The organism is Arthrobacter sp. FB24, from assembly GCF_000196235.1.
Lineage (GTDB): Bacteria > Actinomycetota > Actinomycetes > Actinomycetales > Micrococcaceae > Arthrobacter.
This window is the reverse complement of record NC_008538.1, coordinates 1-56,972: the sequence shown is the minus strand read 5'-3', so window position 1 is coordinate 56,972 and position 56,972 is coordinate 1. Positions and strand designations below refer to the sequence as shown.

Below are 56,972 nucleotides of genomic sequence, written 5' to 3'. Positions count from 1 at the left end.
GCTTGCGAGAGAACTCGATCAGGCATTCACGATCGCGTTGAACAAGTGACTCATGCTTGTCAATCACGAGAAGCGACTGCCCAGGTTGAGCCGCGATATCGTTGACAAGTTTACGAAAGCCTTCCGCTCGGCTTTTCGGCTCGTTGGAGAATCTTCGTCTCGCATCGTAACCGGTGGCCTCAACTTCCGCACGCACACTCACGTCTACGATCTCTTTTCTACGCGAATCCCTCTCGTCCTTCATATGCAGGCCACACTGTCCGGGCTGGATAAGTCCGCGTAGTTCCCTACGTACATCAGCGTGACCGGATGGAACCAAAACGCCGGCCACAAGCAGATAACCCCGCTGCTTTGTCTCATCGACAATGAAGTAATTCCTAGTCAACACGTGCCGCGCATGTCCTTGCTCATCGGCTTTCTTCCTCGATCTTGTCAGCCGCCTCATCGGCGCTTCTTCGGTTAGATGCAACCGTCTGAGCCGGCTTGTTTAGATCCACGATCAGCATGTCGCCCTCACGATCCGGTACCCACCGCTTCGCAACTGATGTATCGATGCCGATGAACTTCGTAAACATCGTCCCCGCTATCAACACGATGCCCCGCTTCTGCGGCGTCGCTCCCGCTGGCCCCTGCCGACGGGTCGGGTACGCGTTGGGATCGGTCAACTTTGCGGCTTGGATAGCTATGAGTCGCTTTTCATCATCCCAAAGAAACTGCACAGCCTCGGGCTCGTCGATCAAGGAGAAGGCCGCTTCGTTCAGGGAGAACATTCCGCGCTTCTGTATGGTAACGGTGGGAATGGTTGGAGCGGGAGCGCTGCCCTTCTCGAAAACTTTGAATGCCATATTTGTTACCTCTTTCCCTTCGCCATCACAATTTCAACCGGTTCTGACAGTAAGCATAGCGCATCCATCGATGGACAAGTTCAATGAAGCGTTAGAGAATTTCTCGGCTCCGCTTGCGAACCTTCGCCAAGGTTTGTGAGGTGTGGCGCACTTCGAGGGAATCTGATGGGCATTGGTACTCCTTTCACATCAGCCCATCCTGTTGGTCAGTCGCTTCGGAAACTCCCCGTTACGGTTCGCGCTGCAAGCGCATCCTTCGTACACGTGCATGAGGGACTGGACTGTGTGAAACAGGCGTGCCGGTCCTCTTTGAAGGACGCTGTTCCATTTCCTTGGAACCATGACGCCCGCGGCGGGACACTCCCCCGCCGATCCAGATCCGCGGACTGCCGCGTAACCTGGCTGTACGGTTTGTTGTTCCAAAACGGGTGTCTCGCTGCTGCGTACGGAGATAACTTAAGCAGCCGTCCGAACGGCGGCCGGTTCCTGTGTCTGCTTGCCCGTTCGCGGGCCGAGCGCCCTGGTGAGCGTGGACATGCTCACACTGAGGGTTTCGGCGATCTCCTGGAGCTTCTTTCCCTGACGGCGCAGGTCCTTTGCGGCCTCGAGTTTCGCCGGCGTCATCGCCGTCGGACGGCCGCCTTGGCGGCCGCGAGCTTTCGCGGCCGCCAGCCCTGCCCTAGTGCGTTCGGACAACCGGGAGCGTTCGTACTCGGCCAAAGACGCGAACATGTCAAAGATCAGCTTCCCGTGTGCGCTGGTCGTGTCCAACCAGGGCTCAGCCAGCGACCGGAAGCCGATCCCCCTGCGCCCCAGGACCGTGACGATGTCGGACAGATCCGCGGTGCTGCGCCCCAGCCTGGTCAGGTCCGTCACTACCAGGATGTTGCCCGGCTGCAGGTGCTCTAAACAGTCCTGCCACCGCGCCCGCGCCTGCGTCGCACCCGATGCGTGCTCCATGAAGACCTTGATAGCACCCGCAGCGACCAGCGCGTCGACCTGGGCATCCAGGGACTGCCCCCGGGTACTGACCCGGGCATAACCAATCACGTTCCGGCTCACATAGCCGCCTTTCAAGTCGCGGGGTCCCTTCTTGACCGAAAATAGGTCAAAAACCCTCTTTCCCCCTGTCCGGCCAGCTTTGATATCGGCAACGGGTTGTGATCAAAAATACCGGCCCTAGACGGCATTCTTCGGCACCTATTCCGGCAAGTCGAAAAGACTAGTCAGAAATGGTCGTTTTTGAATGTCGCAGCTAAGAACGTCCCCATCAGGCAGTTCTGCGAAGGGATAGTCCGGAATGGATGACAAGCGCGTGCATACACTGGGTTCCTGTGGTCAGCAACAGAGAACGTGACCGCGATCCGTCTGACCAGCAGAAGATGGCAACATGGCACCGAAGATAGGCCCCGAGACGATGCTGGCCGAATGGCTCTTCGTTGAGACAGTCGCCGATGTCCGACGACGGAGCGAGGATCCGGGCGGGCGGAGCCGCTACGAGCTGCTCGGGATCGCGCCGCTTCTGCGCAAGCTCCTCATCGATGCGAGACCTCTCCTCAATACTGTTCGGGCCGTTCGCCCAGAGGTGCCGACTGAGTTCCGCATCAAGCAGTGGACCGCTCCTCTCGTCGGCCGCGACGACGCGGACCTGCCGTATCTCCTCCGGCTCGGCGGACCAGAGCTGGTCGGCGGGCCTGAGGACCCGGCGCTGCCGAAGCTGAAGCACTTCATCGGGGCGACGGTGGGGCAGGTCCAGGGACGGGCGCTGACCGTCCTCGAGGTGGTCAAGTACTACGCCAACGTGGACGGCGGCGTCCACTTCGGCGTGCCCAAGGATGAGCCCGACCACGTCCTGGGCAAAGTGGCCCCCTTGCTCCTCGGGCATTCGACCGGTCAGATCGAGATCCTCGCCCACCTCGGAACGATCGTGGTGGACGCGCTGACGCCGCTGCGCGATTCGATCATCGCTTCGCCCTCGATCGATACGCGCATGCACCGGCGCACCGACCGGGGACTCTACGCCGGTCACTGGACCGCGGACCACTACAAGGACGTCAGCGAAAGGCGATAGCCGATACTGGCTCAGGCTTTATCGGTGTCAGACTGTCGACGGTGGCAAGGACAATGGTGGGATGAGCGGATTCAACTTCTTCGCAGAGAGCGTCACCGACGCCCCGAGGGTGCCGGTGAAGGCGTCGTCGCGCTCGTTCCGCAGTGCGATCGAAGAAGCGTTCATCCACACCTACACTCGGCAGGACCTTCAGGCTGTATTCTCCGAAGAGCTCAAGCTGTCGTGGTCGAAGACGGATCGCCAGCCAACCGACAGCGAGTACACCAAGCGCGACATCATCAGGGGGTACACCGAAGACTGGGATCTCCCGACGCTCGTGGCCCTGGCGCGCCGCATGGTCACCGAGCTCGAGGTGACCGACAGGCTCCTCGCCGACCTAACTGCTCTGCTCGCAGAGTACGACCGCGGCGGAGGCGTCGGCACGCCGGCAAAAAACTTGATCTTCGCAGCGAACGGGCCCAAGCCCGAACTTGTGCTGCGCGATGCCCTCAACAACGACATCGAGATCACCCGCAACGGCGAGTACTGCCTCGTATATGATCAGCCGATCCCTGCTGATGGTCTGACCTATAGCAATCTGATTAAGTGGTGGCGAGAGCGACAGGGATTCGCCGACGATGTGCCACCGCGGGATGTCGGTCTGGACCTGCACAACCGCCTGCGGGCTTCCCTTGACGACAACCCGGTCGAACTACGGGTCTTCGACGCTTATGCGGCTCGCTACAAGGCCTATGGATTCGCCATCCCAGCGTTGATCCCCCAGGTCTACCTTCATTTCGACCCCGCGACCCAGTTGTCCCGCCGATCTGTCGGCCAAAACGGCAGCCCGTTGGCGCGGCAGCGGATGGACTTCCTCATCCTGTTCTCCAGCAGGCACCGCGTGGTCCTCGAAGTCGACGGGAAACAGCACTACGCGAACGGCGATACCGCGAGCCCAGCCCTCTACAGCGATATGGTCGCCGAGGACCGACGGCTCAGGCTCGCTGGCTACGAGGTCTACCGGTTTGGCGGGGCCGAACTAATGAAAGACGACGCAGACAGGATGGTGGCCGAGTTTTTCGACCAGCTCGCCGAGCGCATGCGCTGAGGAGCGAACTTGGGGTATAGAGTCGGTCGTTTTTGGCTATCGAAGATAGTGATCTTCACCGGGGGGCCACTTGCTTGTGTGGTCACAGGCTAGGATTCCTAAGTGGCTGAACAGCAGAAGAAAAAGAACGGCATCGTCGAAAACTCTATTGCCGGCGCAATAGGTGGAGTCGTAGGTGCTGCAGCCATCGTCTATTTCACAGCGATTTGGACCGGGACAATCTCCGGACCTACAAATCCCGCATTCTGGCAGCAGTTTGCCCCGCTCGTCGTGGTCGTATTGCTGGCCATCGTGTTTGGGGTACCGGCAACACGACGGTTCGCATTTAGCATATTTAAGCTCTTGAAGAACCCTTTTATGTTGTTGCTCGACCTTCGGGTTACCGGCAAACGGAAACGGAATGAACTCATTGAGCAAGGTGAAAAAGAAGCTCTCGCGGAGGTAGCGGAGCGAAACGCCAAACCCGAAGCGTTCAACATCGCCTACGTCTCTGACTCCCCTGTGAATGGGGTCGATTGGTTCCTCCTGTCGGACTTCTCGGGCATAAGTGGTAGTGGACCGATGAAAGACATTCGCATCACCGCGCCCATGGACGAGATAGTGATGGAGCACAAAGATGGTCCAACTATCCCCGGAAACGACCCGGCGGATCCTTATCGATTCAGCGGCGAGGTAACCGACCGCGGGCACCTTAAGGGCATCGACTTCAGGGTCTTTTGGAGAGACGCGGACGGGTATCCCCGATGGGATTTCTATCATGTCCACCCCAGTGGTCAGCCGTTGAAAGGAGTCCGGGCAGGACTCGGTGAAATCAAATATGGGGAGCTTGTCACTAGTCGCAATATCAACGACGGATCGCTCACCGTTAAATGGGCATCGACCCAACAGGTTATGGGGAGGCTTGTCCCGAGCGGCAAGGCTTGGAAGGTCGAACTCGGGCGGCGCGAGAGCCGGGTTAGCCCCTACTTCATAGTCGAAGATGAGCTAGGCGCGGCCAGCACTCCCCAAGAGGGCGTCGAACTACTAAGACTCCGCACCGTTCAAGAAGAAGAGAGCTCCCACGCCTAACGGAAACATCCCGATAGGTCTTACCAAGATGCAGAAGGGCCGACACCGTCAGTGTCGGCCCTTCCTGGTTTCCCTCTGCAAAGAAATCTGTGCTTCAGCGTAGCCGAACTGTTGGTTGCGCAGGAGCAGTCAAAAAAGGTCGATATTGATATACACCAGCGCGGTGCCCAAGTAGCTGCGGGAGAGCCGCCCCAGGCTTCTGAGTTTGATGGCTTCACGGCCGGCCTTCTGTGATCAATCCGTGCAACCCAGCCTCCACGTGATTGGGTCACTGGCACGCGACCTTTGACGGACACCACGTTCGAAGCCCCCAGGGGCTACGGATTTGCTATCAAACTGATAGCAAATCCGTAGCATTTACTTACTCGTAACTAGAACGGACCTGTTCGAGGCCAATCCTAAGGGCGCGTAATGCCATTGGATGCTTCTTGCGACCTTCGAGATTCGCCACGACCGCAAGCAGCTCCATGAGCTCACGGTCCTCGTCAAAACGAAGCAACATCGTCCTGGCGTTTCCCTTATCCCTCGAATCGCTCAATATGGGCGTAACGCTGGGCCTGATTGGAGTTGTGCTCTCAGCACTGACAGTCGGCGGAGTATGTAGTGGTTCAGCCGCATTGCCGAAAGCCTCGATAGCCTCATCCCTAGCCTTCTCGGACGCGGACCGCTTCTTGATTGCCACTACCCCATCAGCTCCTCTACCAACCCGCGGATTTCCCTCGCCGCTTTGGGGTTCTTCCACTCAACAACTCCGAGCCCCTCCCCCACCACGTCTCGATATGCCTTGCGCTCGTACAGGACAGTTCGGAGTGGCTCAATACTCGGATAGTCGGAGAGGTAATCCCTGGCGTCACCGCTTTCGGACTCGAACGCGTTGGTGGATACCCGCGTAAGTGCCCCCCTGACACGTAGTGAGGGGTTGAAGTCCCGGGCAGTTTCGATCAACCTGTCAACAGTCGCGAGTGTGTCAAGATCGAACTGGCTCGATTGCGTCAGGATCAACAATTGATGCGCGGCAGTCATGGCTGTCCGCATCTCCTTACTGTCCTTCCCTGCCACATCAACGAGGACAACGTCATAACTCGTATCGAGTTCACGCAGTGTCTCGTGCAGGCTGCCCAGTTTCTCTACTACAAAAATGCGAGGTTCGTGCCCAGCCTCTTCTCGGTCTACCGCCCATCGTGCGGTGGACCGCTGCCGGTCACCGTCCACTACTGCTATGCGCTTCCCCCGCTTCGCTAACTCGACGGCGAGATTGGTTACAACCGTGGACTTGCCTACGCCGCCCTTTTCGCTTCCAACAACAATGATCATGCCTCTCAAACTACTGCCGATGTTGATAGCAAAAGGCTAGCGACACGCTACTTATTTGATAGCACTATGGAAGTACTATCAAATACTGGGATGTAGCAGGGACGAGGGGCGTGCGTGCACCGCAAGTGTTCTCGCAGTTTCAAAGTGCTATCAAAATGCTACTCATGGTCCCGGGGGCTGATCGGCAGCTCACCAAGGCTGCCAAGGCCCGCGCTATCGAATACTGTCTGCCAGCATCAACATGCTACGAATTCGCTAGTACTTTGCTAGCAATGTGAGAGCGAGGTAGATAATCCCTCAACAAGATATCGAGAGCTAGCAATATAGTAGTTGTTTGATAGCACTATGAAAGTACTATCAAATACCTGGATGCGGCGCTGTGTGTGCCGTAAATGTTCTCGCAGTTTCAAACTGCTACTCATGGTCCCGGGGGCTGATGGGCAGGCTCACCAAGGCTGCCAAGGCCGAGCCCGAACTCCCCACCCACGGCCGGCGGTGGGTGACGGCCCGAAGTTTGGGACAGATAGCCACTACGAAGAAGCTAACCCAGGGGAGCCAGGTCAATGTAAAGCAGACTATGGTCCATAACGATGCAGAACTGAAGTGCCCGGGCTAACCCCATATCCGTGCGCTAGCTGTAATTCCCACGGAGGTTGTGAACAGCGTGGCGTGATGTAAAAAGCGAGAGCCTCCGGTATCGATTTGGGTTACCACACTCATCTCGACGCCAGGAGGCTCTCGTGTCCTACGTTACTCATGCCAACGCCGACCTGACACCCAAAGCCAGGGGAAAGCTCGCCCGGCTGGTCATCGAGCAGGGCTGGACTCTACGCCGGGCCGCGGAACGGTTCCAGTGCTCACCGGCCACCGCGAAGAAATGGGTGGACCGGTACCGGGCCCGTGGCGAGGACGGCATGGCTGACTTGTCCTCGCGGCCGCGTCGAAGCCCGAACCGCACTGATGTCCGCACCGAACGGCGGATTCTGGCGCTGCGTTTCACCCGCCGGTGGGGTCCTCACCGGATCGCAGCCCACCTGCACCTTGCCCGCTCGACCGTGGGAAAGGTCCTGACCCGGTACCGGATGCCCCGGCTGGCCTGCCTGGACCAAGGCACCGGCCTGCCCATCCGCAAGCCGGCACCCCAACGCTACGAACACGACCATCCCGGGGACCTGGTACACGTGGACATCAAGAAACTCGGACGCATCCCAGACGGCGGCGGGCACCGCGCCCTGGGACGGGCGGCAGGCCGTAAGAACCGCCGGGCCGGGACCGGCTACGCCTACCTGCACCACGCCGTGGATGACCATTCCCGCCTGGCCTACTCCGAAATACTCACCGACGAAAAGAAGGAAACCGCCACAGCGTTCTGGTTCCGCGCCGCATCGTTCTTCGCCGCCCACGGCATCACTGTCAGAGCCGTGCTCACCGATAACGGCGCTTGCTACCGCTCCAGAGCCTTCACAGCCGCCCTGGGCCCGAACATCAAGCACCGCAGGACTCGGCCCTACCGGCCACAGACCAATGGCAAGGTAGAACGCTTCAACCGGACCCTCAACACGGAATGGGCCTACGCCCGGCCCTACACATCAGAAGCCGAGCGAGCAGCCACCTACCCCGGTTGGCTACATCAGTACAATCATCACAGAACTCATAGGGGTGACGTGTGAAAAAGTGAAATATCCGACGCTAGGGTATGGCCGGGCGGGGTAGTGGCCCGTATTTGCCGGGTTTGATCTGGTTGGGGCGGGGCCACGTGTAGTCGCCGGTGAGCTGTTCCCAGCCCATCGGTGTGCCGCGGTGTAGCCCAACCTGGTCAACATCGTCCATGACCTGACCGGGCGTGGGATCGGTCTGAAGGTCCTCATCGGAAGGGCGCCGCCATCCGATACCACTAGGGCCTCCGGGAAGCTTGTCTTCGGGCTCCTGGCCGAGTTTGAACGCGAACTCATTTCCGAGCGTCACGGGGCAAATTCCGGTACGGTGCGGGGATGGATATTGGATATGCGCGGGTCTCAACGGCCAAGCCGGACCTGGGCCCGGCGACTGGATGCTCTAGTGGCCGTCGGCATCACCAATGTATTCGCCGACAAGATGGGATGGCTCTTACGGGGGCAGCGGGACGACTGTGCGGTGCTTGCCGCCTGGAGTGAGTAGCGGTGGCCCGGCGTCCCTGGTGATGGTGACGTTGCCCAGCCCATGACTGGTCAACGCGCGGGTGATTTCGGACCGGGCGGATTCCCATACGTTCTCAGGATCCGCACCGGCGGCGGGCTGCAGCCGGAGGCTGAGGCTCTGGGGTCCTGTCTGGATGATCTGGCCCTTACTCAGGCCCTGCACCCTGTCGAGGGCGGTACTCAGCGTAAGGGGTGTCACTGCGACGGCGAGCCGGTTGCCTTGGAGGGTCAGCAGCTCGGCGTTCCGTCCCTGCACGTGGATGGCCGGCGTCGGGTCCCCGCACCGGCAGGGGTCAGTCCTTGCGGTGACGCTGTCGCCGAGGTCGTAGCGCAGGATGGGTTGGATGCGGTTGGCCAGGTTGCTCAGCAGCACGGTGTGCGAGGGCTGCCCGGGCGGGACGGGTTCATGGTTTGCATCCACCGGTTCCAGGATGGCCCAGTCGCTGTTGACGTGCAGCCAGCCTTCCTGGCAGCTGTAGCTCAGGAAGGGGCATTCAGTCGCTGCGTAGCCCTGCCGGACCTTCGCCCCAAACGCTCCGCTGATCCTGGCGTACTCTCCCGCAGGCAGTCCCTCGGCCGAGAGAATAACAGCAACGGGCTGGATGGTCAGACGTCCTGCTTCCTGCTCGGATGCCAGCAACCGGCCAGTGGAGGCGTAGGGGGCGAGGAGGGCCGGGCGGAAGCTGTTCAGCTGAGCGACGAGGTCCGGTATCGGCGTCTGGACCGGGAACACGCGCACGCTGTGCCGGGCTGGTCCCTTTCGTAGCGCGGCTGCGGCTGCTGCTGAGGCGAAGTGGCCGCCGGTGGCGACGACCATGGCTATCCGCCCGCGCCCGCGGATGATCCCCATGAGGTCTGCCGGGGTGAGCCAGGAACTGAGCATGCGGAACGTCAGGGCCTTGGATACGGCCAGGGTTCGGGTGTCGAGCAGGAACAGTCCGCGGGTGCCGGTCGTCCCGGATGTCGTAGCGGCCGTGTAGCGGTTGAGGAACTTCTCACCGAGCAGCGACGGGTCCGCGACGAACGACTGCGTTCCCTCCAGGGTCACCGCAGGGTCTGTGACCCAGTCATCGAAATGTGCCATCAGTGCGGCCTTTGTCGTCACGGGCAGCAGACGCGGGTCCGTGATCCGTGCCGGCAGGCCCTGATAGAGCTGGCGGTAGTACGGGGAGCACGTCCGTGCGTATGTCACCATCTCCACCAGCCGCTCGCGTTGGCGCTGCAGGATCGCAGCGCTGCCCTTTTTCCGGCAGGCGCGGGCATCGAGCAACAACCGGAACGGTGTTTCCCTCATGATTCCTCCTGACCCTGGTCTGTGTTCGTCCCAAAAGATTTATGACGGTCAGGCGCCGAACAGCCGGGGCACGACCCCGGAGCTGATGAGGATGAACAGGCCCAGCCCGATGAACACCGCAGGGACCAGCCAGTGTTCGATCTTTTCCAGGGTCTCGGTGACTTTCGGGTGGGTGCCTACAACACGTCCCAGCGCGCACCAGACGGCGACCAGGATGAGGAATACAACGATGGTGACCACGGTGTCCTGAGGCGCCATGGTGCGGAAGATCGGGGTGTAGATGGCGATGTTGTCCGCGCCGTTGGCGATGGTGATGCCGGCGACGCTGAGCAGGCCGATCGCACTGATGGCACCTTCTTCGTCCTCTTCCCCGCGTTTGCGCAGGAAACGGATCAGGCCGATAACCCCGATGGCCAGCGGGACCATGCCGAGCCAGCCGACCCATTCGTCCGGGACAAGCGTCAGCCCAAGGGCGGCCAGGACGCTGATGCCGACCAGGGTGATGAATCCCAGGTATTGCCCGCCGACGATCTCCCAGGGCCGGGGCCGGCCTTTAGCGGAGGCCAGGAACAGGACGGTCAAAACGACGATGTCGTCGATATTCGTGGCGGCGAACATGGCTGCCGCGGCTGCGATGATGCCAAGCATGGGCCCGTGTACCTCTCAGTGTGTCCGGCCGCGGGTTGCATACCCGCAGGGTGGGTCAGATGGGAGTAGTGAAGGTTCCGATCAGGTTCTGCAGGCTCAGGATCCAGGTGGTCCAGACACCGGAGACCATCAGGATCCCGACCAGGATCAGGGTCGCGGCTCCTGCGAGATTGAAGGTCCTGATGTTCCGGCGGACGAAGCCCAGGGTGCCGGTGACCCAGCCAAAGCCCCGGGCGACGAGGAGGAAGGGGATGCCCAGGCCGATGCAGTAGGCGAAACCGAGCAGCGCCCCGCGCCAGGCCGAGCCGGTGGTGGTGCTCAGCGCCAGGACGGCACTGAGGGTCGGGCCGATGCAGGGGGTCCAGCCGAGCCCGAATCCGATGCCCAGCAACGGGGCCCCGGCCAGGCCGGTGTTCGGTTTCCAGGACAGTTTCGCCGTGCTCTGCAGGAACGGGATCTTCCCGGACAGGGCCACACCCATGACGATGACGACCACACCCAGGACACGGGTGATCACATCGCTCCAGCTCACCAGCCAGAGCCCGATGGTCCCGAATGCCGCACCATACAGGGTGAAAACCGCGGCGAAACCGAGGATGAACAGCCCGACGCCGGCGGTGGTCCGCCGGCGTGCGGCCTTCTCATCCGTTCCGGCCAGACCGGAGACGTAGCCCAGATAGCCCGGGAGCAGGGGTAGGACACAGGGCGAGATGAACGAGACGAGACCGGCGATGACCGCCAGTGGCACCGCCAGGAGCAGGGCTCCTGACTGCACACCCTCGGCGAAGAACCCGCCCAGACTCACGTCCCGTTCTCCGGGTCCTTACCGGGCCGCAACATGCCCAGCACCAGGACGGCGACGCCGAGCGTGACGAAGACGTCGGCGAGGTTGAACGTCGGGAACCATCCGCTGTGCAGATAATCCACGACCCCGCGCCCGTCAAGCCGGTCGATGAAGTTCCCGACGGCGCCGCCGGCAACAAGGATTCCACCCGCAAAGGAGGTCCTGGACATCTTCGGGGCGCTGACCGTCAGCCAGGACAGCAGCGCGGCGATGATGACCCCGGTACCGGCCACGACAAAACCGGTGGGCAGGGTCGCGCCGAGGCTGAAGGCAACCCCGGTGTTGTACAGGAGCTTGATTGTCAGCAGCGGGGTTTCGATTACCTCTCCCCGGGAGAGGCCTGCCTCGGCCTGGGCCTTGATCAGCAAGTCGGCTCCGGCGAGCAGTAGCGCGCCGAGCAGCAGCCCGCCCCGCCGTATCCACGGCCGGGACGGGGCACTGTCCCGGACCGGTGCCGCTTGGCTCACCGGGCCGGTTCCAGGTTGGGGACGGCGTCCCGGGAAACCGGGATGGTGGCGTACTTGCTGACCTTGCCGGCGCGAACGCCGTTGGCGATGACAACGATTTCGGCCAATTCATGAATCAGGACCACGGCTGCCAGCCCCAGGATGCCGAACAGGGCCAGCGGGATCAGCACCGCGATCAGGGCCAGGGACAGGCCCACGTTCTGGAACATGATCCGGCGGGTACGGCGGGCGTGCTCCAGTACCTGGGGCAGGTGGTGCAGGTCCTCGCCCATCAGGGCGATGTCGGCGGTTTCGATGGCCACGTCGGTGCCCATCGCGCCCATCGCGATGCCGGTGTCGGCGGTCGCCAGGGCCGGGGCGTCGTTCACGCCGTCCCCGACCATGGCGGTCGGCTGCCGCTCCTTCAGGGTGCGGATGATGTCCGCCTTGTCTTCGGGGCGCAGGTCGGCGTGGACTTCGGTGATGCCCGCTGCCTTGCCCAGGGCCTCTGCGGTGAGCCGGTTATCCCCGGTGAGCATGGCGGTGGTGTAGCCGGCGCGGTTCAGGCGTTCAATGACGGCCCTGGCTTCGGGGCGGAGTTCGTCCCGTACGGCGACGGCACCGATGAGGACAGATTGCTCCTCGACCAGGACCGCTGTCGCGCCGCCGGCCTGCATCCGCCGGACGGCTTCCTTCAGCTCCCCGGGGGCGATCCATCCGGGCCTGCCGAGCCGGGCACTGTGCCCGTCAATGGTCCCTTCGAGCCCCGCACCGGGAACCGTGTTCAGGTCGGTGACGGTGACCCGGTCCGTGGTGGCGGCGAGGATGGCCCGGGCGAGCGGGTGTTCGCTGCGTTCTTCCAGGCCGGCGGCGACGGCCAGCACCCGTTCCCGGGTGGAGGAGGCGGTGGCCGCGACCTCGATCACGGCGGGTTTGTTCCGGGTCAGGGTCCCCGTCTTGTCCAGGGCGATGGTGCGGATTTTGCCCAGGGTTTCCAGCGCGCCGCCGCCCTTGATCAGGACGCCCATCCGGCTGGCCGCGCCGACGGCGGCGACCACGGTCACGGGCACGGAGATGGCAAGGGCACACGGCGAGGCTGCCACCAGGACAACGAGGGCGCGTTCGATCCACAGGACCGGTTCGCCCACGATGAAACCGAAGACGGCAATGAGCGCGGCGGCGATCAGGATCCCGGGGACAAGCTTTTTGGCGATGGAGTCGGCCAGGCGCTGGCCGGGGCCCTTGCGGGACTGCTCGGCCTCAACTATGTGCACGATCCGGGCCAGGGAGTTGTTCTCCGCGGTGCTGGTGACCTGGACCTCGAGCGGACCGGTGCCGTTGATCGACCCCGCGTAGACTTCGCTGCCGGGTCCGGCCTCGACAGGGACTGATTCGCCGGTCAGGGCTGAGGTGTCCAGGGAGGTGCGCCCGGTCAGGACGCGTCCGTCGGTGGCAAGACGCTCGCCCGGGCGAACGACCATGGTCTCACCCAGCACCAGCTCGGACGGGGAGACGGTAACTTCGGTTCCGTTGCGCAGCACCCTGGCCTCGGACGGGACCAGGTCCAGCAGCGCCCGCAGCCCGCGCCGGGTGCGTGCCACCGAGTATTCTTCCAGGCCCTCGGAGATGGCATAGAGGAAGGCCAGCATCGCCGCTTCCTCGATCTGGCCCAGGATGACGGCGCCCACGGCCGCGATCGTCATCAGCGTGCCGACACCGATCTTGCCCTTGACCAGCCGGCGCAGGGTGGAGGGAACGAACGTCCACGCTGCGACCAGCAGCGCCGCGGCCTCCAGCGGCAGGGTGACCCACTCGGATGCGTCGAGCAGCGAAGCAATCCACGCCACCAGCAGCAGGACTCCGGAGACCGCGGCCGCGCGGACCTCGGTCACCTGCCAGAAGCCCTCGGCTTCTTCCTGGCCTTCTTCTGTTTCCGGCTTATCATCGCCGCATCCGCACGCGTCGCTCACAGTTGCTCCTCTTTGGTGGTTTCGGCGTCGCGGGATGCGTCGCCGTAGGTCGGGCACAGGCTCACTGCGTTGCCGGTGGCGGCCAAAAGGATCTCGGCCTGGGCCAGGACATCGATCAGTTCCGGACGGGTCAGGGAATAGAACACCTTCCGGCCTTCCGTCCGGCCCGTGACCAGGCCGCAGTCCCGCAGGCAGGCCACGTGCGCGGAGACAGTGGACTGCGCCAGACCCAGTACCTGGGTCAGGTCACCGACACGGGCCTCGCCCCGGGCGATACGCTTTACGATGGCAAGCCGGGCGGGGTCGGCCAGGGAATGGAACAACGCGGCGGCCGGTTCCAGCCGGGTGCCACTTCTCGTATCAATCGTCATACACCGATGATATCCAAAGTCGGTGATATGTGCCAGCCGCAACCTTCATGGCGTTCCGCGTGCAGGTCCGGGGCCAGCGCGCTTATGGCGCCGCGGCAGGGGTATGTGCGGAGCCGTGTCAGTGCGGTCCGGGGCGTCCTGAGAGGATGAAACCGCTTCGAGGCAGCGCGGGCATCCGGGTAAGGTCGATGCTCAGGTCCTGGGCGGGTACGCTCATGCCGGTCTCCGCGGCCAGTGCCCGGACGGCCCGCCGCATCAGGTCAACGGTGATGTCCTCACCGGGGCAGCGATGCCCCGCGGCAGGGTCGCCGGCGCCCTGGGGAACCAGGGTGTGGGGGTCCGGCCGCCAGGCGCGGAACCGGGCAGGGTCGAAGCTCTCCGGATCCTTCCAGATCCGGCCGTCGTGGTTCGTGCCGTACAGATCCAGCAGCACCCATTGACCCTCTTTGAATGTCTGGCCCTTCCATTGCAGTGGTTGGCGGGCCGTGCCGCCGACGAAGGGGAAGAACGGGTAATACCGGCGGACTTCCTGTGCGAAGCAGTCCAGGTCTGCGTCCTGGCCTGCGTTCAGGATGTCTTTCCATTCGGGGTGCTGCTGCAGGGCGACGGCTGCGAAGACCATGAAGCGGCTGACGGCCTCGATGGGCCGGAGCAGGTTGAGAAGTTCCACCGCCGCGGTGTCAACCGGGAGTGCGTTGCCGTGTTCGTCGGTGTGAAAGGCGATCGACGCGGCCGGCGTGTCCCTGGCCGCGTCCGGGCCGGACCGGCGGATGGTGTCGAGGCAGTCGGCGGCCCATTTTTCGGTTCCGCGGCGGCGCCACCGCGCATACCAGTTCGCCGGCCCGACCGCGCCGGCCTTTTCGATCATCAGGCTCAGTTCCCGGGCGCGGCGGCCCACTGTAGCCTGGTCTGCCGGCACTCCGGCCCATTCGCAGGCGGCTGCGGTGAGGATCCGGCGCAGCTCGTCATGGAGTACCACCGCGCCCGCGCCACGCCACCGCTCCGCCGCGGAGCGCCATTCGGTGTCGAAAGCCTGGCCGAGACGGTCCACCGATTCCTTGGTCATCAGGTCACGAAACAGCTGTTTCCGGTGCCGGTGGGCGGGCCCTTCGAGGGACTGCACGCTGCCGGCGTCCTGCAGCAGGTGCTGGGCAGAGCGGGGCATGGCCCTTGCGGCCGAACCGGCCACCGCCGTAGAAGAACTCGGCCGCCTCCGCCCCGCGAAGGCAGATCACCGGGCGCAGCATCAGCCGGGTGCGGAACGCATCGGTGCCGAACCGGTCACACCGGCTCGATATGAACGTGTACCCCTCACGCAGAAGAGCCAAGGAACCCTCAGGCAACTGCACTGTCATGACGGACCAGCCTTCTCTCGTTCCGCTCCGGCATGGCCGGAATTCCGGGTGTTCGCATGCGGCCGGAGCGTCCGGGAACCCCCGCGTCCCGGCTTTTCCTAGGCCTCGAGTGCGGAAGTGATCAGGGCTTTGAGGGTGCTCTTGTCCAGTCCACCCAGGATTCTCGCCGCAACTCGCCCTTCCTTGTCCAGGACGAGGGTGGTCGGGACCGCCTGGGGCGGGACGAAGCGGCTCATGGCGAGCAGTACCTTCCCGTCCTTGTCCTGCACGCTCGGATACGTCACGCCGAAGGTCCGCTCAAAGGCTTCCGCCGTCGGCTTCTCATCCCGGACGTTAATCCCGAGGAACTTCACTCCCTGCGGGGAGAACTCCTGGTACAGCGATTCCAGGTGCGGGGCCTCGACACGGCACGGGGCGCAGGCTGCGTACCAGAAATTGAGCACTGTGACCGCGCCCGCCCAGTCACCGGAACTGACGGGCGTGCCGTCATAAAGGTTCGCGTTCAAGGCCACCGGAGCGCCGCGGGACCCCTCGGCGTATTCCTGCACCGATCCGTCACCGGCAATGTAGTTCTTGTTATCCCCCGCCGCCGCCTGCTGGACGAGCGGATCGGGTCCGGCGCAGGCGGCCAAGCCAAGGGAGGCCACAGCCGCCAGGCCCGTAAAGATGCTGCGCCGGGTCAGGCTGCCGCCGCCGGATGGAGTGTTCATCAAATGGCTTCCTCCTATGACGTGGATGGTGGTCCTGGACGTGCCGTTTTCACGCCACGCCCAGGCTCAGGTTTCAACCGGAATCGGTTCAATCGTCTTCAGACGATATTATCAGGAAGGGGCGTGGCGAAGCGCCGGCCACCCACTTGTACTAATTCTACGTAAGGTAGAACTGCGGGGTTGCAGACCTCACCCGCCCTTGACACCCCGACTGGAAGGCAGCGATGTCCCTACCTGACGCCCCGGATGCTAAGGCAGCGCCGGTCCTCCCGCCGCTGGGCCCCGCCGGGACGCTGCGCTGGGCGTGGACCCAGCTGACGAGCATGCGGACGGCACTTTTTCTGCTGCTTTTGCTGGCCGTGGTCGCGGTGCCGGGCTCGTTGTTCCCGCAGCGCCCGGCTAACCCTGCCGTGGTGACCCAGTACATCAAGGACCGTCCGGAGTACGGGAAAATCCTTGACTCCCTTCAGCTCTTCGATGTCTATTCCTCGGCGTGGTTCTCCGCGATTTACATCCTGTTGTTCATCTCCCTGATCGGCTGCGTGATACCCCGGGCCCGGGCACACTGGAAGGCCCTGCGTTCAGCCCCGCCGCGGACCCCCCGGCGGCTGTCGCGTCTGCCCGAATACGGCACGCTCGTGCTGCCGGCAGACGCCGCTGTCGGCCCGGGCGACGCCGTCCGGGACGCAGCCGCAGTACTGAAGAAACGCGGCTACCGCGTCGACATCCGCGACGCCGACGGCGCGATGCCCTCCCTCGGAGCCGAACGGGGGCTGCTGCGGGAAGTCGGCAACCTCCTCTTCCACACCGCCCTGATCGGCGTGCTGGTCAGCGTCGCGGTCGGCGGGTTGTTCGGCTACCGGGGCCAAAAAATCATCATCGAAGGCGACACGTTCGTCAACACCCTCGTCGGCTACGACAACTTCACCCCCGGCACCAACTTCCAGACCTCCTGGCTGGATCCCTTCGCCGTCACCCTGGACAAGTTCGACGTCCGTTTCGACCGCGAATCCACCCGGCAGTTCGGCCAGCCCATCGATTTCAAAGCCTCCCTGACGACCCGGAACAGCCCGGACGCGGCCCCGCAGCAGCAGGTCCTGAAAGTCAACGAACCGGTCTACTTCGGCGGAACCGGCATCTTCCTCGTCGGCAACGGTTACGCACCCATCGTCACCGTCAAAGACGGGGACGGGAACACCGCGTTCAGCGGCCCTGTCGTATCCGTCCCCAACGACGCCGTGTACACCTCCACCATTGTCCTCAAGGTCCCGGACGCCTCGCCCTCCCAGCTGGGTTTCGTCGGGTTCTTCCTGCCCTCGGCCATCAAGAACCAGGATGGTGTGTCCTACAGCTTCGACCCGGACCCGCTGAACCCGCAACTGAACCTGAACTCCTACTACGGTGATCTCGGGCTCGATACAGGCAAACCCCAGAACGTCTACAACCTGGACGTAAAGACCTTGACCCAGCTCAACGGCCGGGATCTGCCGGCCGGCGGGATTGTCCTGGACGCCGGGCAGAGCTACACCCTCCCGGAGGGCAAAGGCTCGATCAGCTTTGACGGGCTCAAACGCTACATCGGGGTGGACATCCGCACAGTCCCGGGCCAGGACGGGGTCCTGATCTTCTCCCTGATTGCCGTCGCCGGGCTGATCGTGTCCCTGTACGTGAACCGCCGCCGCGTCTGGCTCCGCGCCGGCTCCCACGAGGACGGCCGCACCATGATCGAATACGGGCTGCTGGCCCGCGGCGAAGACCACCGGCTCGCACCCGAGGCCGCGGCCATCCGCGCCCGGCTCATGGCCCGCTGGAACCTCGCCGAGCCCCACGCGACCGACGCCGCCAACGTCCCTGCCCGCTCACCGAAGGAGCACTAATGCCGGACATCAACGAAACCATGGGCCAATACAGCGAGCTGTTCATGCTCCTGGCCGCAGGCACCTACACCGTGGCGTTCATCGCCTTCGCCTGGGACCTGGCCCGCAGCAGCAAGGTCCTGCGCGCGGTGGACCTCAAAGCCGCAGAGGCGGCCCCTGCACGTGCCGGCGTTCCGGTCAGCGCCGGAATCAGCGCCGCCGCTTCCGGTGACCGTCTGGCCTCCCACGTCGGCGGCCCGGCCGGCATAGCCGAACGCCCGAGCTCAACCGCCCGCCGAGCGGGAACGGATGCGGCCGGCGCAGGCCAAACTGCCGAACCCGGCATGCGCTACGCCCCCGGGCGGCGCGTCCCGGCCCGGGTGGCGGTGGCCCTCACGATACTCGGCGCCCTGATCCACGGCGCCGGTGTGGTCACCCGTGCGTTCGGCGCGGGCCGGGTGCCATGGGGCAACATGTACGAGTTCCTTACCACCGGCGCCTTCGTGGCCGTGGCGGTATTCCTGCTCGCGCTGACCCGGCGCGACCTGCGCTTCCTGGGCACCTTCGTGATCGGTCTGGCCATCATCATGCAGGTGGCCGCCTCGATCGCCTACTGGACGCCCGTGGGGCACCTCGTTCCGGCGCTGCAGAGCTACTGGCTGATCATCCATGTCTCCATCGCCGTACTGTCCTCGGCACTGTTCACCCTGACCTTCGCGATGTCCGCCCTGCAGCTGGTCCAGTCCCACCGCCAGAAAACCGTAGCTGCCGGAGGCGCGGACAGGCTCGGGTTCATGCGTCTGGTTCCCTCGGCGCTCAGCCTGGAGAACCTCTCCTACCGCATCAACGCGCTCGGGTTCATCGGCTGGACCTTCACCCTGATGTTCGGGGCCATCTGGGCCGAAAAGGCCTGGGGCCGCTTCTGGGGCTGGGACACCAAGGAAGTCTGGACCTTCGTCATCTGGGTGGTCTACGCCGGCTACCTCCATGCCCGCGCCACGCGCGGCTGGACCGGCACCCGCGCCGCCTGGCTGTCCATCGTCGGCTACCTGTGCGTGGTGTTCAACTTCACCATCGTGAACCAGTTCTTCAACGGCCTGCACTCCTACTCCGGCCTGTGACGTCCTCACAGCTGCCCGGGCGTACCAACCTGCCGCGGCGGGACCAGGGCATGCTGCTTTCGGCGGCCGCCGTCCTGTGGCCGCTTCCTGACACCTACTTTCAGTGAGCTCGAACCATGCAATCGTTCTCCACGCAGGAGATCTTCCTGCCTTCACCAACGCTGAGCGCCGTCGCGCTCGGCCCCCTGACGATCCGCTTCTACGCGCTCTGCATCCTCGCGGGCATCGCTGTCGGCACCTGGCTGACCGTCCGCCGTCTCAAGGCCAGGGGCGGGACCTCGTCACAGGCACTGGACATTGTGATGTGGGCCGTCCCCTTCGGCATCGTCGGCGGCCGGCTCTACCATGTGATCACCGACAACCAGCTCTACTTCGGGCCCGGTAAGGACCCCTGGGGTGCCCTGCGGATCTGGGAAGGCGGCCTTGGCATCTGGGGTGCGGTTGCCCTCGGGCTGGTCGGGGCAGCTATCGGTGCCCGCCGCGCCGGAGTCCCCTTCGCCGCGTTCGCTGACGCCGCCGCTCCCGGACTGCTCCTGGCGCAGGCCCTGGGCAGGTGGGGAAACTGGTTCAACAACGAAATCTACGGCGCACCCACGGACCTGCCATGGAAACTGCAAATCCACACCATGGACCCAACCACAGGACAGGCAGTGACCACTCCAGAAGGGACCCCTGAGGTCATCGGGTACTTCCAGCCGACCTTCCTCTACGAGTCCCTCTGGTGCCTGGCCGCGGCGGCACTGCTGATATTCCTGGACCGCAAATATACGCTCGGAGCCGGAGCGGTCTTCTCCCTCTACATTGTTTTCTACACGGCCGGCCGGTTTGCCTTCGAACTGATGCGCTCCGATGAAGCGAACACGATTCTGGGTGCGCGCGTCAACACCTGGGTCGCCGGAGTTGTCTTCATCGCCGGGCTGGCCTTCTTCCAACAGCTCAGATCCCGTACCCGGTCAAAGGTGGAAACGAACGGCACGCTGCCGGACCCGGCCCGCTAAAGACCCGGAGGCCGCAATCGCTCCGCACATCATGCCAACGGAACAACCACCCGTCTGGGAAAGACCCCTGAGGATCCGTATCAGGCATAATATCGGGACAGGACTCACATCCGGGAGCCGTGTAGATGCGGGGGCTTCATGGGCAAGGCACACTGGCCACCACGGCGACCTTCGGGGCTCCTGTGCTCCCCCTAGGTGCGGGCAACGCCGCTCCCTCAATCACGGACTCGCCCCTCAATTCGCTCCATCGGGAGGAAAACCATGACCTATGACCTCGTAATCCTCGGCGGCGGCAGCGCCGGCTACGCCGCCGCGCTGCGCGGGGCGCAGCTGGGCATGACGGTGGCCCTGATTGAGGGCGACAAGCTTGGCGGGACCTGCCTGCACCGTGGATGCATCCCGACCAAGGCGCTGTTGCATTCAGCAGAAGTGGCCGACACCATCCGGGAGAGCGAAGCATTTGGCGTGGAGAGCGCCTTCGGCCGCGTCGACATGGCCGGGGTGACAAAGTTCAAGGCGAGCGTCGTTGACCGCCTCTATAAAGGACTCCAAGGCCTCGTTTCTTCCCGCAGCGTCGACCTGATCCAGGGCTGGGGTACGCTGGCCGCCGCAGACACGGTAGAAGTCGACGGCACCAGCTACCGGGGCAAAAACATTGTGCTGGCCACCGGGTCCTATTCGAAATCCCTGCCCGGCCTGGACATCAGCGGACGGGTGATCACCTCCGAACAGGCACTCGAAATGGATTTCGTCCCCAAGAGCGCACTCATCCTCGGCGGCGGCGTGATCGGTGTGGAATTCGCCTCGGTCTGGGCTTCCTTCGGTACCGAAGTAACCATCATCGAAGCCCTTCCGCGCCTCATCGCCAACGAGGACGAATCCCTGTCCAAAGGCCTCCAGCGGGCCTTCACGAAACGCGGCATTAAGTTCCTCACCAACACCATGTTCGCCGGTGTCTCCCAGAACGATGACGGCGTCACCGTCACCACCCAGGACGACAAAACCCTGGAGGCCGAAGTACTGCTCGTGGCCGTGGGCCGCGGCCCCGTGACAGCGAAGCTAGGCTACGAGGACGCCGGCATCCCCATGGAACGCGGCTTCGTGCCCACCAACGACCGGCTGCACACCGGTGTCGGCAACGTCTACGCCATCGGGGACATCGTGCCCGGCCTTCAGCTGGCCCACCGCGGCTTCCAGCAAGGCATCTTCGTCGCCGAAGAAATCGCCGGTCTGAGCCCGGCACCCATCATCGAATCCGGCATCCCGCGCGTGACCTACTCCGAGCCCCAGGCCGGCTCTGTCGGCCTCACCGAGGCCCAGGCGAAGGAACAGTTCAGTGCCGACGGCATCGAGACGGTCGAGTACAACCTCGGCGGGAACGCCAAAAGCCAGATGCTGCAGACCGCGGGCTTCATCAAACTCATCCGCCAAAAGGAGGGCCCGATCATCGGCGTCCACATGCTCGGCGCCCGGGTCAGCGAGCTCATCGGCGAAGGCCAGCTCATGGTCAACTGGGAAGCCTATCCCGAGGACGTCGCCAGCCTCCTCCACGCCCACCCCACCCAGAACGACGCCATCGGCGAAGCGGCCCTCGCCCTGGCCGGCAAGCCCCTGCACGCCCACGGCTGACCGGCGCTTCCTGGCTGGGCGTTCAAGGTGGTTGATTGAAGCGGAGCCCGGGACGGCGCGCCTGTGCTTAGGCGGGCTGCCGGTTGGGTTCCTTGGGCACGATCAGGGGAAGGAACTGGACGTAGAGGACCATGCCGATCAGTTCGACGAGAGTTTGGGTGACGACGACCAGCGCGGCCAAGGCCAGCGGCCCGGGAAGCGCCAGCGCCAGCGGCAGCACAACCAGCGAATTTCGGGTAGCGCCACTGAAGACAACGGCACGGGTGGACGCAGGATCGAGGCGGGCGCCTTTGGCCGCCAACAGTCCCAGCGGAACCATCACCAGCAGGAAAGCCACATAGACCGGAACCACCACAAGCAGCGAGCCAAGTTCCCTGCTCACTCCTGTGATCTGTGAACCGACTACCACGGTCAGCGTGACCATCATGAGGGGAACCATCGAAGCCTGCATGGCCGCCATGACGGTCCGGCCCAGGTTTGTCCGGCGGGCCAGCGCCTGGGTCAGGGCCGCTGCGGCCAGGGGAATGATGATCAGAACGATCAGGGCCTCGACAAACGGTGCCGGGTCAATAGCCCCAGCCACGTCGGGGCCGATGAAAACCCACAGGAACACCGGTAGCAGGAGCATCTGCACGAACATCAATACCGGAGCGGCGGCCAGGAGCCGGTCACTGGCCCCTCCGGCCAAACCGGTGAAGACAATGACGTAGTCGATGCACGGCGTCAGGAGTACGAGCATGACGCCGACCACCAGCGCCGGATCTCCGGCGACAAACCGAGTCAGACCAAACACCACAGCGGGAACGACGACGAAGTTCAGGACCAGCACTGTCGCCAGGAACCGCAGATCCCTGACTGCCGCGCCGATGGAGGCAAAGGGAACCCCGAGAAAAGTCGCATAGAGCAGCAGTCCGAGGGCCGGGTAAATCGAGCGCTCCAGCGCCCCCACCGAGCCGGGAGCAAGAAAGCCGAGGGCAACGCCGACAGCGATGGCCGCAAGGTACAGGCCGATCTGATGACGCTCCACCCACGCGGGGAGATTGCGGGTTTTCACCGTACCCATGCTAGATGATGCGCTTCCTGCGTCTCCCGGTGGCGAGGAACCCTGCAGCAGCTGAGCGAAGGCGGCAGGCTCGTTCAGCCGGGTGGTGGCATCCGCGGGCAAGACAGCTGGTCCCTGGGTCTTCGGGACAAATTATTCATTGACGAGGACGGGTACGCCTACTGCCGTTGAAACGGCTTTGGCCTTAATCTCGGCCGGTACGGGAATGCTGAACTCTTCACGTTCTTCCGGCGCTCCGGAGTGGCTGTGTCCTTGGCTGCCGAGGTGGTGGACGAAACGGGCGGTTCCGACCATGGTGCCCCGGTCATCGTAGAACCCGGCGAGTATCTGGAGATCGAGCAGTTTGCTGACATCACCGGTGATCCTGACCGCTCCTGTGGCTGCCTGACCGTCGAAGGTCAGGCCTTCAAAGACCAGCCTGTCATCAAAGGGGCCCCGGACATGGAGGACCTGGCCGGGGGCCGGCCGGGTCGTCTGGAGTCCGGGCAGGTCCGGTTCACCCTCGGCAGCGGCAAGGCCAGGGAAAGATGTTTTCGCGGCGGCCAGCGGGACCTTGTCGCCGGCCGGAGAGGTAGAGCCCTGTCTGCCCAGTACGACGAATGCAAGTACTGCGAGGGATGCAGCAACGAGGGTTGCCATCAGGAGAATCCGGGATTTGCGGTTCATGGTGTTCCTTTGGATGTGCCGTGGCCCGGGGTTCGTTCTTGTCCCCCCGGGCCACGGCCAGTCTTGCAGTTTTAGTTCTCCGCGAAGGTCAGCGCAGGACGCGCAAGGCGTTGCCCACGATGTCGAACAGATCGGTGTTGTCCACGCTGCCCTGCAACTGTTCTGATCCTGAGCCGTAAGCGTAAACAGGCACGTCGGCACCGGTGTGGTTGCCCGAAAGGTAGTTCAGCCAGAGACTGGCCTCCTTGGAGCCGTCCTTGACCTCGGCTGGGTCATTCGGGGTCCGGAAGGTGGCCGGGCCGAAGTTCTTCGGGTCTGCAGCGCCGGCGCCGTTGATGATGCCGCTCGAGCGGGTCGGGTCCTTGACGTTTCCGCCAGGCCGGGTCGGGGTGGAGCTATTGGCGGTGTTGCCGGAATCGACGTTGGCCGGGGGCCCGGCTGCTTCGGCGTTGGTGAAGGAGCCCTTTTCGATGACGCTGAAGCCGCCTGTTTCATGGTCTGCAGTCACGATGACCAAGGTGTTGCCGTCCTTCTTGGCGAAATCCAGGGCAGCGGCGACCGAGTCGTCGAAGGCCTTGATTTCCTCAAGGGCCTGGGCCGCGTCGTTGGCGTGGGAGCGCTTGTCAATCAAAGCCCCCTCAATCTGCAGGTAGAACCCGTCGCCCTTGGAGTCTTTTTCCTTTTTCTTATCGAGCAGTTCGATGGCCTTCTTGGTCATCTCCGGCAGGGAGGGCTCCTGCGCCTGAGGCGCGGCGGGGTTGTCCTGCTTGGCTTTCTCGACGGTCAGGTTGCCCTTGTTGAACAAGCCGAAGACCTTCTCACCGGCGGCCCCGTTCAGGTCCGCGCGGGTGGCGGGGATCTGGCTCGAGACCGAGCCCAGGACCGAATAGCCCTGCTCCTTCAACGCGGTTTCGTCCGTGGCGTCGAAACGGCTTAAGCCGCCACCAAAGATGACGTCTGCTGTGCCGTTGCGGGCGATCTGGTCCGCAATCGGGGTGACGCGGACGTCACTGGTCGGCAGCGGGGTGCCGGTGATGCTGGTGTCCTGGCACGCGGCGGCTGAGTAGACAGGACCCTGGCAGCCGCGGGCGAGGGAGTGGCTCATCTGCGAGGCCGGGGTAGCGTCCGTAATCTCGGCGGTGGAGACGTTGCCTGTGCGGTAGCCGGCCTTCTTGGCCAGTTCCATCATTGTCGGGACCACTGCGCCCTTGGCGTCCACGCCGAGGGCGGCGTTGTAGGTCTTCACCCCGGAGGCCCAGGCGGTGGCGGCGGAGGCGGAATCGGTGACGAGGTTCGGTTTGAAGTCAGTCTGACCGGGCTGGCCGGAGTTCTTTTCCACGGCGTAAGTGCTGACGTAGCCCTGGGCCGGAAGGGTTTCCATGGCCAGTTTGCCTGCGGCTCCGTAGAAGCGTTCACGGCCGGCGGTGACGTGGGTACGGCCCATGCCGTCGCCGAGCAGGTAAATGACGTTCTTGGTCCGGCCGTTGTTCCCCTCCGGGGCGGCGGTGGCGGGGGCGCTGACAGCGACGGCTGTTAGCACGGCGGCAACCGCCGCCGTTGAAGTAAGCATGGATAGGGTGCGGCGCATCAGGGATCTCCCAAGGAAAAACTGCGAACGAGTGAATGAAGGGGTTGGTGCCCGGGTTGAAACCCTAAGAGCGAAACCTTCACATGTCCGGACTTCCCTGTGTCCGGCCGGTAGCCGGGAGGTGAACATCGATTCTGAGAACAAGATCAACGGTGCGACACGAATCACCGCCGAAGGCCGGATATCTTCACCAATTCTCACGTGGTGGTATGGCGTTTCCTTTCTTCAGGCGGAGGGGGCCGCGTTTTAGGCGCAGCAGGAGAGTTTGGAGACGTCTGTGGTGAAGGCCTTGCAGGCGATCCTGATGCCCTCGGCCATGGTCAGGTAGGGGCTCCACATGCCGGCGACCTGCCCGGTGGTCATCCCCGCCTCGAGCAGGTAGACGCCCGCGGCGGCCAGCTCGCCCGCGTCCTTGGCCACGGCGGTGAGGCCCACGATCCGGCCGGTGTCACGGTCGGCAACGACTTTGATGAATCCCCGGGTATCGCGGTTGACCAGGGCCCTGGGGACGTAGTTCAGGGGCAGCACCCGGCAGTCGCAGCGGATACCGGCAGCGACCGCGTCCTGCTCAGTCATCCCGACGGCACCCACAGCCGGGCTGGTGAAGGTCACCCGCGGCAGATGCCGGTAGTCGACCTCATCCACGGCGTCGGTAAACGCGTTCTCCACGGCAAGGGCGCCGTGGGCCGCGGCGACGTAGACGAACTCACGGTGGCCGGTGACATCCCCTGCAGCCCAGATCCTGGGGTTCGAGCTGGCCAGACGGGAATCGACCACGATCTCACCGGACGTGCCGGTCTTCACCCCGACGGCGTCGAGGTTCAGCCCCTCGGTGACGGGCCGGCGCCCCAGGGCCACGAGCAGCCGGGAGGCCCGGAACACTTCCTGTCCACCGGCCACCGAAGCGGTGGCGCTGACCCCGCCGGTGGCCTCATCGAGGCTCACTGAGTCCACGGTGGCCCGCCGGACCACCCGGATCCCCTCATCCGCGAAGACCCCGGCCAGCGCCTTGGATACTTCCGGCTCCTCGTGCGAGGTGAGCCTGGAGCGGACGAGCATAGTCACGCGGGAGCCGAGCCGGGAGAACAGCTGCGCCTGCTCTAGGGCGACATAGCCGCCGCCAAGGACCAGCAACGATTCGGGCACTTCGTCCAGTTCCATCGCCGTGGTCGAGGTCAGGTAGCCGGTCTCGGCCAGTCCGGGAACGGGCGGCGCCCATGGTGTGGAGCCGGTGGCCACAAGGTAGTGTGCGGCCTCGATCGTCTCAACGGCACCGCCCGGTGAGGTGACCTGGAGCAGAGGTGTGTCCTGGGTCCCGGTGAATACCGCGTCTCCCTGGAGCATGGCCCAGCCATAGTCCGCGGCAAGGTCGACGTACTTCTCTGTCCGCATGCTTTCAACAAGTGCAGCCTTGCCCTCGATGAGGGCCGAAATGTCCACGGCCCCGGCCGAGGCCATCACGCCGGGGAAGCGGGCCGAGTCCAACGCCACGTGCCGGGCGTCCGCGGCAGCCAGGAGCGCCTTCGACGGCACGCACCCGGTGTTCACGCATGTCCCGCCCAAGGTGCCACGCTCAATCATCACTACCCGCTTGCCCAGCCCCCTGGCCCGGATCGCGGCCGCAAACGCCGCGCCACCGGAACCGATGATCGCCAGATCGAACCGTTCGTTTCCCATACCGCTGTCCTTCCCAATGCATCAAAAAGCCCTTTGGAACCATCATCAACCTTCCAGTACAGTGGAAGGTCAAGTCGATGCATTGCATGAGGGAGAGCGGCGAAGATGAAGATCGGGCAGGTCGCAGAAACAACCGGGACCACGACCAAGACCCTGCGGTTCTACGAAGCAGAAGGGCTGCTTCCTCCCGCCGAACGCACCGCCTCCGGCTACCGCGATTACTCAGAAGACGTCGTGGGCCGGATCGGTTTCATCCACCGCGGCCAGGCCGCAGGGCTCACCCTCGCCCAGATCAGGCAGATCCTGAACATCCGCGACCGAGGCCAGACGCCGTGCTCGCACGTCCGGGAATTGCTCGGGCAGCGCTTGACAGAGCTTGATGCCCAGACCACTGAGCTCCTGGCCCTTAGGGAAACGATCTCCCAGCTTTACGCCCAGGCAGCCGAACCCAAACAACCCGAGGCCTGCCCCCCAGACGAGATCTGCCGCTACCTCTGACCCGTCACCGTCCCGCCGAGGCTACCCGCACTCAAAGACAACGAGTACCAGGCTGTCACTTTCGTGTTGGAATTGCGACGAAAGTGCAAGCGGCCCGGCCGCATCACGCCCCCCCAGTGGGCCCCCTCAAACTGCGATTTCCGCTCAAAGTGGGACCGAATCAGATTGACATTCTCAGGAGCCATCTGCACGGAATTTCACACTCGTCTGCACTTGTTCTGGAACGTCGCTGTCAGTTCAGAAGTCGTCCGCACGAATTTTTCGTCTGCGCAGCCGTCGAGGTCACGGCTGCACCCGTGCGGCCGCGCCGGCACAACCTCCAGGCTTCCTGGTAGGGCTCATTGAACGGGGTGCAGACCACGGGCGTGTTCTTGACGGTGTACTCCGGCTGGTTAACGTCGTCGTCCTGAACGCCTTGTGCCCGGCCCCGGCCCCCGTGCCCTAAGAACGCGCAGCTACCGAAAGGTCCTAGCCTGCGGCCAGCAGGACACCGCACGCGGCTTCGCAGCGGCGGCAGGCTTCGGCACAGATCCGGCAGTGCTCGTGCATCCCCGCGTGCTTTTGGCACTCTTCGGCGCAGGCGGCGCACGCTGCCCGGCAGGCCTCCAACGCCGCAAGCGTGATGGGACTCTGCCCTCCGGTCTGCCGGGACAGGAGGTTCCCTGTGGCCGCGCAGACATCGGCGCAGTCCAAATCTGTCCGGATACAGGTGGTGAGCTCGGCGACCATGTCCTCGCCCAGACACGCGTCCGCGCAGGCCGTGCATGTCTGGGCGCACTCGAAGCAGGCGGCAATACATCCGGCCAGGCTGTCCCGGCTCATGGCAGGGTCTGCCTGGGGGTGGGCGTTGAGCATGGCGCTGACGTGGTGGCTCATGGGGTGGCTCCTGTCGCTGGGCGAGGGGGCGGCCGGGCCGTTCCCGGCCGTCCCCCTCACCCTAGACCCGCCGGCGGTACGCCCGACAGGTCAGGGACAACCCGGAATCACGGGGCTATTCGGCGCCGGCTGGCTGGAACGTCATTCCTCCGTCCGTGGAGGCAACGATCCCGTCCGGGGTGGCAGCCCAGATCCGTGGACTGCCGTCGTCGCCCTTGACTGCGGCGATGGCCAGCACCTGGGCCTCGATGCGGCCCTTCTTCGTCCAGGTCTGTCCGGTGTCAGCGGAGTAGTGCACGGTACCGTTGGGTTCAGCACCTACGGCCTCGGTCGGGTTCGCGAAGGCGGCGAACTGGATCACGGGGCCGCCTTCCAGCGGCTTCCATGTGGTGCCGGCGTCGGTGGAGCGCTGGATTCCTTCCTGGGTGGTGGCCAGAACGGTGTCACTGCCGGGATGCCCGGCCAGGACTGCCGGGGTAAACCCGGCTGACACGGTTTTCCAGGTCTTCCCGTCGGGGCTGGTGCGCAGCGTCCCATCGGAGGCAATGATGCCGGATTTGGTGGTGGTCATGGCGTGGAAGTCGGATTCGCCCTGCCGGGAGAGCTGTTCCCAGGTTTTGCCGCCATCAGTGGACTTCAGCAAACCCATCGGGTTGGGCAGGTCCGATCCGGGCCCAGGGTGGCCGGAGGCGTAAAACGGGCCCTTGTCACCGGCTGTGGTGAAGCCCATCAGGTCGTTGGTGTCACCGATTTTGGTGGCCGGGGACTTGGTGACGTCGAAGAGGCCGTCGTGGGTGGCCAGCAGCACCTGGCCGGTTGTGCCGTTCACGGTGAGTCCATGGACGTGGGAGCTGGGAAGGCCCGGGGCCGCAGTGGTCGGTGCGGTGCCGGCCTCCGGCGTATCGGTGGTGGAGCCGGGGGTGCAGGCGGTCAGGGTCAGCAGGAGGGCGGCGGCTGCGGCGAGGGCAGCCGCTGGACGGGGACGGGTCAAAGAGTGCAGGGGCACGGGGAACTCCAAAGGCTCAACGGGAATGTCTGTGGGAGGGCACCGGCCCCCGGGAAGGGGGCCGGTGCCGGATGTGGGCTGGCTACAGGGTGGCCAGGAGGTCTTTCATTTCCTGGATTTCGGCTTCCTGGGAGCTCACGATCTCCTTGCTGAGCTGGACGGCGTCGGCGTTCTTGCCGTCGGTGGTTTCGGTCTTGGCCATCATGACGGCGCCCTCATGGTGGGCGATCATCTGGGTCAGGAACAGCCTGGCGGCCTCGGTGCCCTGCGCGGCCTCGAGTTTGGCCATGTCGTCCTGGCCCATCATCCCGGACATGCTGTGGGTCGAAGGCATGTTCGTGGGCATCATTGTGGGCTGGCCCCAGCTTTCCAGCCAGCCGGTCATTTTCTCGATCTCGGGGCCTTGGGCCGCTTTGATCTTGGTGGCAAGGTCTGTCACCGCGGCGGGAATGCCTTCTTTCTTGAGCATGATGTCGCTCATGGCCACGGCCTGGGTGTGGTGCGGGATCATCATCTGCGCGAACATGGTGTCCGCGTCGTTGAACTCCGCCGAAGCTGCTGCCGAAGCTGCCGGGGCTGAGCTTGAAGCCGTGCCGGAGCTGCCGTGGTTCATGCCGGACGTGGTGCTTGCCTCCGGACTGCCGGTCCCCGAACCGGCGGAGCAGCCGGCGAGGGCGATTGCTGCGGCGATGGCGGCAGCGGAAAGGGTCAGGGTCTTCTTCATGAAAATCAGGGTCCTCAAAAGTATCAGCGGCGCTCAGGGCGCCTTGGACATTGCGCGCAGTGGCCGGCCCGGCCGGAGACCGGACTGTTTCACGCGTGCTGGTGGCTGGACTATGCGCCGGGGAAGGACACGGCGCAAGCGTGCCGGCTTACGTCCGGCTGATACAGAGCTCGCCCGGGGAAGGGCTGCCCGGTGAGTAGGAATAGTTGGTGCCGACGACGGCCGCGCCAGCGAAATCCGGCAGCGCGGACGGTGCCGTTCCCGGCATGGGAGCTGTCTGAGGCGTGTTTCCCTGTGACAGCACGCAGGCATTGCCCGTGGCGGACATCTCGGGGCACGACCCTGCAGCGGAACAGGAAGACGACAACCCGGTAGCCGCACCGACCACTGGTGCCGCAGCCGGTGACAACCCTGGCCCGTGGCCGGCGTTGGCACCGGTCGGCATGCCTTCCATCTGCGCCATGGCCGGGGCCGCAGCTGTCACGGAGATGCCATGCTCCGCGGTCATGTTCTGCGCATCGGTCATGATGTGCATGCCGAAGATTCCGGCGATGATGGCCAGGGCCGCGGTCAGAAATCCTGCACGGAGGAGGAAAGCGGTGACGGGGCCGCGCGATACTGCGGTCACAACGTTTCCTTCCTTCCGTGCCGGTTCGATAATCCAAGGGTACCGGCCGGGGGTTTCCTCGCAGGTCACGACCATAGGTTTCAACGTGCCAGGGAGGGGTTCAGTTTCACCATCCGGTGCCGGTGCTCTACGACTGTCCTTGACCGGAGTCAGGAGTAAGGTATCGGGTTACGCGGGCCCTTGTGCCTGGCCTGAGTGATGCGCGCGGCCTCGCCGTCGGCGGGGACGGCCGCTTTCCCTGGCAGAGGCTGTGTACCGCGTCGAAGAGTTAGTTGCCGCTAAACGTGTACCCGGCAGAGGTGACCGCCTCACGCACCGCAGCTCATTCGAGGCCATCTGTGCGAAAACCGCGAACCCAGCTGTGAAAAAAGGCGGCCATTTGCGGTTAACAGTCACAGCTCGGGCGGCTTGTGAATTCGTCCATATCCGCCCGGCGCCACCATGTCCGGTAACGATCGTTCACAAGACACTTCGGACCGGTTTTTCGGAACCGCGGAACCACGCGGTCAGCTTTGTAACGCTTGCCGTGTACGCGGCTGTGTAACGTACAGCAGGGTTAGTGATACGTTTTGGTCATGCGAATCGGATACGGTCGGGTCTCCACCCGTGACCAGCACCCCGAAGCCCAACACGACGCCCTGACAGCGGCCGGCTGCGATCAGGTCTACATCGACACAGCCTCCGGAAAGCTCTCCCGCAGACCCGAACTCGACAAGGCCCTGCTCTCCGCAAACAGGGAAGGCGACCAGCTCGTCGTCACCAAACTCGACCGGCTCGGGCGGTCCCTGGAGCACCTCATCGACCTGTCCAAGACGCTGCAGGAACGCGGTGTGGACCTGATCGTCCTGGACCAGGGCATCGACACATCCACCGCCATCGGCCGGATGTTCTTCCAGATCCTCGGATCGATCGCCGAGTTCGAACACGCCCTCATGTCCGAACGAACCCGGGACGGGCTGGCCGCCGCACGTGCGCGGGGCAGGACCGGCGGACAGAAACCAAAACTCGGCCCCCGCCAGGTCAGGCTTGCCCGGGAAATGTACGAGGAGAAAAACGCCGACGGGAAACGGGCCCACACCGTCGAGCACATCGCCCAGGAATTCGGCGTCACCCGGCCCACCATCTACCGGCACTTGGCGAAGCCATGAGCGGTGGCCGTCCGCTGCTGCAGGTACAGATGCTGACCCCGTGGGGCGGCAACGTAGCGGCAAAGGAGACATGAGTTGGCTCTGCGTTCTTTGCTCACGGCTGCCGAGCGCGGCCAAATCCTGGCAATGCCCGCTGAAACAGAGGACCTTGCAGCCCACTACACGCTCAGTGATGCGGATATGTCGTTGATCCGGCAACGCCGCGGGGACGCGAACAGGCTGGGCTTTGCGGTCCAGCTGTGTCTGCTGCGCCACCCGGGCATCGGGCTGGCCGACGACACCGACGTGCCGCCGGAACTCATTGCCTGGCTGGCCTCCAGCCTGGGCGTTTCCATTGATGCCTGGGACGAGTATGGAACACGTGAGGAAACGCGGCAGGAGCATGGACGGGAGATCCGCGGGTATCTGGGCATGTCAGCGTTCGGCATCGCGGACTACCGCTGGCTCGTGGAGCATGTGGGTGTTGTGGCTGCGCACACGGACAAGGGCCTGGTCCTGGTCGAAAGCGCGAGGGATTTCCTGCAGGCAAGGAAGGTCGCGTTGCCCGGGATCGGGGTCATTGAAAAGGCCTGTGCGCAGGCGCTGACCAGGGCCAATAGGCGGATTTACCTCACTTTGGGTGAGCAGCTGACCGTGGGTCACCGGCAACGCCTCGACGGGCTGCTGCGCCGCCGCCGCGATAGTTCTCTGACGGAAATCGGTTGGCTGCGGCAGGCGCCGCTGCGACCCAACGCGCGGGCGATGAATGAGCACATCGACCGGCTCACCACCTGGCGTGCGCTGGAGCTGCCCTGGGCTGCGGGACGGCTGGTTCATCGGAACAGGTTGCTGAAGCTTGCCCGGGAGGGTGCCTCGATGACCGCGGCGGATCTGGCCAGATTTGAACCGGCACGCCGGTACGCGACCCTCTTCGCCATGGCCACCGAAAGCATGGCCACCGTCACCGACGAAATCATCGATCTGCACGACCGGATCATCGGCCGGCTCATCCGGACCGCACAGAACAAGCAAAACCAGGCCACCCTGGCATCCCGCTCCACCGTCGCCGCCATGATGCGCATCCATTCCAGGCTCGGTGATGCCCTCTTTGAGGCCAAGGAAAACGGCGAAGATCCCTTCGCCGCCATCGAAACGGCCATCGGCTGGGAATCCCTGGCCGAAAGCATCGCCCACGCCAAGGAACTGACCCGCCCGGCCCTCGAGGACCCCCTCGCCCTCGTCAGCGCCCACTTCACCACCCTGCGCCGCTACACCCCGGCATTTCTTGCCGTCCTTGACCTCAACGCGGCCCCGGCGGCACAGGACCTGCTGGCAGCAATCAACCTCGTCCGCACCCTGAACACCGCCGGAGCCCGAAAAATCCCCGACGATGCGCCCACCTCGTTCGTCCGGCCCCGGTGGAAGCCGCTGGTCTTCACGGAAAACGGCATAGACCGGGGCTTCTACGAGTTCTGTGCCCTCGCGGAACTAAAGAATGCGCTTCGTTCCGGAGACTTGTGGGTCACCGGATCCCGTCAATTCCGTGACTTCGATGACTACCTTCTTGCCGGTCCTGACTACACGGTTATGAAAACCACCGGGAAGCTGCCTCTGGTCACGACCGACGGCGGCGAAAGCTATCTCCAGAACCGGCTGGCCCTGCTCAACGAACGGCTGCACCATGTCAACGACCTCGCCTCCCGCGATGAACTGCCCGGGGTGATGGTCACGGACAAGGGCGTGAAAATCACCCCGCTGGAGACAATCGTGCCAAAACACGCGCAGCCACTGATCGATCAGGCAAGCGCAATGTTTCCGCGGATCCGGATCACCGATCTGTTGATGGAAGTTGATGGCTGGACCGGGTTCACCCGCCATTTCACCAGCCTGAAATCCGGCCAGCCCTCCAAAGACAAGCAACTTCTTCTCACCGCCATCCTCGCGGACGGAATCAACCTGGGCCTGACGAAGATGGCCGAGTCATGCACCGGCGTCAGCTACGCCCAGCTGGACCGCCACCAGGCCTCCTACATCCGGGACGAAACCTACAGCGCCGCTCTGGCGGAACTGGTGAACACCCAGCACGGACACCCCTTCGCCGCACAGTGGGGCGACGGGACCACCTCCTCATCGGACGGGCAGCGGTTCCGTGCCAGCAGCAAAGCCGAATCCACCGGGCATGTGAACCCCAAGTACGGTGCCGAGCCCGGCCGGCTGATCTACACACACATCTCGGACCAGTACTCGCCCTTCCACAGCAAGCTCGTCAACGTCGGCGACCGCGACGCGACCTACGTCCTGGACGGGCTGCTCTACCACGAGTCCGACCTGGCGATCCAGGAGCACTACACGGATACGGCCGGATTCACCGATCACCTCTTCGCTCTTATGCACCTGCTCGGGTACCGGTTCGCCCCACGGATCCGCAACATCGGCGACACCCGTCTCTACACACCTACCACCGATCCGGGACTTGCCACGTTGGCGCCGCTGATCGGCGGGACCATCAACACGAAAATGATTGCCCTGCATTGGGATGAAATCCTCCGCCTCGCCGCGTCCATCAAGACCGGCACCGTGACCGCGTCCCTGATGATGCGAAAACTCGGCGCCTACCCGCGCCAGAACGGGCTCGCACTCGCGCTGCGGGAGCTGGGCAGACTGGAGCGGACCCTCTTCCTGCTGGACTGGCTCCAGAACCCCGGCCTGCGCCGCAAAGTCACGGCCGGCCTGAACAAGGGCGAGGCCCGGAACACCCTCGCCCGGGCCGTCTTCTTCAACCGCCTCGGCGAAATCCGCGACCGCTCCTTCGAACAGCAACGCTACCGCGCCAGCGGACTGAACCTTCTCACCGCGGCCATTATTCTCTGGAACACCGTCTACCTCGACCGCACCATCACCACCCTCAATAAGGACGGGAACGCCACGGACCCTGACCTGCTGCGGTTCCTCTCACCCCTGGGCTGGGAACACATCAACCTCACCGGCGACTACACCTGGCCCCGCGCCAACCAGATCAAACCCGGCAAATACAGGCCACTACGCCGCCCGGCAAAACCTTAACGTCGGATATTTCACTTTTTCACAAGCCACCCCTCATACCGGCATCGGAGGAAAAACTCCCATCAGCCGCGTTCACAACCTCCGTGGGAATTACAGCTAGCGCACGGATATCAAAGCGCTAGCAGTTCGGTAGCACTCACGTAAGTGACCTCGGAATCAACGGCCTAGAGGCAGCGCAACAAGCCACCCACGCTCGTGAACTCCACCAGAAACTTATGCCGACTGGCGTAACCGCCACACCGCCGCATCATCCGGTGGTGGCCAATATTCATCCCTTTCAGGATCAAACATGTCTGCTTCAACGATCCCAAACTGCAGTGTCCTCTTAAACCTTTCGAGGTAGGCATGCCAGATCGCCCGCTCATGGCGGTTCCGGCGGATGTGGTCAAGGTAGTCGTCGAGCACTCCGAGCCTCGCGGCAAGCGTGCGAAGGTTCACCGCGGTGGTTCTCCAGGTTCCGCCGTGACGCTGAATCATGCCGAGCGTTTCCATCTCAGCCAAGGCGGCCGAGCAGGCGTTGCGGCTGACGCCACTGTTACGGACGACTTCTGCGGTCGTGAGGGAGTAGCGGCCGCGTTCAATTGCCTCATAGGCCAGGGCAGCGGCGTCTCCCAAAGCCCGAAACACGGGTCGGATGGCGTGAATTTTTCCTTTCCTCCAGGTCAGTTCCCGTGCAAGCTGTTGATAACGCTCGGGGAGTTGGAGGAGATAGACGTCGGCCGCCTTCTGACGTGCGTCCGCGATCTTGGTGAGGATCCCGTCAGAAGCCTGAACCAGAATAGGCAGCAGCCTGGCGATGGTGACATGGTGTTTGCCCATCGCTACAGCAAGAGTGCGGCAACCGACGTCGAGAATGTCAGTTTCCTTGGCCCGCATGTATCCCAGCAGTCCGCGGATCAGTAAGCGCAGGCTGAGGCCTTCACGGCCGCGTTTTTGGAGGCTGTGGTCGAGAACTGCGTAGAGAACATTTTCCAAATCGTTCACAAGTTGGTGCACAGCGACGCTGCTAGTCTTATCCGCCCCCCCTGTGAGTAAAGTCGGGCTCGTGTTGTTAATAAGTGCACTCTTTTCCCTCCGTTGAGGGGGGAGTGGTTTTCGCTTGCTGGAAGCTGTGCTGGTGAAGGCCTGGGCTTTGGCCCACTCGTAGGGAAGGAGCCTTGCCTGGCGTTCTGCAGATCCGTAGAGGGCAGCCAGGCCTGGGAACTGGCCAGCGAGTTCGTTCTTCACGTGCTGCAGGGACCAGCCACAGGCGCTGAAGTGGTTCAGCACCGCCATCCGGGCCTCGGACGGGCTCTTGTACCTAGCCGTGTCGTACAAGCCGGTCCGGGCGATCCGGCGTAGCGGGGTCTCGCTACGGGACTCCAGTAGCAGCGCCGGTAGCCCGCCGGTCCGTTGAACGGCCACGGTCTTCGCTACCCGGGCCTTGAGCACGCGCTTGCGGGCCAGTTCCGGCGCCAACGCCGCGCGCAGCTTCACCAATCCTTGCGCTGGGTTGCGGCGGCGCAGGATGCCGTACGCCTGGGCTAGGGGAGTGATGAGGGTTTGATGGCCACCGGACTTGTGGATGCTTCCTGGGACACGGATACACCCGTCGGTGATGTTCTGGTGCGGGCTTGGGTCAAGACTGCTGGCCATCAGGGTTAGCGCTTCGATCAGTTCCCGGGCCTCGGCCGCGTCCATCCGGTCTTGCAGCGGGACGTACAGGTGTCGTCCACCGCTGGGGGAGAAATCCTCCACAAACCTCATGCCGCACTCCGCCAACAACCGACCCACCCGGACCGCGTCCGAGTCCACCACGCCCTTCAGTGCCTTGGAGGTGTCAAAGTCCAGGCACAGCGTGGAGACGCGGCCATCCGCGCCGTGCACCATCACAGCGGCAGGATGTTCCGGCAAAGAGCGAGTGATCCTCGGCGCCTGCTCCGGCCGAGGATATTGAAACCTCTGCCCAATCCAACGCCCCAAACGGTACGAAGGGGTGCCGGCAATCAGCGGAGCAAGACTCCAAGCATCTTCTGGTCTCGGATGTGGAGCGACACCCACAAGGGCGTGCGTTGACGCCAATACCGGTTCCGGTACCATAAGGACAGTAGTTCCTTTCGAGGTAACACAAATGGCACCCACTGCGTGGGTGTTGTAACAGCTCGGATCCGGATCTTGGCGGATGAGAGATCTGAGCGAAGGATTAGGAAGGTCCCTCCTTTTAGGAGGGGCCTTCTTCCGTTAAGAAGCCTTATCGATAGGCAAAGCTCCTTGTTCGTGGTGGTCGTCTATGTCAGGCCAAATCGGCAACCCGCGAGCATCCAGCCGGATGCTCAGCAGGAGGCGTTCGGCCGCTTGTCCTTTGGAGAGCCCCATGTGGGCGGCAAGACGTTCCACCAGAGCTTTAGCATCGGCAGCAACGTCAACTTTGAGGACGACGTTGCCGGCCCCTGTACCCCGTACGCGTCTGTGGATGGCTGTACTCATAAGCCCGAGCCTATACGTACCGGTACCGTTAACTGCGCGGTCTGTTCGGCGTGTCGTTCCCATGAGACGAGGTCAGAAGCCTTTGGCCACTGCGGCGGCTGCGGCCAGCCATGCCCGCTGGGTGGCGGGCTGGAGTGCGTCGTAGCGGATGGGCCCGTTGACCAGGGCGGGGTCGTAGGGGATACGTACCACGGCCCGTACATGCGGGGCAAAGCCGTCAGCGATCCGACGGGCCTCATCCTTGGCGCGCTTGAGCGCATCGCCGCTCATGCTGCGCTTGGCGTCGGTGGACTCGGACACGATGACGACGGCGTTGCGGGCCAGCTCGGCGTCGTGGCCGCCACGGGATTCCAGCGTTTGGAGAGTCAGGCGCGCGGCTTCGGCGCGGTCTTCGATGGCTGTCACGGGGACCACAAGCTGGTTGGTGTGGTGGATCATTCGCCGCCAATTCGCGGCGCGGGCCGTGTTTCCGGAGTCCATGACGATCAGACGGTAGTAGCGGGTGAGTACCTGGTGGGCGATGTCCACCTCCTCTGCGGTCACTTCGTGGTCGCCCTCCTCGTTCTCGTCTGAGCGCAGGACGTCGAACTTGTCCGAGGTCTGGTGGTGGACGAACTGGGCGATCTCGGCTGCTTGGGCGCTGGGGGATAGCAGCGCCTTTGATGAGTCGATGAGATCGAGGACGCTGTTGTTGTGGCCGCCCTTTTCGGTGCGCCAGCCGAGCGTGCCCTGTGATTCGTTGTTGTCCCAGGCTACGGTCGCTGCGCCGCTGTAGCGGGCCAGGATGGCCGAAAGCATGACGACGGTGGGGGTCTTGTTTGCTCCGCCCTTGCGGTTGACGACAGCGACGGTGCGGGGGCCGGGCCAGTGCTGGCTCACTGTGCGGATGTCTTCGCGTTCGGCCAGCTCCTCGGCCGAGGGGTCCATGCGGAAGCCCAAGCGGCTGAAAACGCCGCGCCAGCCGCGGGTGGCCGGCTGGAGCACGGGCGCGCTAATGAGGAACGAAGTGTCTTTGAGACTGCGCCGGGTGGCAGGCTCCACAGCGGCTGCTGTGGCAGCCCGTGCGGGCGCCCCGGCGGGCGCGGCTGTAACGGCTGCGCTGAAGGTCAACGGTGCGGCGTCGGCAGCTTGTGCCGGCACTTCTTCGGACGGAGAGTCGTCGGGAACCGAAACAGGCGTGGGTGCAGGCGTGGGTGCAGGCGTGGGTGCAGGCGCGGCCGTGGTCGTGGCCTTGGCCGTTTCCAGCGAAGGAGCTGCCGTAATGGGCAGGGTGTCCTGCTCCCGCTTCGGGGTGGGCTTGATCGGGGCGGCCTCGCTGACGACGCCTTCGGGGGAGACGATGATGAGGCCCTGTCCGTCCGGGTCGGTGGTGCTGACGCGGACGGGTCGGCCGAGCTGAGCAGCGGTTTCGGTGATGAGCCGTAGTGCATCGCTTAGGACGGCGGCTTCGTCGGCGGCCTCGATCGCGTGGGAGGTCCCGTTGATGGTGACTTCACCGGTTCCGTTGGTGCGTAGAACGGCGTTGATCTTGGGGAAGTCGAGTGCTTGGGTTTCCATCATCTGTCCTTACTTTGTGCCGTTCGGGGGCGTAAATCGGTTGACTTGCCAGGGTTTGTCGGCTGCGCTGCGGAGCAGTTGCACGTCGTAGTCGCCGGCGTCGGTGGGAAAGACGACATGGCAGCCGAAACCGTTGTTCTCATCGATCTTGAGCTGGCCCGTTCCGGTGATCCTGGTGACCGGGATGTTGGCCGGGTCAACGTATTGGTAATCAGCGGTTGCTTGGGCGGTCAGGACCTGCCCGAGTTCCTGGATCCATTGCTTGTCCGGGACTGTGGGACGGGCGTAAAGCGTCATGGCGTTGGTCGCGGTCTCGAGCGCGGCTGTTTTGCTTGCTTCGTCCCAGGGGATGCCCAGGGTGGCCGGTGCTGTGCCGCCGGGAGCTTGGGGCTTACCGCCTGCGCTGAGCGTGGCTGGGGCGGCGGCGGAAGTGCTGGGCGATGGTTCCGCGGGTGTTGTGCTGGATACCGGCGCGCACGCGGTACACACGAGCAGGGCCGTAAGGGCTGTCAGGGCGCGTTTCATGGTTCCTCCGGTGAGTCGCTGCCGGGCAGGTAGAGGAAGGCGCTGGGAGTGCTGTTCTCTACGGTGCGGGTGTAGTAGGTGTGGTCGTTCGGGGCGGGGTTGCCGTTGTAGCCCTCTTCGAGGAAGCTGCCGTCACCGTGGACGGCTTTGACGACGGCGACGTGGCCGTAGGTGCCGTCGGCGCCCCCGGTGCCGGGGGAGTACCAGACGACCGCGCCGACCCGGGGTGTTCCACCGGTGGGCCAGCCCTTGGCGTCCCAGCCGTCTTTCCAGGTAAGGGCCGAGCCGAGCACGGCACCGTCAGGACGGAAGGTGCCGTTCAGGACCTTGTAGGGGGCGGCGGTGCTGCCCAGCTGCTGGTTGACCCGCCAGAGGGCGAAGTCGACGCATTCGCGGTTGTACATGCCCAGCGGGGAGGGCTCGTAGATCTTGGCCGTGCGCCACGGCAGGTCATCGTCTTTGCCGGATTGCCCAGGGATGCCGCAGGAGCTTTCCCCGCCGGCATCGGTGATCTTTACGTCGCCCAGGACGGCGACGACCTCGACGGCCGCTGCCCAGTAGGACTGGTAGTGGAACGGGTCGGCGTTGCGCTGGACCCGGTGCGCGGCCGTGGTGGGTTCCAGCTGTTCCCACCCGTTGACCTTCTGCAGGGCGGTAAAGAAGCTCATGGCTGAAGTCGTAGGGTTCATGCGGTCCGGGTAGGTTCCCCACGCACCGTTGTCGCGCTGCTGGAACAGTCCCCTCGAGTCAGGTCCCGGGCCGTCGCCGTAGTCCAGGACACGCAGCCCGGATTCACCCATGGCCGTCATGACGCCGATCGTCTGCCCCCGGGCCGACAGGCCGAGGGCTTTGCCTGCGTTGATGATCAGGGCGGCGTTTTTCAGCTGTTCTCCTTCGTAGCCGGCGACAGCGACCTTGGGCAGCTGGTTTGCGTCAACGCTGACGCTGGACCCGGTCGGTGAACAGACGTCGGCAGCGGCCTGAGAGCCCCCACCGAACAGGATGATGGACAGAACCAAGCCGACGGGTGCAAGGACGGCGCCGGCGGCCAGCGCAGGCGCGCTCATTCGTGATTGCATGTGTCCCCCTTACATATGCTCGTCGGCTGCTTCGCCTTAGGGCTGGTCCTCGTCGTTCACTTCTGGTGTCTGGCCCTTCCTGAGCGTGTTCCGGTTCTCCCAGACCCAGTCCTTGACTTGATCTCTGGCGATTAACCATGTCTTCTCGACTTGGTAAGCAGGAATCACTCCGGTTTGGAGCCAGCGGTAGACGGTGTTTCGGGACAACCCGAAGATCTCTTCGAGGTCCTGAGGCGTAAGACGCTCCGGGTACTTGGCAAAGAGTGCTTCCAGGTACTTGGGGTCCACGCTCAGTCCGTCCCACCGCATAGAGCCATCGTAGACCACAAATTGGTACTGTGATGTACTAGAAGTGACTGAAAGGTACTAAAGCTGTTGTTGGGGGTCACTTTTGGCCTTTCGTGTCGGATGGTACCGATACGATCTTTGCGGACATTAGTAGGGGATGTGAAATGCCGGTCTCAAAGAATCGCTGGGTGACGCTCGGCGCAGAAACTATCGACGAACCCGTTCCAGCTATCCCGGAAGAGCCGCCTTTCATCCCTACGGGGGCGACGAGGCCGCAGCTGAGTGTTCCGCAGCCGGACCACGCAGACCGGCTTCCCCGAAGGAACGTTGCGGGGAGGGAACCGAGCTTTTGGTGGCTTGGCGTCCACGGCGGCGCGGGCGAAACGTCGCTTGCACGCCTGGACAAGAGAACCAAAGCAGCCGAGCATCAGTGGCCTTTGACGGCCGCCGGATCCGTGATCGTCCTGGTTGCCAGGTCCAATATCCCAAGCCTTCGTGCAGCACGGCTGGCTGCCACTGAATGGGCTTCCCGTTCTCTTCCCGGGATCCGCGTCGCTGGCCTCGTGGTCATGGCTGACGCTCCCGGACGGCTCCCCAAAGAGATCCGCGACTTCGCCCGCGTCGTCGGCGGGGGAGTGCCCCACATGTGGCATTTCCCCTGGGTAGACGCATGGCGCTATGGCCATGACGTCGCCGCCGAGGAACTTCCCAAAGAGGCCCGCACCACCCTTGAACAGGTCCACATCGCAGTAACTGCCACCGCCGGACTCACGGCCAAGTAGAAAGAAGAAACTCATGTTGTTCTCCAAAGCCATGGAATGGTCAAGCTTTGTCATCACCGAGATACCGAACCCCGGCACAGGTGAGGCACCTCCCGGTTCTGAAGGCTTACTGACAATCCTCAAATGGGTCGCATGGATCGTATTCGGCCTGGCAGTCGCGGGCATCCTGATCACAGCCGGAACGATGATGATCAACAACCGACGCGGCGAGGGCGGCGAGCATGCCGGCCGTCTGGCATGGGTCCTCGGCGGGTGCATCCTCGCAGCCTCCGCCGGCGGCGTCGTAGGCGCCCTGGTCTAAGGAGCGAAAGCCATGACTGAACCGACAGTGAACGAAGACCAGAACCCGCTGACCAAACCTAAGTTCATCATCTCGGCCGTTGTCGTGGCGATCATTGTCGCGCTCGGGGTAATCCTCGCCCTGGTTCCCAGAGGCGGCGGAACGGCGTCCCCTGAACCGGGCACCACCAGCACGAGCACCAGCAGCCAACCTACGGCGACGTCGGCAGCCAGCGTGTGCGGCCTGCCATCCGGTGACCAGGCCAAGCCGGCCACTACGCCCGCCGAGACCAAATGGGAATTGGTCGGCAAGATCGCCGCACCAACATCGCCCACGCAGTTCGGCCCCGGCAAGACCGAAACAAACGGCCTCCGCTCCTGCTTCGCACACTCACCGACCGGTGCGTTGTATGCAGCGGCAAACATGACTGCGTTGTCCGCAGCTGGAAAAGCGGACCTCGTTTATCAGCAGTTGGCTGTACCAAGCCCGGAGCGAGATGCGGTGCTGAAGTCATCCCCAACAGCGGCCCCAAACTCCGTGACCGCCCAATTGGCTGGCTTCACATTTCGTTATTACGAGGCTGACCGAGCCGTTATTGATCTTGCATTCAAGGGTGCAAACGGAACCTTCGTCTCCATTCCCGTTCCGCTCCAGTGGTACGAGGGCGACTGGAAGTTCGTTGTGCCGGCTACAGGGGACACAGGTGCGCGACAGCTCAGTGACCTCAGTGGTTACGTTGAGTGGGCCGGTGTCTAATGGCTGACTGCTCCGGGTTGAATGCAATAAATCCCTTTTGCCAGGCAGGGGCGGCCATCGAAGATGTCGCCAATGATGCCGTCAAGAACATGGCGAAAGCGATTGCCGATGCCGTTGGACAAACAGTCCAAACACTCGGGACATTTTGGGTGAACGTGGGAACTCCCGCTTTAACCGCAGCCCCCGGAGGGTCCACCGCGAGTGACCCGGTGTTGTTCCTGCAGAACAGTCTCTACTTCTGGACGGCTTCCCTGGCTGTGATGTCTGTCCTCGTGGGTGCAGCCAAGATGACGATTGAGCGCAGGGGTGCACCCTTGCGGGATCTGGTGCGTTCGCTGGCGACCCTAATCGTCGTCTCCGGCGCCGGTGTGGCAGCAGTGGGACTGCTGACAGTCGCGGCAGATCAGTTCTCAGCCTGGATCATCACCAACTCCACGAACGGGACCTCGTTCAACGAAAACATCACCGCCCTATTGGCGCTCTCGGCCACCAGCCCGATCGGGTCGATCATGATCATCCTCCTGGGGCTCATCGCCATTCTGGCCTCCGTCATGCAGATCGTGCTAATGATCATCCGCGGTGGCCTGCTCGTCATCCTGACAGGGATCTTCCCTACGGCTGCCGCTTTCAGCAACACCGAGGCCGGCAAGGGTTGGTTCCAGAAGTGCACAGCATGGCTGATCGCTTTCATCCTCTACAAACCCGCGGCCGCCATTATCTACGCGACGGCCTTCCAGCTCAGCGGCACCAAGATCTTCGGAAACGTTGGTGACGGCAAGGACTTCGGCTCCGCGCTCCTGGCAACGGTCACCGGACTGGCTCTGATGATCATTGCCTTGTTCGCCATGCCAGCCCTCATGCGGTTCGTCACCCCGATGGTTGGCGCTGTCGCTGGCGGCGGTGGCGCTCTGGCAGCAGGGACGGTCGGCGCACTGGCTTCCGGCGCCATCAGCATGGGCACCGCCGGACGCGGCGGCGGATCCTCCACCAGCTCGACGACAACCAGCAGCACCTCGAGCCAAAGCCCCGGATCGCAGGGCCCCTCGGGCACTGGCAGCCAGGGAACGGCAGGAACGTCCGGCACAGCGGGGAAGACAGGTACCCGGAGCGCCGGAGCCACTGGCGCGGCAGCACCTACCGGTACCGGTAGTGCTGCGGCAGGCAGCGGAGCAGCCGCCAGCGGTGGCGCTGTGGCGGCGGGCGCGGGCGGTGTCGCCGTGCTGGCAGCACAGAAGGGCATTGAAGCAGGCCAAGCCGCTTCCGGGGCCATCAAAGACATGAGCGAAGAATCCACGGGGGGTGCCTGAAATGGCCGCTATCGAGAACACATACAGGGAACCGACCTACGGCAACTGGCGGCGTCCGCGCAAAGCGGGCATCGGCACCCTTGGTGGGCTGGCAACAGCCGGTTTGTTTGTTGGCCTCATCATCACGGTCATCTGTCTCTTTGTCGGCGGCTGGTTCGCCGGGCTCATTGCCCTGCTCGTCCTTGGGGTGGCGCTGGCCGTCGTCTCGGTGACCGACAAGCACAACAAGTCCGTAGGGGAGCGGATCTTCGCCCGGCTGGCGTTCCGCTCAGCACGGCGCAGACGCGCCAACATCTACCGCTCCGGTCCGTTGGGACTGACGCCTTGGGGCGAGTTCCAGCTACCTGGAATCTCTGCCGGTTCCAAGCTTTACGAGTTCACCGACTCCTATGGCCGCCCCTTCGCGCTGATCCACCTTCCCTCCACCGCGCACTACACCGTTGTCTTCGGCACCCAGCCCGACGGTGCGTCCTTGGTCGATCCTGAGCAGATTGATGCCTGGGTGGCTAACTGGGGCGGCTGGCTGGCCTCGTTGTCGAATGAACCTGCCGTTGTGGCTGCATCCGTCACGGTCGAAACCGCACCCGATTCCGGGGCACGGCTGCGCCGGGAAGTTGAATCGAACATCCATGACGACGCCCCTGACATTGCCAAGGCCATGCTCTGGGAGGCCTTGAACACCTACCCGCAGGGATCGGCCACGATCCGCGCCTGGGTCGCGCTGACGTTCAGCGCCGCTGCCCGGGCAGGCGGCAAGCGACGCACCGCAGAAGAAATCGCAAGGGACCTCGCTTCACGGCTTCCCAGCCTGACCGAGCGTCTGGAATCCACCGGCGCCGGGGCATGCGCACCATTGAACGCCCAGGAACTGTGTGAGGTCGTTCGGGTCGCATACGACCCTGCAGCGGCCCGGCTCATCGACGAAGCCCACTACCAGGGCACACCCGTTGACCTGGACTGGGGCGACGTCGGACCATCCGCCCACCAATCCAACTGGGACGGCTACCGCCACGATTCCGGGCACTCGGTGTCCTGGACGATGACAGGCGCACCACGCGGACACATCCTGGCATCAGCGCTGGGCCGCCTCGTCGCACCGCACGCGGAGATCGACCGCAAGCGCGTCACCTTGCTGTACCGGCCCATCGAAGCCGGCCGCGCGGCCGCCATCGTGGAGTCGGACCAGACCAGCGCCCTGACCCGGGCCTCCTCGACCAACCGGCCCACCGCCCGGGCCCTGGTTGATGCCCGTGCGGCGCAGGCCACCGCAGCGGAGGAAGCCAAGGGGGCCGGGCTGGTCAACTTCGGCATGGTGGTTACGGCCACGGTGCTGTCCTCCCGTGACCTTGAGGACGCCGTGGCCGTCGTGGAGGGCAACCTCGGCCCGTCGGCACGTCTGCTGTTGCGGCGCGCTTACGGCTCCCAGGATTCTGCCTTTGCCGCGTCCCTGCCACTGGGTCTGGTCCTGCCCAAGCACTTGAAGGTTCCCGAAGAGATCCGTGAGGCCATGTGATGTTCGGCAGCAAGACCAAGCACCAGCGCACACAGGCCCCGGCCCCGGCCACGAAGCTCGCCGCCGCGGTCGCCCGCCGCCCGGGTCTGCGGGGCTGGCGCGGCCGCGGACAGGGCGAAGCCGTCTACGTCACGGCAGCCGACGAATGGCGCGGCACCTCGGTCCAGGTCTGCGGTCTCTGGCCGTTCGTGGGCGGGTCCGGCACCCCGATCCTGGGAGTGCCGATCGGTGTTCACACCGACACCGGAGCGCCCTTCGGGGCCGATCCGATCAGCTGGTTCATGCACGGCATGATCAACAACCCATCCATGTTCGTCCTGGGCCTGCCGCACTGCGGCAAGTCCACCCTGGTCCGGCACATCGTCCTGGGCCTGGCAGGCCGCAGCATCAACCCGTTGATCCTCGGTGACCTGAAGCCGGACTACGTTGACCTGATCGAAGCACTCGGCGGGCAGGTCATCAGCCTGGGTCCTGGACGCGGCCACTTGAACGTCCTGGACCCCGGTGAAGCCACGGGAGCCGCCGTCAGGCTGCTCGCCTCGGCCGAGGAACACCGGGCCAAAGCGAACCGGACCCTGAACGATCCAGATGGCGACCAGGCAGCGGCCGCGCAGCTGCTCGCTGCCGCGGTGAAGGCGGAGAAGCTGGCCGAACAGCTGATGGCGGACTCGCACAACCGGCGCCTGAACATGATCACCGCGCTGATCACCATCGTGCGGAACAGCAAGCCCAGCGCCCATGAGGAATCCCTGATTGACAGGGCCCTGCACATCCTGGACGAGCGCCTGGACCGCGTTCCCCTGATCGGGGATCTGATCGAGGTCATCAAAGACGCCCCCGACGAACTGCGCGCGATCGCCCTGGACCGTGGCGATATGAGCCGCTACCTCGACGCGACCGACCAGCTGCGCCAGTCGCTGTACTCCCTCGACGGCTCGGGCCGGTTCTCGGACATGTTCTCCCAGCCCACCGACCAGCCGATGGACCTGACCAAACCCGTGGTCTTTGACCTGTCAGGGATCTCCGACACGCAGCGCGACATCCAAGCGGCCTGCCTGCTGGCCTGCTGGTCAACAGGGTTCGCCACCGTCCAGGTCACCCACACCCTGGCCGACGCCGGCCTGGAACCGCGCCGGAACTACTTCGTCGTCATGGACGAACTGTGGCGGGCCCTGCGCTCCGGTGAGGGCATGGTGGACCGGGTTGACTCGCTGACCCGCCTGAACCGGACCGAGGGCGTCGGGCAGGCCATGATCACGCACACCATGAGCGACCTCGAAGCTCTGCCAACCGAATCCGAACGGATGAAAGCGCGCGGATTCGTCGAACGCTCCGGCATGGTCGTCTGCGGCGCGCTCCCCGGAGCCGAAATGGAAAAACTCAACAAAGCCGTCACCCTCTCCCGGGCCGAACAAGCCCGCCTCATCTCGTGGGCTGACCCGGGGTCATGGACCGACGTCGGCGGATCCCGCAAACGCGTACGCCCGGGCCTGGGCAAATTCCTCTTCAAAGTCGGCGGCCGCCCCGGGATCCCGGTCGCCCTCAAACTAACCAGCGTCGAGGAATCGCTACACGATACAAACAAGCGCTGGACGATCAACAGTGAGAAGTTCGCGTGAATTTTGACGCTTTTGGTGCGAAGTTGAGTATGCGCGGGGGTTGTAGCGGGTGTGGGTACTCAGGTTCGGGGAACCCGTTCCCCTTTGAGGGTGAGGTCGGGGTGCTCGACGGTGTTGAGGTAGCGGGTGGCGCCTTCGACGCTGAGCCCGAACAGGTCGCAGATGCGGCGGATGTCGCCGCCGGTGGCGTGGATCTCGTGCAGGATGCGGTCTTCGCGCAGCGCCTGGGGCCGCAGCGTGACGCCGGTCCAGGGGAACTGCCGGCTGACGGGGAGGAGCCTGGGCGCGGTACGCCGGTTGATGAGCAGATGCGGATTGGCAGTGCCTGGCCAGGTCTGGTTGCGGTGGTCGAGCCAGGCAGTGAGGCGGGTACGCACGGGGGCGGCCAACGGGATGTCGCGGTTTCCGAGGACCAGATGCCCGTCGCTGATGTCTGTCAGCCGCAGGCCGCTGACCTGCTTGGCGGTCAGTGCGTGGAAGGCGACCATGGCGACAGCGAGGGCGACCGCCGGATCCGGAGAGTTCAGCTCTGCACGGATCACATCCGCGTCCAAGGCGAGTGGGATGGTGGTGGCCCTCGGGGACGCCTTCATTCCCCTGGTCGGGTTGGCGAAGATGAGTCGGCGGCCTTTAAGGGTCGTGAAGAGCGACTTGAGCCCGGTCTCGGCGATGTGGCGGCGGCCTCCTGTTTCGTCCAGCGCGGCGGTGATGTCGGCGCGGGTGATCTCGGCGAAGGACTGGACGCCTGCCTCGGCCCAGGCGTGGATGATGGGTTCGATGCCCAGGATGTGTACCCGGATGGTCTGAGGGTCCCGCGGGATCTGCCGAGGGGGTTGGCGGGTGCCCTCGGTCAGAGCGTGCAGCCACACCTCGAGCTGATCCTTCATGACCGGTGGAAGGGTGCTGGTCTTGGCAGCGAAGTAGCGTTCGAGTCGGGTCGGCCGGTCTTCGATGAGCAGGCCGGCCGCTGCGAGAACATCGATCGTGGAGATGACGTTGCCGGAGTATTGGCGCAGCTGCAGGACGTCGGTGGCGCGGATCTTCGCGGTCGGGGTCGGGCGCAGGACCTGCAGCAGCCGCAAGGACCGGGTCACGTCATTGCGTTGCCGTTTGCTCCAACCGGCTCTTTGGGCGTGTTCACGGACGATTGCGGCGCAGTAGCGGGTCAGGTCGCTGTCTTTGAGGCGGACGCGCGCTGCGACGGCCGCGGGATCAGGTGCCATCTCGAACAACGTCGTCTGTACGCCGACGTCGGCGTACAACACGGCACCGGACTGGAATGGCAGGTAGTTCTTGTCCCGCCGCTTCCAGGGGGCGCGTTGCTCGGGGCTCAACCGTGGGGCTCCACGTCGGTGGAAGCTCATGTTGGCGAGGAAGAGCTGTTGGCCGTTCTTGTTCGCCCCGGCCAGGTCCAGGCTGCGTCCGGGCTCTTGGAGCATTCGGGCCTGTTCCAGACACAGCCTGCAGGCCCGCCGCTCTCCGACACGGGCTATGCGGCCGCAAAAGTCGCAGACTCCTTCCGGGTAGTGGGAACGCCACCAACGACACGGCCAGCACGTCCAGTTGGATCGGCGGTAGACACCCCACGCCAGGCAGTACTTGCACGAGCCTGGGTGTTGCGGGCTGCCGGGATGGCAGCTGATGCACATGCCCTGGCTGAAGTAGCCGGTGCTGGTCCCGCACTTGGAGCACGGCGGTGCGATGAACGGGCCGCCTGGCAGGCAGTCGTAGCAATAGTCCACCCGCGGGTGGACCCACGCAACACGGTTGACTTGGCAGCTGGGGCACATGGAAGGCGGCCGCAGCGGCGCCGCCGGGCCCGGGGCGGGACTCACGACAGCACTGCCTACAGGGGCGGTTCGGACCGCGGTTTGTCGAACCTCGGCGTGACGATCGGCGATACCCCGTCGTTATTGGAGCCGTGGCCCCCGTCATCGCCGTTGACGGTCTCGGCCGCGCGTGGCCGACGTGCCGCGACTTTGTCCGGCTCGGGGCTCATCAGGTCCGTCGGCGAGCACCTCAACACGGAGCAGAGCACGTCGAGCTCTTCGAGTCTCATCGTTGCCGGTGTCCCGGCCCACCAGGAGGACATCTTCCCGGCGCTGATCTCGAGCCCGGCGTCGGCGAGCATCCGGCGCATCTGCGCTGACTTCCAGATCCCGCGTTCGGCGGCTCTGATCCGCAGGTTCCACTGCACAGCCTCATCCTTCCTTCTGTGTGGTCGCGAAGCGGGACTCGACCCGCTCGTTGGCGTTCTTCCAGGCCTGCTCGACGTGCTCGCTGCGCACGTGGATGTAGCCCGAGGTAGTCGAGAGCCACTGATGCCCAAGCAGCTCCTGGAGGGCCTTGATGTCCATCCCTGCCCCGTAGAGCGAGGAAGCGCAGTAATGACGCAGAACATGGGGAGTCATCCTTCCGGACCATGCCGGCAGCCACTGGTCGACCTGCAGCCCCAGACTTCGCCGCAGCGCGTTGCCACCGACCCGGCCGCATCGTCCCAGCTCACGGTCAAACCGTTCCGAGGGGAGCAGGGGTGCGTCGGGGTCGGCCCAGTCCTCGCCGTACCGGTGCCGGACGTCGCCCAGCCACCAGTCGATCAGCTCGGCCGCGCCGTTGATAGCCGGGACGAGGCGCGGCTTGGGGCCACGGCCGTGGGCTCCTTTGCCGTACCGCACGTGGAGCTTGCCGAACCCGCCCAGGTCAGGGCGCCAATCACGGATGTCGAGCATCACCGTCTCGGTGATCCGCAACCCCAGCCGGCGCCACAGCGAAGCAGCGAAGTAATCCCGCGCGGCAGGCAAATACTTGCGGGCCTGGGGTATCGAGTGCCTCCAACAGGTGAAGAACGCGTCAATCTCGGCATCCGACGGCGGCACACGGACCTTGCCCAGCGATGCCCCGGCCTGGCGGTTGAACTCGTCGATAGGCTGCTCGACCAGTACCCCGGTCAACCGGTGGATCCGGCCCTGGTACCGGCTGATCATGAACTCGTAAAACAACGCCAGCGTCCCTGCCTTGCCGGCCCTGGTGCTCACGCTGCGGCCCAGCCGTCTCTGCTCGGCCAGGAACCGGTCGGCATCCTGACACGTTGCCGCCCACAGCGGGCCGGTCACCGAACGGGCGAATTCGATGATTGTCGACCGCGTATTGCGGATATGCGAGTCACTCAGACCAGCCGCGGCCATCGCCAGCGCGTACTGGTCGACGATCTCCTGTTCAAAGTCCTCGGCTGCCTGCACACTCCAGAACGCTGGATCCACGGCGCCGCCACCCGGCAACGCCACCAGCGCCATCAGCCACCAACTTCAGAAGGAGCGACCATGCGTCGAGATTACGCCCAAACCGTCACTCTCGTCGACGGTTCATCGATTCGGGCCCTTCGGGGCTCCGAACCGACGTCGCCTGCTCAAACGCCAATAAAGGCCGCAGATTGGGCCAACGAACCTGAGCGAATAGAGATGAGCAGGAACGGCGAAGGGGACAACTGATGGGTGCACCAAGCAGCGGCAAGCGTACCCGGATGGATACCGAAAACATCCTGCTCTGGGTCTTCATCACCGTCGTGGTGCTCGGTGTCGGCTCGGTCGCCGGCGCCGTGCACCTGGGCTCGATGCTGTCCAATGACGGCCAGAAACTGCCCGCGAACCCGTTTGAACTGGTCTTCAGCCTGCTCTCACAGAAGGTCACCTGGCCCGCGGCCGCCACCTGGGTACTGATCGGCTTCGGCGTCCTCATCATCCTTGTGGCCGTTCTGGTGGTCCGTGCGGTGCTGCGCAAACGGTCAAAGCGTTCGCGTGTGGACGCCGCGGCCCAGCACATGGCCAAAGGCCGGGACCTGCGCGCGCTGAGCCTGCGCGGCGCCACAGCCACCGCGGAACGTCTGGGAGTGAAAGGCTCACCCGGCGTCCCGGTCGGCAAGACCGTCCTCGGCGGGCAGATGGTCTACGGCTCCTGGGAAGACATGCACATCGACATCTGGGGACCCAGGACGGGCAAGACGACGTCCCGGGCCATCCCGGCGATCCTCGCCGCCCCGGGAGCTGCGCTGGTGACCTCAAACAAACGGGACATCGTCGACGGAACCCGCGACGTGCGCGCCGCCGAGGGCCCGGTCTGGGTCTTCGACCCGCAGTCCGTCGCCCTCGAAGAACCCAGCTGGTGGTGGAACCCCCTGTCCTACGTCACCGATGAAGTGAAAGCGGCACGCCTGGCCGACCACTTCGCAGCCGGCTCCCGCGGCCCGGACGCCAAAACGGACGCCTACTTCGACCCCGCCGGCCAGGATCTCCTCGCCGGGCTCCTGCTCGCCGCAGCCCTCGACGGCCGCCCGATCACGCAGGTCCACACCTGGCTGACCCGTCCCGCTGACGATGAAGCGGTGGACATCCTCAAGGCCCACGGCTTCACCCAGACCTCCAACGCCGTGGGCGGCGTCATCAACGCACCCGAGAAGCAACGCGGCGGCGTGTACGGCACGGCACTGCAGATGGCCTCCTGCCTCACCAACCGCCAGGTGGCACGGTGGGTGACACCCCAGGGCGAGAACGACGAGCGGCCGCAGTTCGATCCGGCAGAATTCGTCCGGTCCAAGGGCACGCTGTACAGCCTGTCCAAGGAAGGCAAGGGCACCGCCGGCCCGCTGGTGACGGCGCTGACCGTGGCCACGGTCGAGGCCGCCGAAGAACTGGCCGTGCACTCGCCCGGCGGCCGGCTGGCCACGCCCATGGTCGGTGTTCTGGACGAAGCAGCCAACGTCTGCCGCTGGCGCGAACTTCCGAACCTCTACAGCCACTACGGCTCCCGGGGCATCGTCCTGATGACCATCCTCCAGTCCTGGTCCCAAGGCGTGGAAGTGTGGGGCCGCGACGGGATGCGCAAACTCTGGAGCGCCTCCAACATCAAGGTCTACGGCGGCGGCGTCGCCGAAGCCGAATTCCTGAACGAGCTCGCGCAGCTCGTGGGCGAATACCGGTACTCCAACATGACCAGAAGCCGCTCCAAACAAGGCACCTCTTACAGCCACGACGACGACCGCAAGGAACGCACCCTGGACGTGTCGGACTTGGCCGCGTTCCCGCGCGGCCGGGCCATCATGTTCGCCTCCGGCGCCCCCGCCGCGCTGCTGGAGACGGTGCCTTGGATGAGCGGTCCGCGCGCTGAGGCGGTGCGGGCCTCCATCGCCGCACACGACCCGGCCAACAAGCCAGCAGCCGCTGCAGCGGCCGGGAACAGGTGGATCGCCGCGGGAGCCTCTGATGCCTGAGGGCTTGGGGGAGTGGGACGCAGAGCTCGAGGACACCGCAGCCTCCACCGAAGCGGCCGAGGAGGACTCGGACGCCCCCGAACTGTTCTACCCGAACGTCGCCCAATTCGTCAGCGAAAAGCTGGCCACCACCTACCGCCGGCAGCTCAACGTGCAAGGCGGAGTGACCTGGTGCCCGCAGTGGTGGAAGCACGCTGAAGCCATCAGCCGTCTCGAAGCACTTTGGCGTGCCTGGGAGTTCCTGCGCCTTGACAGCACCACAGGGATGAGCGTGTGGTGGCGCGACCACGCAGACCACCACATGTCCGTTCTGCTCTCAACAGATGGGCCGTTCAAGGGATGCACCCCGGACGACGGCCACCGCTCCAAACTCGCCCCTCTACCCTGCGAGGAACCACCCGCAGGGTTGTTCTAAAACCGAGTTGTTTGCCAACGCTCAAGGGTGACTACGCGGGCTGCCCACAGTTGGGGTCAATCCGGGTTATCCACGGCTGGAAATCGGGAGCCATCGGGAAAGCTCCCTCAGCAGCAGTAGCGGTGGATAACCCATCAGGATTGTCCCCTGCTGTGGGCAGTCGGAGCCAACAATCCGGACCAGCATTGGGCGCCCGGCCGTCAGGTGCGTCTAAGAGCGCTCGGTGGGCCCACAAAAACTTCTAGGCACTGACCTATTGTGGCGTTATGACTCCGCGCACCATCGATCCCCGCATCAGCCTCGCACTGTCCGTACAAGCCCAGCCCGGTGTTTATGCCCTCCTTATCGGTTCCGGAACTTCCACCGGGGCCGGGATCCCCACAGGCTGGGGAGTCATCAAGGACTTGGTGCGCCAAGCCGCAGCAGCAGAGGGCACAACACTGAGTGCTGACCCCGCCGACGAGGAAATAGATGAATGGTGGGTTAACCATGGTGATGGCAACGAGCTCGGATACTCCGGGCTCCTTGAATCACTAGGCCGAACGCCTGCCGCCCGCAGCGCACTCCTGCACAGCTACTTCGAACCAAACGACGAGGATAGAGCGGACAACCGCAAGGTGCCCGGTAAGGCACACCACGCAATTGCTGAACTCGTGCAACGAGGAGCCATACGTGTTATCCTCACCACCAATTTCGACAGCCTCATCGAGCAAGCACTAGATCAGGCGTCCGTTCCGTACCAAGTGCTGTCCTCAGAGAGTGCTATCAAAGCGCGAAAGCCACTGCACCATGCTGACTGCACTGTCATAAAGCTTCACGGGGATTACAAGTCACTTGACCAGAAAAACACGCTGGCCGAGTTGACCGACTACGGGCAGGCAACACGTGAAATTCTCCACGAGGTCATGGAAAACTTCGGGCTGATCATTAACGGGTGGTCAGCCGACTGGGACAAAGCATTGGTAGAGGCGCTGGAAGGCCGCCAGAGTCGCCGCTATCCGTTGTACTGGACTACGTTGTATGGCCCAGGGCCTGCGGCCGCCGCGCTGATCGAACAACATGGAGCCGCCGTTATCAGCGGCGTCACCGCCGACGAATTCTTCCCAGACCTGCAGCAACGGCTCGAATCCCTAGATTCTCTTGCCGCACCGCAGCTAACTGAAGATATGGCAATCGCCCGCCTCAAGAGGCTCCTTCCGTACAGGGAGTCCTACATCGAGATACGTGAACTCTTGACCAGTGAAATCAGAACGCTGGCCTCGTACATCCGTGAGCGCGGGGGTTCCTTTCCTCCTGGTGGAGATTACGCAACTGCCTTCGATAATGAATGTTTGTCCCTCCGTAACCGCTCGCAAACTCTGATTCGTCTAATCGCGACCGGTGTGGCATTTGACCGTGACCGCATTCACGGTGACCTTTGGGTGTGGGCGGTTCAGCAGCTCATGAAGGCGAGAGGGCAGGTTTCGTCCTTTCAGGAAGGCTGGTTCAATTTGGCCCATTACCCTGCCCTATTGGCTCTACGGGCCATAGCGATGATTGCTGTCACCGAAGACCGCGAGGACGTGTTTATCCGAGCGGCGAGTGAGCCGAAGTGGAAGGATGCCTATTCCGGCCGCGATCCCGAACCTGCCTTCCTGGTTCTGCAGGACGAGAGGGTTGTTTCCTACGACTTAGCAAAAGCAGCGCCGCGATGGAACGGGACGCAGTGGATGTATCCGCAAAGCGAGCTGATTTCAGATGACATGCAAGCCCTGATAGGCCATCTGGTTGGATCTGGCGACGATTACAAGAAGGCCTTTTGTCAGGCCGAGTACCGCATGGCGTTAGCTCACGTGTTCCTTACTACTCGATCAAGCCGTCCCTCGGCAGGCAAGTATTGCTATGCAGCCACGCGTGGTGGCGACAAGAACATGTGGCAAAAGGACTTCGAACTCAACGGCGACCGTCAGGCGTGGCGTTGGTTACCGTCCCCTGATGGAGAAGCAGATCCTTTCGCCACAAAACTTGACGAACTCGCCACGGTCCTAGCCAGGCTGGAGCGCTGGTAAGGCGGCCGCCTGCAGTGCAACGGGCAGGGACACTCTGTACTGCCCCGAGCAGAAGCCACACTTTACAGCTGTTCTGCCGGGGCCAGTAGCAGGGAGGTGGGACTTGGGCGGGAATATATTTCTTCCGCGTCAAGACTGTCAGGATGGGACCTAAGATCTCCTCGGTCGTGTGCCCAGAAATACCGAGCCGAACCCTATTCTGACGGCCATTGAGGAGGGCACCTGACGTCAGGTTGGGGTTGTAAGCATTTGACGACTCACGTCCCATGAACCAATTCCGCATTTATGCAGGACAGGTGGGCCTTTGCGGCGGTGACTGCGTTCAGACGCTGGAGCCTGAATTTGTTGTTGGATTGTTTGCTCCCGCAGGTTTCCTATTCGATCCCCTTGCCATTCAAACCACCACCGCCCACGGGTAGCCTTGAGCCATGACCCCATCCACACCCACCCTCGCGACGCGCTGGGAACCCTTGCCCCCTCGAGTCGTGGCGGAGCTGCTCGGGCCGTCATCGGCGCGTTGGTGGTTGTCCGGAGGGGTGGCGCTCGACCACTGGCTCGGCACTAACACTCGCGAGCACGACAATATCGATGTCAGCACGACGATCGCGGACCTGCCCCAAGTGGTGCAGGACTTGCCGGCGCCGTTTAGCGCGTGGGCTCCGTCAGGCGACGGCGTTGTCCCTTGGGCAGAGGCTGATATGGATGCCGATCTGCAGCCGATCCGTATCCATGATGACGCAACGGGGGCATGGGTAATGCAGGTCGACGTCGAGGACGGCACGGATAGCCTCTGGGTTTATCGACGAGATCCCCGACTGCAACTGCCGTGGGATCGTGCGGTGATCGACGTCGACGGCATTCCGACCGGGGCGCCCGAGGTGCAGCTGGTCTGGAAGGCGCTGCGTCCCCGCCCGGAGGACGACGCCGACAAGGATGCGGTACTACCGGAGCTCTCAAACGAAGCCCGCGCCTGGTGGGAACACGCGATTCTGACGATCCACCCGCACTCGTCATGGTCGATCCATGTGCGTACCCCGTTCGCTCCGGGTAAGGCCAGCTGGAACAGGACGAGACGCTAGCGCTCCGCTTGGGCCTGCCGGCGACGGGAAGCCTGACTGCCCTGCCTGTGTCGCGTCGATGAGGTGGCCTACGATCCGGCCGATTCTCAAGAGCGAGTGGTATCACCCTGCAGGACGTGGTCGGGCATTCTCCCAGTGCCGTGAGTGACGGCTGCCTTCATTAGAAGAACCTCGTCATGCTGCCAGACAATCTCGAGGTCGACTGGCGACACCGGGTCCCACCGTCCCCACCGACCTCTTCAGTGCGCCGATGCGGCGTGAGCGGCCTGTCCGATTTTTGAGATGCCCGCAGACGCTTATGACTATGACTTGTATTCATCCGCCGCAACCGCATCAAGCACCAGCGAGCGGAACCATCGCTGCGCCTGCGAGAGGCTGGCCTCGCGCCGCGTGTACAATTCCACCGGCGTGCTGTGCCCGGACCAGGGCAGCTCGGCGATGCGAAGGCGGGGGAACCAGCCACAGAACACCCCCGCTACATGTCGAGGCAGCAGAACGACCAGATCCGTCGCCTCGAGCACGGCGGGCACGGTGCCGTATTCCTCCATGGTCAGCACGACCTGGGACATCAAGTCGTGTTCGGTCAGCGCCTGCACAGGATATACGTGCCCGCCACGGGCGGAGACCCGTACAAAGCGCCTCCCCTCGAACATGTCAGGCCCGGTCGCGGGCAGTGGATGCGACCCGGACGACAGAGCCACGTATTCGACCGAACGCACGTGCGTCCTCCACAGCCGCGGTGTAGCGATCCGCGACACGGTCAGTGCCAGATCGATGGTGCCGCGGATTAGCCCGCCCTCGACCTCGTCCGAATCGAGCCGTTCTACCTGAATTCGCGGATCGGCGCCGGCCCGCCCGAGGGCGGTCATGATCGGTGGGAGGAACGTCTGCTCGCCGATCGAGGTGAGTCCGAGGAAGAGTTCGCCGCTGAATCCGGTCGGTTCGAATACGTCCGATCCCATGACGGTCGCGTCTATTTGTGCCAAGGCGTTGTGTAGGGGCCCAAACAGTTGCGTCGCCTTCGCGGTCGGCACCATGTCGTTCCCTTCGCGACAGAACAGCTCGTCGCCGAACCGCTCCCTCAGCCGCTTCAGGGAATAACTGACCGTGGGCTGTGTCACGTGCAGTCGTTTGGCGGCGCCCGTGACGCTGCGCAGCTCGTAGAGCGTGACGAATGTCCGGAGCTGGTTGAGGTCGGTGAACATCATGCCATAGATCCTATCTATGTCTCCGTCTTTACATATCTATTCGACCACTGCAGCAAACACCCCTAGA

Annotated in this window: 53 protein-coding genes (1 of these 53 running past the window's edge); 21 read left to right on the top strand and 32 right to left on the bottom strand. The window is 64.0% G+C overall.

Annotation, left to right across the window (positions count from 1 at the left end):
• The 3 genes from ARTH_RS22215 to ARTH_RS22205 all read right to left on the bottom strand — a co-directional run.
• Window positions 1–445, bottom strand: the 5' portion of a protein-coding gene (locus tag ARTH_RS22215; RefSeq protein WP_011689741.1) for a hypothetical protein. 56 nt of this gene lie to the left of the window's left edge; the window shows 445 of its 501 coding nt (coding positions 1–445); it begins with the start codon at window positions 443–445; its stop codon lies beyond the left edge, outside the window.
• Entirely contained in the window at window positions 408–845 is a 438-nt protein-coding gene (locus ARTH_RS22210) for a hypothetical protein (RefSeq protein WP_011689740.1), read from the bottom strand. The genes ARTH_RS22215 and ARTH_RS22210 overlap by 38 nt, the downstream gene beginning before the upstream one ends.
• Window positions 846–1,301: 456 nt before the next feature.
• Complete coding sequence (locus ARTH_RS22205) at window positions 1,302–1,907, bottom strand: recombinase family protein (RefSeq protein WP_052309837.1); 606 nt, start codon at window positions 1,905–1,907, stop codon at window positions 1,302–1,304.
• Between the two features lie 328 nt (window positions 1,908–2,235).
• Between ARTH_RS22205 and ARTH_RS22200 the strand changes: the two genes are divergently transcribed.
• The 3 genes from ARTH_RS22200 to ARTH_RS22190 all read left to right on the top strand — a co-directional run bounded on the left by ARTH_RS22200 (window position 2,236) and on the right by ARTH_RS22190 (window position 5,071).
• Window positions 2,236–2,916: a hypothetical protein gene (locus tag ARTH_RS22200; RefSeq protein WP_011689738.1), complete on the top strand. Its 681-nt coding sequence runs from the start codon at window positions 2,236–2,238 to the stop codon at window positions 2,914–2,916.
• 61 nt (window positions 2,917–2,977) lie between these two features.
• Entirely contained in the window at window positions 2,978–4,003 is a 1,026-nt protein-coding gene (locus ARTH_RS22195) for a hypothetical protein (RefSeq protein ID WP_011689737.1), read from the top strand.
• Between the two features lie 102 nt (window positions 4,004–4,105).
• Entirely contained in the window at window positions 4,106–5,071 is a 966-nt protein-coding gene (locus tag ARTH_RS22190) for a hypothetical protein (protein ID WP_011689736.1), read from the top strand.
• Between the two features lie 361 nt (window positions 5,072–5,432).
• Here ARTH_RS22190 and ARTH_RS22185 read toward each other — a convergent pair whose 3' ends face one another.
• On the bottom strand, window positions 5,433–5,753 hold the full coding sequence (locus tag ARTH_RS22185) for a hypothetical protein (protein ID WP_011689735.1): 321 nt from the start codon (window positions 5,751–5,753) through the stop codon (window positions 5,433–5,435).
• Complete coding sequence (locus tag ARTH_RS22180) at window positions 5,753–6,385, bottom strand: AAA family ATPase (protein WP_011689734.1); 633 nt, start codon at window positions 6,383–6,385, stop codon at window positions 5,753–5,755. Before ARTH_RS22180 ends, ARTH_RS22185 begins: the two co-directional genes overlap by 1 nt.
• A gap of 740 nt (window positions 6,386–7,125) precedes the next feature.
• Here ARTH_RS22180 and ARTH_RS22175 point away from each other — a divergent pair.
• On the top strand, window positions 7,126–8,055 hold the full coding sequence (locus ARTH_RS22175) for an IS481 family transposase (protein ID WP_011689733.1): 930 nt from the start codon (window positions 7,126–7,128) through the stop codon (window positions 8,053–8,055).
• 19 nt (window positions 8,056–8,074) lie between these two features.
• Here ARTH_RS22175 and ARTH_RS24575 read toward each other — a convergent pair whose 3' ends face one another.
• The 9 genes from ARTH_RS24575 to ARTH_RS22130 all read right to left on the bottom strand — a co-directional run bounded on the left by ARTH_RS24575 (window position 8,075) and on the right by ARTH_RS22130 (window position 16,200).
• The gene (locus tag ARTH_RS24575) at window positions 8,075–8,350 is read right to left on the bottom strand and encodes a hypothetical protein (protein WP_011689815.1); all 276 of its coding nucleotides are present in this window, start codon (window positions 8,348–8,350) and stop codon (window positions 8,075–8,077) included.
• A 141-nt stretch (window positions 8,351–8,491) separates the two neighbouring features.
• Window positions 8,492–9,856 carry a coenzyme F390 synthetase gene (locus tag ARTH_RS22165; protein WP_011689656.1) on the bottom strand — a complete coding sequence of 455 codons (1,365 nt, stop codon included), beginning with the start codon at window positions 9,854–9,856 and terminating at the stop codon, window positions 8,492–8,494.
• 48 nt (window positions 9,857–9,904) lie between these two features.
• Window positions 9,905–10,504: a cadmium resistance transporter gene (locus tag ARTH_RS22160; RefSeq protein WP_011689655.1), complete on the bottom strand. Its 600-nt coding sequence runs from the start codon at window positions 10,502–10,504 to the stop codon at window positions 9,905–9,907.
• Between the two features lie 55 nt (window positions 10,505–10,559).
• Window positions 10,560–11,309, bottom strand: coding sequence for a cytochrome c biogenesis CcdA family protein (locus ARTH_RS22155; protein WP_011689654.1), 750 nt, complete (start codon window positions 11,307–11,309; stop codon window positions 10,560–10,562).
• Window positions 11,306–11,815 (bottom strand): signal peptidase II, encoded by a 510-nt coding sequence (gene lspA / locus ARTH_RS22150; RefSeq protein ID WP_011689653.1) that lies wholly within the window; start codon window positions 11,813–11,815, stop codon window positions 11,306–11,308. Before lspA ends, ARTH_RS22155 begins: the two co-directional genes overlap by 4 nt.
• The gene (locus ARTH_RS22145; protein WP_011689652.1) at window positions 11,812–13,764 is read right to left on the bottom strand and encodes a heavy metal translocating P-type ATPase; all 1,953 of its coding nucleotides are present in this window, start codon (window positions 13,762–13,764) and stop codon (window positions 11,812–11,814) included. Before ARTH_RS22145 ends, lspA begins: the two co-directional genes overlap by 4 nt.
• Window positions 13,761–14,135: an ArsR/SmtB family transcription factor gene (locus tag ARTH_RS22140; RefSeq protein WP_011689651.1), complete on the bottom strand. Its 375-nt coding sequence runs from the start codon at window positions 14,133–14,135 to the stop codon at window positions 13,761–13,763. The genes ARTH_RS22145 and ARTH_RS22140 overlap by 4 nt, the downstream gene beginning before the upstream one ends.
• A gap of 118 nt (window positions 14,136–14,253) precedes the next feature.
• Entirely contained in the window at window positions 14,254–15,300 is a 1,047-nt protein-coding gene (locus ARTH_RS22135) for a cytochrome P450 (RefSeq protein ID WP_011689650.1), read from the bottom strand.
• A gap of 288 nt (window positions 15,301–15,588) precedes the next feature.
• Window positions 15,589–16,200: a TlpA family protein disulfide reductase gene (locus ARTH_RS22130; RefSeq protein WP_011689649.1), complete on the bottom strand. Its 612-nt coding sequence runs from the start codon at window positions 16,198–16,200 to the stop codon at window positions 15,589–15,591.
• 224 nt (window positions 16,201–16,424) lie between these two features.
• On the opposite strand from ARTH_RS22130, the gene resB reads away from it, so the two are divergent.
• The 4 genes from resB (at window position 16,425) to lpdA (ending at window position 21,804) form a co-directional block, all read left to right on the top strand.
• The gene (gene resB, locus ARTH_RS22125; protein ID WP_011689648.1) at window positions 16,425–18,077 is read left to right on the top strand and encodes a cytochrome c biogenesis protein ResB; all 1,653 of its coding nucleotides are present in this window, start codon (window positions 16,425–16,427) and stop codon (window positions 18,075–18,077) included.
• Window positions 18,077–19,177, top strand: a complete 1,101-nt coding sequence (gene ccsB, locus ARTH_RS22120) for a c-type cytochrome biogenesis protein CcsB (RefSeq protein WP_011689647.1) — start codon at window positions 18,077–18,079, stop codon at window positions 19,175–19,177. The genes resB and ccsB overlap by 1 nt, the downstream gene beginning before the upstream one ends.
• Before the next feature lie 116 nt (window positions 19,178–19,293).
• Window positions 19,294–20,175, top strand: coding sequence for a prolipoprotein diacylglyceryl transferase (lgt, locus tag ARTH_RS22115; RefSeq protein WP_011689646.1), 882 nt, complete (start codon window positions 19,294–19,296; stop codon window positions 20,173–20,175).
• 261 nt (window positions 20,176–20,436) lie between these two features.
• On the top strand, window positions 20,437–21,804 hold the full coding sequence (lpdA, locus tag ARTH_RS22110; protein WP_011689645.1) for a dihydrolipoyl dehydrogenase: 1,368 nt from the start codon (window positions 20,437–20,439) through the stop codon (window positions 21,802–21,804).
• A gap of 67 nt (window positions 21,805–21,871) precedes the next feature.
• Here the strand turns inward: lpdA and ARTH_RS22105 are convergent, their stop codons facing one another.
• From ARTH_RS22105 to merA, 4 genes are all read right to left on the bottom strand, one after another.
• Complete coding sequence (locus tag ARTH_RS22105) at window positions 21,872–22,867, bottom strand: arsenic resistance protein (RefSeq protein WP_011689644.1); 996 nt, start codon at window positions 22,865–22,867, stop codon at window positions 21,872–21,874.
• A 132-nt stretch (window positions 22,868–22,999) separates the two neighbouring features.
• Window positions 23,000–23,533 carry a hypothetical protein gene (locus ARTH_RS22100; protein ID WP_011689643.1) on the bottom strand — a complete coding sequence of 178 codons (534 nt, stop codon included), beginning with the start codon at window positions 23,531–23,533 and terminating at the stop codon, window positions 23,000–23,002.
• Between the two features lie 88 nt (window positions 23,534–23,621).
• The gene (locus ARTH_RS22095; RefSeq protein ID WP_011689642.1) at window positions 23,622–25,121 is read right to left on the bottom strand and encodes an alkaline phosphatase; all 1,500 of its coding nucleotides are present in this window, start codon (window positions 25,119–25,121) and stop codon (window positions 23,622–23,624) included.
• 246 nt (window positions 25,122–25,367) lie between these two features.
• A complete protein-coding gene (gene merA / locus ARTH_RS22090; protein WP_011689641.1) occupies window positions 25,368–26,798 on the bottom strand; it encodes a mercury(II) reductase in 1,431 nt (476 codons plus the stop codon).
• Between the two features lie 105 nt (window positions 26,799–26,903).
• On the opposite strand from merA, the gene ARTH_RS22085 reads away from it, so the two are divergent.
• Complete coding sequence (locus tag ARTH_RS22085) at window positions 26,904–27,296, top strand: heavy metal-responsive transcriptional regulator (RefSeq protein WP_011689640.1); 393 nt, start codon at window positions 26,904–26,906, stop codon at window positions 27,294–27,296.
• Between the two features lie 468 nt (window positions 27,297–27,764).
• Here ARTH_RS22085 and ARTH_RS22080 read toward each other — a convergent pair whose 3' ends face one another.
• The 4 genes from ARTH_RS22080 to ARTH_RS22065 form a co-directional block, all read right to left on the bottom strand.
• The gene (locus tag ARTH_RS22080; protein WP_011689639.1) at window positions 27,765–28,172 is read right to left on the bottom strand and encodes a four-helix bundle copper-binding protein; all 408 of its coding nucleotides are present in this window, start codon (window positions 28,170–28,172) and stop codon (window positions 27,765–27,767) included.
• A gap of 115 nt (window positions 28,173–28,287) precedes the next feature.
• Complete coding sequence (locus ARTH_RS22075) at window positions 28,288–29,178, bottom strand: F510_1955 family glycosylhydrolase (protein WP_011689638.1); 891 nt, start codon at window positions 29,176–29,178, stop codon at window positions 28,288–28,290.
• Window positions 29,179–29,260: 82 nt separating this feature from the next.
• Window positions 29,261–29,902: a DUF305 domain-containing protein gene (locus tag ARTH_RS22070; RefSeq protein WP_011689637.1), complete on the bottom strand. Its 642-nt coding sequence runs from the start codon at window positions 29,900–29,902 to the stop codon at window positions 29,261–29,263.
• Window positions 29,903–30,050: 148 nt separating this feature from the next.
• The gene (locus ARTH_RS22065) at window positions 30,051–30,530 is read right to left on the bottom strand and encodes a hypothetical protein (RefSeq protein ID WP_043431415.1); all 480 of its coding nucleotides are present in this window, start codon (window positions 30,528–30,530) and stop codon (window positions 30,051–30,053) included.
• Window positions 30,531–31,105: 575 nt separating this feature from the next.
• On the opposite strand from ARTH_RS22065, the gene ARTH_RS22060 reads away from it, so the two are divergent.
• Both ARTH_RS22060 and ARTH_RS22055 read left to right on the top strand, forming a co-directional pair.
• Complete coding sequence (locus ARTH_RS22060; RefSeq protein ID WP_011689635.1) at window positions 31,106–31,678, top strand: recombinase family protein; 573 nt, start codon at window positions 31,106–31,108, stop codon at window positions 31,676–31,678.
• 75 nt (window positions 31,679–31,753) lie between these two features.
• Complete coding sequence (locus ARTH_RS22055) at window positions 31,754–34,720, top strand: Tn3-like element ISArsp6 family transposase (RefSeq protein WP_011689634.1); 2,967 nt, start codon at window positions 31,754–31,756, stop codon at window positions 34,718–34,720.
• Between the two features lie 213 nt (window positions 34,721–34,933).
• Here the strand turns inward: ARTH_RS22055 and ARTH_RS22050 are convergent, their stop codons facing one another.
• The 6 genes from ARTH_RS22050 to ARTH_RS22030 all read right to left on the bottom strand — a co-directional run bounded on the left by ARTH_RS22050 (window position 34,934) and on the right by ARTH_RS22030 (window position 40,656).
• Complete coding sequence (locus tag ARTH_RS22050) at window positions 34,934–36,589, bottom strand: hypothetical protein (protein ID WP_156810893.1); 1,656 nt, start codon at window positions 36,587–36,589, stop codon at window positions 34,934–34,936.
• 351 nt (window positions 36,590–36,940) lie between these two features.
• Window positions 36,941–37,186: a hypothetical protein gene (locus tag ARTH_RS24150; protein ID WP_198011629.1), complete on the bottom strand. Its 246-nt coding sequence runs from the start codon at window positions 37,184–37,186 to the stop codon at window positions 36,941–36,943.
• Window positions 37,187–37,258: 72 nt separating this feature from the next.
• Window positions 37,259–38,746 carry a MinD/ParA family ATP-binding protein gene (locus ARTH_RS22045; protein WP_043431443.1) on the bottom strand — a complete coding sequence of 496 codons (1,488 nt, stop codon included), beginning with the start codon at window positions 38,744–38,746 and terminating at the stop codon, window positions 37,259–37,261.
• A gap of 6 nt (window positions 38,747–38,752) precedes the next feature.
• A complete protein-coding gene (locus ARTH_RS22040) occupies window positions 38,753–39,268 on the bottom strand; it encodes a hypothetical protein (RefSeq protein WP_011689728.1) in 516 nt (171 codons plus the stop codon).
• Window positions 39,265–40,347, bottom strand: coding sequence for a CHAP domain-containing protein (locus ARTH_RS22035; protein ID WP_011689727.1), 1,083 nt, complete (start codon window positions 40,345–40,347; stop codon window positions 39,265–39,267). Before ARTH_RS22035 ends, ARTH_RS22040 begins: the two co-directional genes overlap by 4 nt.
• 36 nt (window positions 40,348–40,383) lie before the next feature.
• Entirely contained in the window at window positions 40,384–40,656 is a 273-nt protein-coding gene (locus ARTH_RS22030; protein ID WP_011689726.1) for a helix-turn-helix domain-containing protein, read from the bottom strand.
• 167 nt (window positions 40,657–40,823) lie between these two features.
• Between ARTH_RS22030 and ARTH_RS22025 the strand changes: the two genes are divergently transcribed.
• From ARTH_RS22025 to ARTH_RS22000, 6 genes are read left to right on the top strand one after another with little or no spacing between them, the layout of a single operon-like run.
• Entirely contained in the window at window positions 40,824–41,417 is a 594-nt protein-coding gene (locus tag ARTH_RS22025; protein WP_232223689.1) for a DUF6668 family protein, read from the top strand.
• Between the two features lie 13 nt (window positions 41,418–41,430).
• On the top strand, window positions 41,431–41,718 hold the full coding sequence (locus tag ARTH_RS22020) for a hypothetical protein (RefSeq protein WP_011689724.1): 288 nt from the start codon (window positions 41,431–41,433) through the stop codon (window positions 41,716–41,718).
• 12 nt (window positions 41,719–41,730) lie between these two features.
• Window positions 41,731–42,453, top strand: a complete 723-nt coding sequence (locus ARTH_RS22015; RefSeq protein ID WP_011689723.1) for a hypothetical protein — start codon at window positions 41,731–41,733, stop codon at window positions 42,451–42,453.
• A complete protein-coding gene (locus tag ARTH_RS22010) occupies window positions 42,453–43,760 on the top strand; it encodes a hypothetical protein (protein ID WP_011689722.1) in 1,308 nt (435 codons plus the stop codon). The genes ARTH_RS22015 and ARTH_RS22010 overlap by 1 nt, the downstream gene beginning before the upstream one ends.
• Window position 43,761: 1 nt before the next feature.
• Window positions 43,762–45,273 carry an SCO6880 family protein gene (locus tag ARTH_RS22005; RefSeq protein ID WP_011689721.1) on the top strand — a complete coding sequence of 504 codons (1,512 nt, stop codon included), beginning with the start codon at window positions 43,762–43,764 and terminating at the stop codon, window positions 45,271–45,273.
• Window positions 45,273–46,892 (top strand): hypothetical protein, encoded by a 1,620-nt coding sequence (locus tag ARTH_RS22000; protein ID WP_011689720.1) that lies wholly within the window; start codon window positions 45,273–45,275, stop codon window positions 46,890–46,892. The genes ARTH_RS22005 and ARTH_RS22000 overlap by 1 nt, the downstream gene beginning before the upstream one ends.
• Before the next feature lie 59 nt (window positions 46,893–46,951).
• On the opposite strand, the gene ARTH_RS21995 is transcribed toward ARTH_RS22000, so the two are convergent.
• From ARTH_RS21995 to ARTH_RS21985, 3 genes are all read right to left on the bottom strand, one after another.
• The gene (locus tag ARTH_RS21995; protein WP_232223688.1) at window positions 46,952–48,331 is read right to left on the bottom strand and encodes a hypothetical protein; all 1,380 of its coding nucleotides are present in this window, start codon (window positions 48,329–48,331) and stop codon (window positions 46,952–46,954) included.
• Between the two features lie 407 nt (window positions 48,332–48,738).
• Entirely contained in the window at window positions 48,739–49,089 is a 351-nt protein-coding gene (locus tag ARTH_RS21990) for a helix-turn-helix domain-containing protein (protein ID WP_011689718.1), read from the bottom strand.
• A 4-nt stretch (window positions 49,090–49,093) separates the two neighbouring features.
• On the bottom strand, window positions 49,094–50,185 hold the full coding sequence (locus ARTH_RS21985) for a tyrosine-type recombinase/integrase (RefSeq protein WP_011689717.1): 1,092 nt from the start codon (window positions 50,183–50,185) through the stop codon (window positions 49,094–49,096).
• A gap of 194 nt (window positions 50,186–50,379) precedes the next feature.
• On the opposite strand from ARTH_RS21985, the gene ARTH_RS21980 reads away from it, so the two are divergent.
• From ARTH_RS21980 to ARTH_RS21965, 4 genes are all read left to right on the top strand, one after another.
• Window positions 50,380–52,155, top strand: a complete 1,776-nt coding sequence (locus ARTH_RS21980) for a type IV secretory system conjugative DNA transfer family protein (protein WP_011689716.1) — start codon at window positions 50,380–50,382, stop codon at window positions 52,153–52,155.
• Entirely contained in the window at window positions 52,148–52,570 is a 423-nt protein-coding gene (locus ARTH_RS21975) for a DUF4913 domain-containing protein (protein WP_011689715.1), read from the top strand. The genes ARTH_RS21980 and ARTH_RS21975 overlap by 8 nt, the downstream gene beginning before the upstream one ends.
• Before the next feature lie 266 nt (window positions 52,571–52,836).
• A complete protein-coding gene (locus ARTH_RS21970) occupies window positions 52,837–54,618 on the top strand; it encodes an SIR2 family protein (protein WP_011689714.1) in 1,782 nt (593 codons plus the stop codon).
• 428 nt (window positions 54,619–55,046) lie between these two features.
• A complete protein-coding gene (locus tag ARTH_RS21965) occupies window positions 55,047–55,697 on the top strand; it encodes a nucleotidyltransferase domain-containing protein (protein ID WP_011689713.1) in 651 nt (216 codons plus the stop codon).
• 302 nt (window positions 55,698–55,999) lie between these two features.
• Here the strand turns inward: ARTH_RS21965 and ARTH_RS21960 are convergent, their stop codons facing one another.
• Window positions 56,000–56,905 (bottom strand): LysR family transcriptional regulator, encoded by a 906-nt coding sequence (locus ARTH_RS21960; protein ID WP_011689712.1) that lies wholly within the window; start codon window positions 56,903–56,905, stop codon window positions 56,000–56,002.
• Window positions 56,906–56,972 lie beyond the last annotated feature (67 nt).

Excerpts from the sequence above, each read along its gene's own strand:
- merA (WP_011689641.1), bottom strand. The coding sequence starts at position 26,798 with ATGGGAAACGAACGGTTCGATCTGGCGATCATCGGTTCCGGTGGCGCG.
- ARTH_RS22060 (WP_011689635.1), top strand. The coding sequence starts at position 31,106 with ATGCGAATCGGATACGGTCGGGTCTCCACCCGTGACCAGCACCCCGAA.
- ARTH_RS22095 (WP_011689642.1), bottom strand. The coding sequence starts at position 25,121 with ATGCGCCGCACCCTATCCATGCTTACTTCAACGGCGGCGGTTGCCGCC.
- ARTH_RS22165 (WP_011689656.1), bottom strand. The coding sequence starts at position 9,856 with ATGAGGGAAACACCGTTCCGGTTGTTGCTCGATGCCCGCGCCTGCCGG.
- resB (WP_011689648.1), top strand. The coding sequence starts at position 16,425 with ATGTCCCTACCTGACGCCCCGGATGCTAAGGCAGCGCCGGTCCTCCCG.
- ccsB (WP_011689647.1), top strand. The coding sequence starts at position 18,077 with ATGCCGGACATCAACGAAACCATGGGCCAATACAGCGAGCTGTTCATG.
- ARTH_RS22140 (WP_011689651.1), bottom strand. The coding sequence starts at position 14,135 with ATGACGATTGATACGAGAAGTGGCACCCGGCTGGAACCGGCCGCCGCG.
- ARTH_RS22050 (WP_156810893.1), bottom strand. The coding sequence starts at position 36,589 with ATGGTGCACGGCGCGGATGGCCGCGTCTCCACGCTGTGCCTGGACTTT.
- ARTH_RS22045 (WP_043431443.1), bottom strand. The coding sequence starts at position 38,746 with ATGATGGAAACCCAAGCACTCGACTTCCCCAAGATCAACGCCGTTCTA.
- ARTH_RS22020 (WP_011689724.1), top strand. The coding sequence starts at position 41,431 with ATGTTGTTCTCCAAAGCCATGGAATGGTCAAGCTTTGTCATCACCGAG.
- ARTH_RS22010 (WP_011689722.1), top strand. The coding sequence starts at position 42,453 with ATGGCTGACTGCTCCGGGTTGAATGCAATAAATCCCTTTTGCCAGGCA.
- ARTH_RS22105 (WP_011689644.1), bottom strand. The coding sequence starts at position 22,867 with ATGGGTACGGTGAAAACCCGCAATCTCCCCGCGTGGGTGGAGCGTCAT.
- ARTH_RS22130 (WP_011689649.1), bottom strand. The coding sequence starts at position 16,200 with ATGAACACTCCATCCGGCGGCGGCAGCCTGACCCGGCGCAGCATCTTT.
- ARTH_RS22000 (WP_011689720.1), top strand. The coding sequence starts at position 45,273 with ATGTTCGGCAGCAAGACCAAGCACCAGCGCACACAGGCCCCGGCCCCG.
- ARTH_RS22035 (WP_011689727.1), bottom strand. The coding sequence starts at position 40,347 with ATGCAATCACGAATGAGCGCGCCTGCGCTGGCCGCCGGCGCCGTCCTT.
- ARTH_RS21975 (WP_011689715.1), top strand. The coding sequence starts at position 52,148 with ATGCCTGAGGGCTTGGGGGAGTGGGACGCAGAGCTCGAGGACACCGCA.
- ARTH_RS22080 (WP_011689639.1), bottom strand. The coding sequence starts at position 28,172 with ATGAGCCACCACGTCAGCGCCATGCTCAACGCCCACCCCCAGGCAGAC.
- ARTH_RS21995 (WP_232223688.1), bottom strand. The coding sequence starts at position 48,331 with ATGCTCCAAGAGCCCGGACGCAGCCTGGACCTGGCCGGGGCGAACAAG.
- lgt (WP_011689646.1), top strand. The coding sequence starts at position 19,294 with ATGCAATCGTTCTCCACGCAGGAGATCTTCCTGCCTTCACCAACGCTG.
- lpdA (WP_011689645.1), top strand. The coding sequence starts at position 20,437 with ATGACCTATGACCTCGTAATCCTCGGCGGCGGCAGCGCCGGCTACGCC.
- ARTH_RS22135 (WP_011689650.1), bottom strand. The coding sequence starts at position 15,300 with ATGCCCCGCTCTGCCCAGCACCTGCTGCAGGACGCCGGCAGCGTGCAG.
- ARTH_RS24150 (WP_198011629.1), bottom strand. The coding sequence starts at position 37,186 with ATGAGTACAGCCATCCACAGACGCGTACGGGGTACAGGGGCCGGCAAC.
- ARTH_RS22200 (WP_011689738.1), top strand. The coding sequence starts at position 2,236 with ATGGCACCGAAGATAGGCCCCGAGACGATGCTGGCCGAATGGCTCTTC.
- ARTH_RS21985 (WP_011689717.1), bottom strand. The coding sequence starts at position 50,185 with ATGGCGCTGGTGGCGTTGCCGGGTGGCGGCGCCGTGGATCCAGCGTTC.
- ARTH_RS21970 (WP_011689714.1), top strand. The coding sequence starts at position 52,837 with ATGACTCCGCGCACCATCGATCCCCGCATCAGCCTCGCACTGTCCGTA.
- ARTH_RS22210 (WP_011689740.1), bottom strand. The coding sequence starts at position 845 with ATGGCATTCAAAGTTTTCGAGAAGGGCAGCGCTCCCGCTCCAACCATT.
- ARTH_RS21965 (WP_011689713.1), top strand. The coding sequence starts at position 55,047 with ATGACCCCATCCACACCCACCCTCGCGACGCGCTGGGAACCCTTGCCC.
- ARTH_RS22030 (WP_011689726.1), bottom strand. The coding sequence starts at position 40,656 with ATGCGGTGGGACGGACTGAGCGTGGACCCCAAGTACCTGGAAGCACTC.
- ARTH_RS22100 (WP_011689643.1), bottom strand. The coding sequence starts at position 23,533 with ATGAACCGCAAATCCCGGATTCTCCTGATGGCAACCCTCGTTGCTGCA.
- ARTH_RS22005 (WP_011689721.1), top strand. The coding sequence starts at position 43,762 with ATGGCCGCTATCGAGAACACATACAGGGAACCGACCTACGGCAACTGG.
- ARTH_RS22085 (WP_011689640.1), top strand. The coding sequence starts at position 26,904 with ATGAAGATCGGGCAGGTCGCAGAAACAACCGGGACCACGACCAAGACC.
- ARTH_RS22180 (WP_011689734.1), bottom strand. The coding sequence starts at position 6,385 with ATGATCATTGTTGTTGGAAGCGAAAAGGGCGGCGTAGGCAAGTCCACG.
- ARTH_RS22040 (WP_011689728.1), bottom strand. The coding sequence starts at position 39,268 with ATGAAACGCGCCCTGACAGCCCTTACGGCCCTGCTCGTGTGTACCGCG.
- ARTH_RS22015 (WP_011689723.1), top strand. The coding sequence starts at position 41,731 with ATGACTGAACCGACAGTGAACGAAGACCAGAACCCGCTGACCAAACCT.
- ARTH_RS21980 (WP_011689716.1), top strand. The coding sequence starts at position 50,380 with ATGGGTGCACCAAGCAGCGGCAAGCGTACCCGGATGGATACCGAAAAC.
- ARTH_RS22070 (WP_011689637.1), bottom strand. The coding sequence starts at position 29,902 with ATGAAGAAGACCCTGACCCTTTCCGCTGCCGCCATCGCCGCAGCAATC.
- ARTH_RS22195 (WP_011689737.1), top strand. The coding sequence starts at position 2,978 with ATGAGCGGATTCAACTTCTTCGCAGAGAGCGTCACCGACGCCCCGAGG.
- ARTH_RS21960 (WP_011689712.1), bottom strand. The coding sequence starts at position 56,905 with ATGATGTTCACCGACCTCAACCAGCTCCGGACATTCGTCACGCTCTAC.
- ARTH_RS22160 (WP_011689655.1), bottom strand. The coding sequence starts at position 10,504 with ATGCTTGGCATCATCGCAGCCGCGGCAGCCATGTTCGCCGCCACGAAT.